The organism is Sphingomonas sp. R86520, assembly GCF_042466285.1.
Lineage (GTDB): Bacteria > Pseudomonadota > Alphaproteobacteria > Sphingomonadales > Sphingomonadaceae > Sphingomonas.
Map to the genome: position 1 here is coordinate 4,250,001 of NZ_JAXHBZ010000001.1, position 57,671 is coordinate 4,307,671.

The following is a 57,671-nucleotide window of genomic DNA, read 5'->3' on the forward strand; positions in this document are numbered from 1 at the left end:
GGTATTGGGTTAGTTAGGTTAGGTATCACTTAGCTGAATACATAGGCTTCGTGAAGCGAACCCGGCGAACTGAAACATCTCAGTAGCTGGAGGAAAAGACATCAACCGAGATTCCGTTAGTAGTGGCGAGCGAACGCGGACCAGGCCAGTGCCTGATGGTGAATTAGCAGAAGCTTCTGGAAAGTAGCGCCATAGCGGGTGACAGCCCCGTATGCGAAAATGAAACATCAGGACTCGAGTAGGGCGGAACACGTGAAATTCTGTCTGAACATGGGGGGACCACCCTCCAAGCCTAAATACTCGTATGTGACCGATAGCGAACTAGTACCGTGAGGGAAAGGTGAAAAGCACCCCGATGAGGGGAGTGAAACAGTACCTGAAACGGATTGCCTACAAGCAGTTGGAGGGCTTTTATGGCCTGACAGCGTACCTCTTGCATAATGGGTCTGTGACTTAATGTATCAAGCAAGCTTAAGCCGATAGGTGTAGGCGCAGCGAAAGCGAGTCTGAATAGGGCGCCAGAGTTTGATGTATTAGACCCGAAACCCGGCGATCTAGGCATGACCAGGATGAAGGTGCAGTAACATGCACTGGAGGTCCGAACCGATTAACGTTGAAAAGTTACCGGATGAGTTGTGTTTAGGGGTGAAAGGCCAATCAAGCCGGGAAATAGCTGGTTCTCCGCGAAAACTATTGAGGTAGTGCCTCGCACGAACACCTTAGGGGGTAGAGCACTGGATGGGCTAGGGGGTCGCGAGATCTACCAAACCTAACCAAACTCCGAATACCTAAGAGTGATATGCGGGAGACAGACGGCGGGTGCTAAGGTCCGTCGTCAAAAGGGAAACAGCCCTGACCTACAGCTAAGGCCCCCAAATCGTATCTAAGTGGGAAAGCATGTGGGACTTCCAAAACAACCAGGAGGTTGGCTTAGAAGCAGCCATCCTTTAAAGAAAGCGTAACAGCTCACTGGTCTAAACAAGAGGTCCTGCGGCGAAGATGTAACGGGGCTCAAGATACGTGCCGAAGCTTAGGGTGTGCCACTTATGTGGTACGCGGTAGCGGAGCGTTCCGTAAGCCTGTGAAGCGATCTGGTAATGGGTCGTGGAGGTATCGGAAGTGCGAATGCAGACATGAGTAGCGATAAAGAGGGTGAGATGCCCTCTCGCCGAAAGACCAAGGGTTCCTGCGCAAGGCTAATCCGCGCAGGGTGAGCCGGCCCCTAAGACGAGCCCGAAGGGGGTAGTCGATGGGAACCACGTTAATATTCGTGGGCCTGGTGGTGTGTGACGGATCATGTGTGTTGTCATCCCTTATCGGATTGGGATGGCTTCGAAATGGTTCCAGGAAATAGCCCCACCGTATAGACCGTACCCGAAACCGACACAGGTGGTCAGGTAGAGTATACCAAGGCGCTTGAGAGAAGTGTCCTGAAGGAACTCGGCAAATTGCCTCCGTACCTTCGGAAGAAGGAGGCCCTCACTATGCGCAAGCACTTTGAGGGGGCACAGGCCAGGGGGTAGCGACTGTTTAGCAAAAACACAGGGCTCTGCTAAGTCGGCTTCAAGACGACGTATAGGGCCTGACGCCTGCCCGGTGCCTGAAGGTTAAGTGGAGGGGTGCAAGCTCTGAAATGAAGCCCAGGTAAACGGCGGCCGTAACTATAACGGTCCTAAGGTAGCGAAATTCCTTGTCGGGTAAGTTCCGACCTGCACGAATGGCGTAACGACTTCCCCACTGTCTCCAGGACATGCTCAGCGAAATTGAATTCTCCGTGAAGATGCGGAGTACCCGCGGTTAGACGGAAAGACCCCGTGCACCTTTACTGCAGCTTCAGAGTGGCATTAGGAAGAAACTGTGTAGCATAGGTGGGAGGCTTTGAAGCATCGGCGCCAGCTGATGTGGAGCCATAGGTGAAATACCACCCTGTTTGTTTCTGATGTCTAACCTCGTTCCGTAAGCCGGAACAGGGACCCTCTGTGGCGGGTAGTTTGACTGGGGCGGTCGCCTCCTAAAGAGTAACGGAGGCGCGCAATGGTGGGCTCAGGACGGTCGGAAACCGTCTGTTAGAGTGCAATGGCATAAGCCCGCCTGACTGCGAGACTGACAAGTCGAGCAGAGACGAAAGTCGGTCATAGTGATCCGGTGGTCCCTCGTGGAAGGGCCATCGCTCAACGGATAAAAGGTACGCCGGGGATAACAGGCTGATAACCCCCAAGAGCTCATATCGACGGGGTTGTTTGGCACCTCGATGTCGGCTCATCACATCCTGGGGCTGGAGCAGGTCCCAAGGGTTTGGCTGTTCGCCAATTAAAGTGGTACGTGAGCTGGGTTCAGAACGTCGCGAGACAGTTTGGTCCCTATCTGCCGTGGGCGTCGAAATTTGAGAGGAGTTGACCCTAGTACGAGAGGACCGGGTTGAACATACCTCTGGTGTACCTGTCGTTCCGCCAGGAGCGCAGCAGGGTAGCTATGTATGGACGGGATAACCGCTGAAAGCATCTAAGCGGGAAGCCTCCCTCGAGATAAGATTTCATAGAGCCGTCGGAGACCACGACGTTGATAGATCGGATGTAGAAGTGCGGTAACGCATGGAGCTAACCGATACTAATTGCTCTATTCGCGCTTGAGAGTCTCACACCATCAATGACAACACTGGGTTCGCCCAGTTAGCCAACGATGCGTGCGGATGATTAAGACGACGCCAGATTGCCAATCCCCTCGCCGTCGAGGGATTGGTCGAATACCACTACACCAGCACTCGGTGTTCCGAGACGCTGGCTACGAACCATGCACGGTATCGATTTTAAAACCCTCAGGCTTCGCCGAAACGCGAACCCCGAGGGGCCCAGATATGAACGCAAACGCATGTCGCACCGGCTCCATTGCCTGGTGGCTATAGCGTCGGTGTCCCACCCGATCCCATTCCGAACTCGGCCGTGAAACCCGACTGCGCCAATGGTACTATCGCTCAAGCGATGGAAGAGTAGGTCGTCGCCAGGCATTGAAGCCCGTGCGACATGCAAAACGCAACATATCCAAAACCCATCACAATGTCTCATACACCCTTTCCCAAACGGGAACTCAAGGGCCATCACCCCAGATGGTGCCCTGTCGCGGGGTGGAGCAGCCCGGTAGCTCGTCAGGCTCATAACCTGAAGGTCACAGGTTCAAATCCTGTCCCCGCAACCAACTCACGAAAGCCCCGGACCCAACGGTCCGGGGCTTTCGTGCGTTCATGCGTGGGCGGTGCAAAGGCGAGCATGCAGCGTGTCGGATGGTGATCGGGCCGACTATCGTCGTTCCCGGGTCCTGGCGTTCACCGAGCTAGCTAACCTACTTCGACGTAGTTCGGCACAACCCGCTCTACCGTCCCGCCGGACATCGATAAACGCGCGCGGTCGCTTTCCTTCAGCGCCTGGCGGCGGCAACGCCTTCGGGGCGCGGGCCGGTTGCTCAACCGAGCTACCAACCGCCTCTCTTGACGACTTGCTTGTCGGCTGCGGTGACCGCGTCTCCGATGCCATCCCTGCCACCTTGAACGAACGGCAAGTACGCTAAGAGGATCGTAGGTCCGCCTTCCGGAATAACCAGATCATCTCACCTCGGCAGACGTACTCCGCGCTTGTGTCGTATGCTGCAAGGGCGCACGTCGCCGACGAGGAATGAAGTAGCGGAGAATCCGAATGACCGAGACCGCCGATTACACACCGCCAAAGATCTGGACCTGGAACAAGGAGAGCGGGGGCCGGTTCGCCAGCATCAATCGCCCTATCGCCGGCGCCACGCACGATAAGGAATTGCCGGTCGGCAAGCACCCGCTCCAGCTCTATTCGCTGGCAACGCCCAACGGGGTGAAGGTGACGGTGATGCTCGAGGAACTGCTCGCCGCCGGGCACACGGGTGCTGAATACGACGCCTGGCTCATCAAGATCATGGACGGCGACCAGTTCGGCAGCGGCTTCGTCGAGGCCAATCCTAACTCGAAAATTCCGGCACTGGTCGATCGCAGCGGCGCAAGTCCGGTACGGGTCTTCGAGTCCGGCTCGATCCTGGTTTACCTCGCCGAGAAATTCGGCGCGTTCCTGCCGACCGATGCCGCCAAGCGCGCGGAGGTGTTGTCGTGGCTATTCTGGCAAATGGGGGCTGGGCCAATGCTGGGCGGCGGGTTCGGGCATTTCTACGCCTATGCGCCGGTTAAGATCGAATATGCGATCGACCGCTTCGCGATGGAGGTGAAGCGCCAGCTCGACGTTCTCGACCGGCGTCTAGGTGAAAGCGCATATCTGGGCGGCGACGAGTATTCGATCGCCGACATGGCGGTGTGGCCCTGGTACGGCGCTCTGGTGAAGGGGCTCGTCTACGATGCTGCCGAGTTCCTTCAGGTAAACGACTACAAGAACGTCGTGCGCTGGACCGACGTGATCGCCGCGCGGCCCGCGGTGGCGCGTGGACGGATGGTCAATCGCATCATGGGCGAGCCGTCCAGCCAGCTCCCCGAACGTCACGATGCCGGTGATTTCGACACGCGGACGCAGGACAAGCTCGATGCTGCGGCGACCGACGGCGCGAAGGACTGACGTTTGCCAATGAGGCTTAGCGTTGGTTTTGCAGTCTGGCGATCTCGCGATGCCGGCCCCGTTCGACAGGGATCGTGCCTGCTCAGGCATCGATCCCAGTCGGGCGTTGCCTAGCCATCTCCCATGGCCTGGATGATGCGACGTGCGGCGCCGACGTCGCGCTCGACGACGGCAGCAGTGAAGCGTTCGATGATGGTGCGCAGGCGACCGGTCGGTGCTGTTGCAGCCGTCAGGAGCGGGCCATCGATCAATCGGCTTCCCCACTCCACGCCCAGGCGCTGCGCTTCGTCATTCGCGCCGACGACGATCGACGGGAAGGGCAAAACCATCCTGGGGGACGCGAAACCCCGGTGATGGAGGCCCGACTCCTCGGGCGCCACGAGCAGGGCGCCAGAGACGTTTGCCGTGTATGATTTCGGCGACAATCTTGCCCACCACGCGGCCGCCGCGCAGGCGCTGCCCTGGGCCAGGAGCATTACTGCCCGATTGGAAACGCAAACCGCGTCGTCGATGCGCGCTGCCAGCGCGGTTCGCTCCGCAACGGTGCGTCCTCTAACCGCGATGTGCTCTATATCGCCAAGTCGCGGAAACTCCGCGAGCCGGCTGAGCATGGATATCGCATGTTCGGGAACGAGCGCGATGAGCTTTAGCTGAGGGCTATCCAGGACAGAAACAGACACGATCCGGTCTCCCTTTCTATGGGCGCGCAGCCCCCATGTATGCTGCCCGTTTCATAGCTGAGACGCAACGCCGTCGGCCGGCTACGCGCCAGAATGGTGTATCCTGGCGCTCGGCGCATCGAAGCATGACGCGCTTCTGGCTTCCGGTCAGGTCAACCGCTGCCCCGACCACTATTGCGACAGGCTACCGACGGTACCAAAGTCGACGTTCTTGATATCGCGCCGCTAAGCCATGCCCCGGGAGAGCGAGACGTTTCAGTCGACGCAAACGTGCAGTTGAGGATCGCCGCTAGGCGCGGAGCCGGGGGGCAGCGTTTGGGTCGACGTATCTGATTGCAGAAATGCTTTTCAGAACATTCCCAAATCCCACGTCGAACGATCGAAATTTCCGATGTTGGGAAGGATCGTCGGCATGTCGCCTGCTGAAACACCGAACCAACCTGCCAGAGTCGAGGCATATTGATCGACCGATATCGTTGGCAGTAGCCGGCCTTGTCCGACGTCGTCAGACGTGTTGTTTCCTATCGCTGGTGCAACGCCGTAAAATTTCTGTCCCTTTACCGCGCCGCCCATCACGAAATGATGGCTGCCCCAGCCATGGTCGGATCCATCGTCGTTGGACTGCAACGTTCGACCAAAATCCGATGCGGTGAAGCTCGTGACCTTGTCCGCGACGCCCAGCGTCTCGGTCGTATCGTAGAATGCCTTCATCGCGTCGGCGACCTTGTTCATCAATGGCCCGTGCTGCGCGACAAGGTTATCGTGCATGTCGAATCCGCCCACCGAGACGAAGAAGACCTGGCGCTTGGCCCCGAGATCGGACGCCACCGAAATCATGCGTGCGACCATCTTCAATTGATCGGCCAAGGTGTTCCCGGTTGGGAACAGGGGAAAATTGGCGTCGGGCGCGCCGGCCAGTGCACCAGACACCTGGGCATAGGTATCCAGCGCGCGCTTGCCGATCCGCGCGTGTTCGCTGGCGATCACATTGGCGTTGCTGCCCGTCATCAACGCGCGCAACGTGCTCGCCGCGGGTGCCGAGGTATATAGCGAGGTAGCGTTGTTCATCAGCGCGACGGGGCCGCCGGTGCCGATCGCGTATTGTACTGCCGATCGTCCGGTCAGGTAGACCGCGTTGCCGCTGGCGTTGATGCAGGTCAGCGTTGCGCTGCCGTTACCGCTCTGGAACAGGTCGCCGATCCGTCCGCCCCACCCCGATGTCGCCCCTTCCGGATTGGACGCCTGGAAATAGCTTTGCTGGTCATTATGGCTGAACAGCTTGGGTGGCAGTTTAACCGTCTTGCTCGTGTATTGTGCTTTGGTCGTCGCTTGGACAAGCGTGCCGACGTTCAACGCGATGGCGACCTTGCCGCGATCAAACAGCTCTTTCAGCCCTCCCATCGTCGGCGCCATCGCGTATTGACGCCCACCTAAAGCATTGATGGGCGTCAGAGCCGTGGCGGCCAAGCTGTCGCGAGCATGCGCGATATTCGACCGCGCCGCGAGATACTGCGCGTAGCTGGCGCTGTCGTACGGCGGCAGCGTATTGGCATAGTCGTTACCGCCGTAGAGGAAGATACATACCAACGCCTTGTATTCGGTCGCGGTGGCGGCGGCAGCTTCGCCGATGGCCGCGAGGCTTGAAACGAATGGCGCGGCGACACCGGCCATACCCAGCGCGGTCGATCGCTTCAGAAACGCGCGGCGCGACTGATCTTGCATGAAATCCATGATGCTTACCTCAGTGTCAGATAGTCGGGCGATGCCAGCGTGAGCAGGACCGCGATGCGGACGCGATTGACGGGTCCATTGGCGCTTGTGGTCGATACGCTGTCGACCGCGCTCCTGATCGAGGCGACGGTCATGGCCGACAATTGCCCGGCGGCGAGCACGATATTGATCTCGTCGACCAGCGATGCGCTATCGGCCGCCTTCGTCAGGATCTCGGTGTAATCCGGTTTTACGTCGACCGTGCCGTTGGCGACCAACCCCTGCATATAGTTGACGTAGCCCACGACGCTTTGCTCGTTCGTGATCTGGAACTCCGGGGCGACGAGGCCGGCATCCGCGATCGCGGTCGACGGCGGCGTATAGCCGGGACGGAAAAAATTGAAGACGCTCGGGCTGCGGCCTACCGACTGGCCCAACTGGGTGGACGGGTTCGATGTATCGCCGATGGTCCATGCATTCGACGCCGAACTGGCGTTGAACATGCGCGCCCAACCGGTCAGGCGCATGACTGGCTCGCGCAGTTTTCCCGCAGTGCTGCTGGCCAACGCCTCATCGCTACGCGCTTCGGAATCCAGTAGAATGGCTTTCAGCACGGCTTTCATGTCGCCGCGCGTGCCGCTCCCGTTGTTGGCGAATACGGTTGCGACGCGGCTGACATAGGCCGGCGATGGATTACTGGTGACGAGCCGCTGAATCAGCTGCTTCGACAGGAAAGGCGGCATGTTCGGATGCGCGAATATCGCGTCGAGCGCGGTCTTGATCGCAACCATCCCGCCGCCGCTGGTCGACGTTCCGAGAAATGTCGCGACGCCGGGCTCGTTCTGCGCCGCGGTCATGACGAGCGGCAGGCGATAGCGGTCGGGCGTCGTGCTGACCGCATTGGCGAGGTTGAGGCCCGTGAAGACGCGTGCCAGTCCCGAGACATCGGCCAGCGTGAAGGTCTCCAACGGCACGCCGTCGACGGTCTTGACGCTACCATCCATGTTCAGCTGATACGGCCCCAACGAGAATAGCTGCATCAATTCGCGCGCATAGTTCTCGTCAGGCTGTGCGCCCGTTACCGGGTTGGCCTTGCGATTGGCGAGGAAGGTCAGGAACGACGCCATGGCGGCGTTTGTCGTAATCGCGTCGAGCAGCGTGCGATAATTGCCGAAAGCATTGTCCAGCAGGACATCGATATAGCCAGCCGTCGCGAACTGCTTCCAGTTCAGGTTAACACCCGAGATGCCCACGACGAGGATATCGAGCAGAGCCATTCCGACCCGTTGCCGTAATTGATCCGGCTCGACGATCATCTGTCGCCACAACGTCGAGTCAAATCCCCTCTCGGTGGTGATATAGGTGGAGGCAGCGAACCCGTTCGCGACCAGCCAATCCCAGTGCGTCGTCGCGCGTGGCATCGCGAACTGGTCGTCGAGCCAGCCGGCGAGCGTACGGGCAACCACGGTGTCGATCAGTCCCCGGGTTGCGCCCATTGTGGACTGGGCGAGAAATCGGCTCGCCTGAGCCGCCGTGATCCCTACCGGCGCAACAACGACAGGCGCGGTCACTGTCGGGGACAGCGCCTCTGCTCCTCCACACGCTGCCAATGCCAGCACAGGCGTCAGTGCCGCGAGTTTGAGCGGCACCGGGCAATCACCGACGACGTTGTCCGCTGGCGCGTCCACCGCGCAGCCCAGACAGGCATTTCCTTGCACCAAGATTTCCCCGCTATGTTTGATCTCCCGTGCAGTGCATCGGGAGGGCGTTGTTCGCCGATATCGGGGAAGATTCTGGCAAGACCTATTCTAGGTTACGGAGTCCGCGGCTTTTTTCTCGAGACGTACTGATCGTTGCATAAATGTCATATAAATCGAAACAGAAATGGCGGTTAAGCACCTAGATAAACAACGATAAATATTTTAGTGAGGTTCGTTAATTCTATACGGAAAATACACGAATTGGTTCGAATCGTAGCGCAATACGTCGGCTTCAATCCGAGCATCGCAGTCGAACAGGGTGCTTCGTATAATTGGTGCTGGCTTTCGAGCATGACCCGGCATCTTCGTCGCGGGTCGAAACGCATCCTGCCAGTACGTTGTTTTGGAGGATTTCCCGATCGAACGGGCGGCGTCTTCAATTCCTGCGAGGATGCGCCGAGACATCGCCATCCGTACGCCGTGTCATCAACAGACCAACGAACATGCCCAGCGTTGCCGACAGGGCAAAGGTCCGCAGCGGATAGTCGACGAGCGAATGAAGCAGTAGCAGCACGATCCCGATAATGGCGAACCGCCTGATACGGTCTCCCTGCCGATACGTGCGGACTTCAGCCAGTGCCAACAACAGAACCGCACCGCAGATGGCGAGGACAGCGACCAATCCTGCCTCGACCAGAAATTCGAGATAGTCATTGTGCGCGCGGTTCGCATAATGACTACTGACGTGATCGAGTTGCTCGACCGCATGGTGGGCGAGCACGAAATTGCCCATGCCCGATCCTGTGGGGAAGTGGGCCAGTATTGCGGCCCAGGCCCCCTGCCAGATCTCGATCCGAGACCGATCGTCGATCGTCGTAAGACGATGCACCAGATGCTCGACCGCGCCGGTCTGTGCGACCAGCGCCAGAACGGCCGACAGCGTGACGATGCCGATCGTGAACGCCGCCAGCGTATGCGGGACGTTCCTCCTCCATTTCGTTGCGAGGGCGATCTCGCTCAGGATCGATGCCAGGCATCCGATGACCAGCATTGCCGATGCCGCGCGCGATCCTGTAGCGACGACACCGGCACCAAACGCCGCCGCCAGCGCGCCGCCCCATATCCTGGCTGGTGCCAACCGGCCTCCGCCGGCCGTTTCGCACAGGGATAACGCCGCTACGGCGGCCAGCGCCAGGAACGTTCCTTGATGGTTCCGGTTCGCGAAAAAGCCGAGCGGCAACCCAAAGCTGTTGTTCAGGAAAATATAGGCGTGGCTGTCGCGCCCGATCATCTGCACCATGCCAAGCACAAGCCCGACCGCGGCGAGGGTGACGAAGCCCCATAGCAGTATCCGACGGTCCCGGTCGACGAGCGACGCCGTGATCAAGATCATCGTGATAAACGGCAGAGTCGAGACCGCGCTGCGCAGCGTGGCATCGGGATTGATGCTCAATGGTCGCCAGGGATCGATCCCGACTGCCGCGTCGATCGCCACGACGGCGTCCGTGCCAGGAAGGCGCGTCCAAATACTCGGTGGAAGCGGTACCAACTGCATAAGCGGAATCGCCACTACGCTGAGGATCAGCAAAGCGGCCCCGAATGTCGGGCGAAAGCGGCCGATCCACATCCATAGGATGAGCACCGCGATCGCGGTCCATTCGACGAGCATTTCGAGCAGCGGAACGTAGGATGCCGAACCGCCCAGCACGATGCTGGAGATCAGCAAGACAAGTGCCGAACCGAGCAGGATGCGGTTTCGGCGTCGATCATCCGAGCGCATCTCAAGGTGCATTCAGAACGCATTCCGTTGGACGCAGACGCCCACAGTACGGCCGATGATCCAGAGATCGCGCCAGATCGACCAGCCCGACAGATATTCGAGGTCGGCGTTCAGACGGTGAGACAGGTCTTCGCGCCGCGCGGTCGCACCGCGAAAGCCGCGTACCTGAGCGAGTCCCGTCATGCCCGGCTTGACGGCGTGCCGCTCGAAATACCGGGGTTCGATCTGCCAGAACAGCAGATCCTCGGCCGTCGAACCCATCGCGTGGGGGCGGGGCCCGGCTATGCTCATATGCCCGAGTATGACATTGAAAAGCTGTGGAATCTCGTCGATGCTGGTCTTGCGCAGGATCGAGCCGACCGCGGTGATCCGATCGTCGTTACGACGGGTGGAGAGCGTTCCGTCGGAATCGGCCTCTGCGGCGCGCATGGTACGAAATTTGAGGATCGAGAAGATCCGGTTGCCGCGACCGACACGTTGCTGACGGAAAATGATCGGCCCGGGAGAGTCGAGCCGGATGGCAAGCGCCACAACGACGAAAAGGGGAAGCAGCGGCAGCATCAGCGATACGGCGATCGCAAGGTCGAGCGCACGCTTGAGGATGCGATGTCGCAAACTCAGTGGTTTGCACCCGACACCGAGCGCTGCGTGAGGGCCGTGATGCCGCAGCCGAAGAGGTCCGAACACGTCGATTTCCGGCACCAGCAGATCGACATCGACGTCGAGACCCCGCAGCAATTCGATCCATCGCGCACGCCGCTCCGGATGACAGGCGAGTATGACGCGGTCGCACCGGCGTAGGAGATGGCCGATACGATCGAGCAATAACGGATCGACGTCGCCGGCCGCGATATGACTGCAATCGGCGTTCAGGACGAAGGCGTTGCGGGCCAGTTCGAAGTCGCGCGTGTCGACGCCGTCGACCAACACGACCTCGGTGGTGAAACGATCGTTCGCCAGTTGCTTAGCGATTATCCCGAACCCGATGCGGGCGGCGAACAGGAACAACACCGCAAGGGCGACCCCGATACCGAATGCTGCGCGCGACACGCTGTCGCTGATCCGGAAGAAGAACAATAGCGCAAGCGCGGCGGCGGACGCTGCCAGCACGCTCCCCAGGGCGATGAGCACGCCCTTGCGATAATTGATGAGGACCGCGGTCGAATAACCGCCCTTTCCAATCGACAACAACAGGAACAGCGGCAGTATGATAAGGATGTTTCGCGCCACCTCATGGTCGACCAGCGTGTCGAACCGGAAAAGGCTGCCAAGTGCGAGTGCCGCCAGCACAGCGGTGACATCGCTGACCACGAGTGCGAGTTTCAATCGAAGCCGAAGCATTTCCCGGGCTTCATAGATATTGGCGCCAATGCCATTGGGCAGGTCGAAGCCGGTGCTTCGCCGCGTGGCCGAACGGTCTTCCGGACTTCGGTCCCGAGCGGACGATGGGAAGCCATCGAACAACGATGGATGCATACGGGTTGAGGAGATCTGCGTCATGGTGGAATGCTCATCCCTTCTGTGCGCACGATCAAACCGAGTAGGCTTCCTGCTATGCGAGAGCCGTACAGTTCGCATCTGCAACCTTTGAGAGGATTCGGGTTTTCGGCCGCAGGCAAAGTCTAATGGGAGTCCAAGAATACCTACACAATATTGGCGATGCCGCGTCATTAGCTTTTAGGCATTTTTGCGTTGCAGCAAGGCCAGTCCAATCGCTTTGAATAAAGCGGGCTTCTGCGCCGGATGATGTTTAAATTGCGATGCGTTCAGCATGGCCAGCGTACGGGGGTAGGCGAATGAAGCATGATGCATTCGTACTGCAGCATACGCGAGGATTCGGCGATATTGATCGCGAAAAAAATATTGACGGTCAAAGCTCTCTGGAAGCGCGGAATCCTGCGTCAGGTATTGAAAAGATCCCCGTGAATTTCGAATCAGGCGATGCCGGCATGAAATTGTATGGCAATAATGGCTACGTCGATTGCTGTACTACCTGGTTTGAACTGGCAGCGCCCGGTCAACTGGTAGTCATCGATGACACGGAGTTTTCCGTAGGCGATGTTGCATCACTCGGCGAGCTGCTTTGGCGTGCCGATGCCAAGCTCGATACCGGCTCGCGCGACAGCCTAATCAAACCCGCAGGACATGGTCCCGCGATCCGGCGCCAAGAAGTTCGCGTCGCCCCTCTGAATGAGCAGTTGTGTCGGTCGAACCCGAATACGCCGCCGCGGCCATACGTCGCGGGAGATCTGTTGCGACCGTTACCTGGTCGATTTGGCCGAAGAACGCGTACCGGCATCGATGCGGTTTCGCCTCGACGGCATGGCGAACGTCACCACCAGGGGCAGGTGATCTGCGCCAGCGCTGGACGTGCCGAGGCGGGACTCGATCGGGATCAGGTCGCGCGATGCAAAGACATGGTCGATGCGGATGTACGGGAAAAGGCTGCCGGCGCGACGTGCCCCGGTCGGAAAGGTGAAGCCCGGCCCGCGCCCGGCCGCCAGCCATGTATCACGGTAGACGTCCGCTATAATCCGATACCCGTCGTTCCAGGGCGTGGCATTGAAATCTCCGGCGAGGATACCGGGCCGATGGGCGTCGATGTCGGCCGCCAGCGCGTTGAAGAAAACTCGCTGCGCCACAGTCCGGCCATAGGATTTCGGAGCGTGCAGGCTCCAGACCGTAACGGGGCCGGACGGCAACGCCGCGCGCGCACGCAGGACGTGGCCTGGCCCTTCGACACCGCTGATCGGGCAACGGCATGCAACAAGTTCGTTGCCGCGCCGGACGATCGACCAGCCGCGGCTACGGCGGCCAAGAGCGCGAGTGAAGGCCGGGACATCGACTTCCTGCGCGACGATCAGGTCCGGTGTCTCGGCGAGTATCATCGCGGCGGCGGCTTCCATATCGTGGTTCGAGGTTCTGAGCGACGCGGTCACGAGCCTGATTGTAGGCGCATCGTTCGTGACCGCGGGTCGACGACCGATCGCGACGCCGCCGTGCGTCAGAATTACGATGCCCAGGACGATGCCAACGGCCGACCTGAGCCAGGCGCGGTCGGTCGCGAGCCAACCCGCTGCGACCATCGCAACGATCGCCCACCAGAAACCGAACGCATTGACGTAGCCGATCAGGCGTCCGCCATCGCCGAGCGCGAGAAACAGCAGATACCAGAGCAGGGTCGCGCCGATAACGCTGGTGGCGGTCCAGCGCGCAGAGCCACGCCACGCAGGTCTGGCAACCGAATGTTCCCGCTTCAGTGCTCGACGCTGGACCATCCGGACGCTCCCAACCAGCTCTCGAGAGGGGGCGTGGCAGCGACATCCGCCCCGCGCAAGTGCCCCGCCGGACGTCTCTCTACCAAGTTGAATAGACCATTCCCGCCCGGTCACGCCTGTCGCGACACGAGCATCAGACCATTTCGTTGGAGGACCTTATGAAGATCGCGATTTTCGGCGTCGGTTACGTCGGGCTGACCTCCGCCGCATGTCTGCTGAACGACGGCCACGTCGTGATCGGCATCGACCTCAACGAACGCAAGGTCGACATGATGAACATGGGGGAGAGCCCGATCTTCGAGCCAGGGCTTGATGAACTGCTCAAGGCGGGCGTTGACGACGGTCGGTTCAGCGCGCGATCCGCAATCGGCGAGGAGATGGCCGATGTCGATGTCGCCATCGTCTGCGTCGGTACGCCCAGCGGGGCCGACGGTGCGCACGACATGCGCTACATCGCCGAGGTATCGCATCAGGTTGCGACGGCCGCCAGCGATCGCGCTGCGGATCGTAACCCGCTGACCGTCGTCTATCGCTCGACGATGCGTCCTGGGTCGATGGAGAAGCTGATCGCGCCCATCTTCCAGCGCTATCATGGAGACGCGCTCGAACGGATCGAACTGGTCTACAACCCCGAGTTCCTGCGAGAATCGACTGCCATCGCAGACTATTATGCTCCGCCGAAGATCGTCATCGGCACGCGCAACGGCAAGCCATCGCTGATGATGGAGGAGCTTTACGCGAAGATCGAGGCACCACGCTTCACCGTCGGCTACCGCGAGGCCGAGATCACGAAGTTCGTCGACAACAGCTTCCATGCGCTGAAGGTCGCATTCGCCAACGAGATCGGGCGCATTTGCATACGCGAGGGCGTCTCTGCGAGAACCGTCCATCAGATCTTCGTCGCTGATACCAAACTGAACATCTCGCCCTATTATCTCCGGCCGGGCGGCGCTTTCGGCGGCTCGTGCCTACCCAAGGACGTCCGTGCGCTGACATTTCTGTCGAACGAGACCGGCGCCGAGACCTTCGTCATCGACTCCATCCTGCGCTCGAACGAGGCCCATAAGCGCTTTATCTACGAAATGGCGATCAAGGACGTCAAACCGGGGGCACGCGTGCTGCTGAACGGGCTGGCGTTTAAATCGAACAGCGACGACCTGCGCGAAAGCCCGTTCGTCGATCTCGCTCGGCGGCTGCTGAGTGGTGGCTACGACCTGCGGATCTGGGATCCCCAAGTCGAACCGGCATCGCTGCTAGGGCATAACCTCGGCTATTCCTTCTCTCATCTGCCCGAACTTAAAGCATTGCTGCTGCGTGACATCGAGGACCTGGAGGACGAGGAACCGAGCGTCGTGATCGACGCACGCGGCGACGCTCACCTCCTGCCGTTTGCCTCATTGACGATCGTGCCGATCAACGTGCTGGCATGACGTCCGTGCCCGTTCCCGCGACGATGGTCGCGCCCGATGGTCGTCCCCGGCGGGTGCTGATGATCGTGGAAAACCTGCCGGTCCCGTTCGATCGGCGCGTCTGGATGGAAGCGACGACGCTGCGCGATGCCGGCTATAGCGTCAGTATCATATGCCCCGAAGGCAAGGGCTATCCGCGCGGCCATGAGGTGCTGGACGATATCCACATCCATCGCCATCCCTTGCCGACCGAGGGTAACGGTCTGTTCGGCTACCTGCTGGAATATGGCACTGCGCTTTCGTGGGAACTCGCGCTGGCGCTGAAGATACAGTTCACGCGTGGCTTCGACGTGATTCACGCGTGCAATCCGCCCGACCTGATCTTCCTGGTTGCGATGCTTTTCCGGCCCTTCGGCAAGAAATTCGTGTTCGACCATCACGACCTGTGCCCCGAACTGCTCGAGACGAAGTTCGGCAAGCGCGGCCTTCAGCACCGAGCGATGGTGATCGCCGAGCGACTGACCTTCGCGCTGGCAACATTGTCGATCGCCACCAATGAAAGCTATCGACGGATTGCGATCGAACGCGGACGTATGCGCCCGGAGCGCGTGTTCGTCGTGCGATCGGGTCCTGATCTGCGCAAGATCAAGCCGGTTCCACCCCAGCTGGATCTGAAGAAAGGACGACGCTTCCTGGTCGGCTATGTCGGGGTCATCGGCAAGCAGGAGGGGCTCGACCTGCTGGTGGAATCGGCGGCGTGGCTGAAAGGGCAGGGGCGTGACGATATCCATTTCGGTATCGTCGGTGGCGGCCCGGAACTGCCCATGATCGAGGCCTATGCCGCGCAACTGGGCGTGGCGGATGCCTTCACCTTCACCGGCCGAGCGTCGGATGACGTGCTGATGGCAATGCTCAGTACCGCAGATGTGTGCGTCAATCCCGACCGCGTCGACACGATGAACACCCTCAGCACCATGAACAAGATCATGGAATATATGGCGCTCGGCAAACCGATCGTTCAGTTCGACGTGATCGAAGGCCGATTCTCCGCGCTGGAAGCCTCGGCGTACGCGAAGCCGAACGACCCGGTCGATTTCGCCCAGAAGATCGTCGAGTTGCTCGAAGATCCGGATCGGCGTGCGGCGATGGGCGCATTCGGACTGCAAAGGATGCGCGATTCGCTATCCTGGGAGCATGAACGGCCAAAGCTGTTGGCCGCCTATGATATGGTCTTTGCGGGAACCGCGGCGACGGAACCGAGTATCGCCTGACGTTACATCTCAAGCCTGGCGCGAACTTTCGTCGCGGTGCCACACGCGGTTGCGTCCAGTTCGCGCGTTCCAGCGATGACGCAACCGCCCGATGCTCTTTATCGCAAGGTAGATGGTGATGTCGACGACAGTCGTTCCATTACCGATCGTCCGCCGCAGCGTGCCCGACGAGGTCGACCGCGCAACCTGCGGAGTCGGAAAGGCGTCTGCCAATTCCGCATCCCCCGCACGCCGTCGCCCTTCGATTCGCAGCAGGTCGCCAAGCGTGCGCGGCGGAAAGATCGTAAAGTATATCGGAACGCCCTGGTGGTCCGCGCTGACCCGGCGGCGAGCTGCCGGTGCGAACCGCGTACGAACATAGCCGTCATCGGCGATGATCGACGGGAAGACACCGACCGTTGCGAGCCCTTCCGCTGACAAGCCGTAGACCCCTGAGCCGACCATGCCGTCGCTGACATAGGGTTGGCCCAGCCAGACTTTGTAATAGGCACGCACTGCGGCGTCGGTGTCGTGCATGTCGACGGCGATCGCAGGGGCCGCGACCATCACACCGCATTCGCGCAAGGCGGCGGCGGTGGCGAGAAGCGCATGGTAAGATACGACGACGTCGGCGTCGACGAAAAAGCGCGGCATGGTCGAGGCCGCGGCGTTGCCCATGTTGAGCGCCAGCGGCTTAGACCCTTGTGCGATCTCGATCACCGTAGCGTTTGGCGCGGCCTGTCGTGCACGCGCGGCGGTCGCATCGCTACAGCCGTTGCATGCGACGATAATCTCCGGCTCTCGACCGGCGGGTGCATCCGCCAGCAACGCCGCGAGACACCGGCCGATCACCGCCTCTTCGTTGTAAGCGGGAATGACGACGGAGAACGGTGGATCGTTCGATCGCGACATCAATGCATGCCCTCATTGAGGCCGCGTGGGTCGCTGCCGGGGGAGTCGTAGCCCAGCCACCACCGCGACGGGCGCAGCGCGATCGGTTCGTACGCGCGTCGCATCGCCGCCGCACGCGGTTTGCGCCAGCCGAGTGCGAGACCATAGGCGAAGCGCTGCGCCGCGGCCGTCCATATCAGCGCGGCCGCGACCGTTGCGCTCGATCCGCGCCAGTGCTTTCGCGCGAACTGCATCTGTCCCACGGTGCGGTAGAACGTGCGGGTCGGCGACAAGGCTTCGCCACTGCCGACATCGTGGACAATGGCGCTATCCGGGGTCGCCAGCACGACATGTCCTGCCGCCTTGAGGCGGACGAACAGATCGACCTCTTCCGAATACAGGAAAAAAGTCTCGTCGAACCCGCCGAACGCGCGCCACACATCCGTGCGGATCATCATGAATCCGCCGCACAGCACGTCGACGGGTGCCGGCTCCCGGGCGTCGTCTGCCAGTCCGCCGGCGCGCATCCCCGATCGGTCCCCGAGGACCAGCCGCGCCAGTGCACCAAGCGTAGGGATGACGATGTGATTGCCGGAATCGGGATGACCCGCCGGCGAGACCGTTCGTCCCCCCCAGGCGACCGCGTCGGGACGGCTGCCGGCAAAAGCAAGAAGGCGATCGATGGCATCGTCTTCGACGCGCGTATCGGGGTTGAGCAGCAACAGATACGGCGCACGCGCTGCTGCCGCGAGCCGGTTGTTGCCCGCCCCGAAACCGATATTGCCTTCGCTCGCAATCGCCCGCACTTCGGCAAAACGTTGCGTAACTGCGGCCCCCCCGCCGTCCGTGCCGTTGTCGATGACAAGAATTTCGATCGGCGCGCTGGTATGCGCGATAACCGACCCGATGCATGTCTCCAGGAAGGCGCGCGACTGATAGGCAACTACGAGAACGCTGAGCCGCGGCGCCTCGGGCACAAGATTGTCGCGCATCATAGGCTTTCCGCTACCAATCGAGACGAGGGGGTATCTTTCCGGCGCATCAGTATTCGCCAGTCGATCCCCGCACGTGCCAGGGCAAAATAGACGCCAGCGAGGCACAGGCTCGATGCGCCGACAAACATCGATATCCTCGCCGACCAGCTGCCGGACGTCGTAGCCAGTACTGCACCCGTTCCGGCGATTGCGACCAGGGGAACGAGCAATGCGGTCCAGACGTCCGTCGCGGTGAAGCCAAACCGCCGCATGCAGCGCCAGCCGATCCAGACGAGGCCGACAAATTCGCCGACACACATCGCCGCGACGAAGGGATCCAGCGATGGGTTCAGCCACGCCGAGATCATTCCCAGCACGGGACTACCGAGCGCCGCTGCGGTTCCGAACAGGATGAAGCCGGTATCGCCGACCGCCAACGCCGGCGGTACCGGCAGGCCATAGAGGATCTTGATCGCCACGAGGATCGCCGCAAGCGCGAAGAAAGATTGGTCGATCGCGAAATCGCTGCCGAAGACGAGGCTGGTCACGGGCTGGCCAAAACATAGGACGCCGAGCCCGTAGATCGCCGCGATTGCCGCCAACGCGATCGCCCATCCCCGGTAGAGATTGGCGACCGGTCGCCGCCCGCTCTCGTGATTGGCGAATACGGGGAGCGTCACGCTCGTCACAAAACTCTGGATCATGCTGCGCGGCATGAGCGCGACCATCATGTTCACGTTATAAACTGCGGCGACGCCGAGGCTCATGAAGGCGCCGACGATCAGCCGGTCCGCCATGTGACGGCAGGCGAGCGAGATTCCATTGGGTACGAGCGGCAGGCTGAATTGCAGGATCGTCCTGGCTTCGTCGGGCGACCATGCCAGTCGCCACCGCGTCCGCACGGTCGTGTGCGAGACCAGCACGAACGCGACCTGCGCACCGAGCAAACCCGCGATCATGCACCGGTAATCGTGCCACGCGAACGCCAGTCCGACCGAGACGATGGTCCAGACGATCTGGCTGGTGGCGACCGTGACACCCTCCGGCCAAAAGCGATAGTCGCGCATCGCTTCCTTGATACCGAGGTTCATGAATCCGCGGATGAAGCTGGCAAGACCGAGCAAGGAGAAGGCCCACCACTGACCGGGTGAATCGAAGGCGCGGGCGACGAGCGGCCCGATCGCGCAAAGAAACAGGCCGATGATCGCCCCGCGCAACACACTCAGCGCATGCATCGTCCCGCGACCAAGTTCGGAATCCGGTATCTTGCGCACGATGGCGTAGCGATCGAGACCGATGTCGGTCGAGAGTTCGACCAGCGCTGCCATCACCGACAAGGTGATCGCCAAGCCGAACTGGTCCTTGGGCAAAAGCCGGGTCAACAGGATCGCGCGCAGCAATGGAAACGCGACTTCGCTGGCACGGCCGATTGCGAGGACGCCGGCCGATCGCGCCTTACGACCGATCAACCCACGGTTTCCCGCAGCCGACGATCACCATTCCGATTGGGGGCCCACATGCGGCTACCCTATGGCGGGGTTGCGGCCTGCACACCTTCAATATGACTGACGCGGAGCCGAACGCCGCGCGATAGCATCGCGGCCAATGGCGGTCGCTCGATTGCGACATGGTACGCTAAAAGGGGAATGCTATGAAGTTCAGCGAACCCCTGCACGGGTTGCGCGGCGTGGCGTCCATCATGGTCCTGCTGGCGCATGTCAGCTTTGGATATTACGACCATTTCTATCGCAGTTCGGCCGGCCTCGGCGCGGTCGTACCCTATGTCGCCAATTTCGGCACGTTCGGCGTCGAACTGTTCTTCGTGATCAGCGGCTACGTCATCAGCGCCAGCTGCTTGAAATATGATCCGCTGGCGTTCGCGGGGCGTCGCCTGATGCGGATCTACCCGGTGTTCGCGGCATTCACGCTGCTGTATTTTGTGCTGAACAGCTTTGCCCATTACGAGCCGGCGAGGATGGGCATCGGGCCATTGTTGGCCAATCTCACCATTCTCGACCTGTTTTTCGGCACCGCGACGATGATGACTCGACTGATCGGAGCGATCCTGTTCTTCGTACAGGCAGTAATCGCAGGGCCGGGCTTCTTCGCAAGTGCGCTCACCTGCGCACCGGCGCGGTTCGTCGGGACCATCAGCTACAGCCTGTATCTGACGCATCCGTATACCTATCTGATCATGCGAGAGACCTGCAAACGCCTCCACGTGAGCAGCTATCCGTGGCAGGTGACGCTTGTGCCGTACCTTGCTGGGAATCTCATCCTTGCACTGGGTGTCTCATGGTGCGTCCATCGCTTTATCGAAATCGCGCCGTACAAGCTGATTTACGGCCAGCGTATCTACCGCGACCCGCTCGAGACAGTGGCCGGCACGGCCGCGCCGGATGCAACGCCGGTTGACGCCGCCCGCATCGCGAACGGATTGCGGCCATAATCCACCGCGATATCATCGAACAGCAAGGTGCGCTCGGCAATCGCCGGCTCGGTGTGGCGATACCCCCAACCAGGAACGTAGACGCCGAGCTTGAGGTAGGGGCCGATCAAGTCCCGGTGCGCGTTCGGTCCGCGATCGCTGACGATATGATGACCGTCCAGCCAGGCGTCGACGCTGCCTGCGCCGGTCGTCGACCAGTGCACGCGTAACACCCAGTCAAGCCAGCGTCCTCTGCGTAGCGGTGCGCTGCCGATCATGCGGATACCCTCGACGTTGCCGACAGCCGTCTTCGTGGTGCGCAGCCGGCGGTCCCAGCTCTTCGTCACCTCCCAGCGATTACCGACGATGGCGAGGTCGAGCGGAGGATATTTTCCGGGCTCGAGCAGGAACCAGTCCTTCGACCCGTGCCATTGGACCGCGATCACGCGGGTCGGGCTCGCCTGCCAAGTGTTCGGTACGAAAATATGTACCCGGTACCAAACCGTTCCCCCTAGCGGGTTGGGCAGCAGGCGCAGTTCGCTACGGAAGTTGCCCTTGATTCGTGTATCGCCTGGCCGAACCGTGAAGCGGCGTGCCCACCCATTCCGGCCCGGAACGAGCGCGGTGGAAGTGGTGCAGCAATATTGCAGCGCATAGTCGCTTTTCCGCAAAACAAGTGCCGCCTCGTTCTGCGATGTCGGTTCGCCGGGCTCGAAGCCGATGGTTACCGGATGACTATTGCTGAGGCTGACGAGGTCAAAAACGACCAGATACACTGCAAGTACCAGTGCCCCGATCAGCAACGCCGCCCAGCTCAGCACCGTCCGCGACCGCTTTGCGATAAGTATCATCTGCACCTCATTAACGTCACGCTGCGTATCCGGCGCTCCGCCTTCGCGAAATCGCCCGATATGACAGGCGTATCGCACTTCGATGCGGCTTCTCTCTTCAATCCTAGGGTGCGTAGCGTGGTCGAAAGCCCGCTAGGCTCTCATCGCGCGCGTGCCGTCATCTGGCAGGCATGATACCGGGGCAGGGCGATAGCGATGCGGCACGATAACAAGTGGCTGGTCTTGCGGATTCACTCTACCGCCTCACGGCTCAGTCGATGGGCTGCGCTGGGGTGGCAAGATCTTCGCGGTAAACGGCTATCTTATCGCAGGCTTTCTCGATCGGTCGCGCGATCTAAAGCCGTATGCGAGGCGCGCGTTGCACTGCGTTCTGGAGCCGATTGTCCGCATTCTCGCGACGATCCTGGAACTGAGTCTTTCGTGTCGATCCTGCCGACCGATGAATATTCCCATGACCCGCGGACGATCGGTTACCTGCTGGGCAACGCGACATTGCTATCGATCCGGTTCTGGTTTCCTGCGTTAGATTAGGCGTCGTCTCGTGTCTAAAAAAGGTTAGATCGTTCGGGGGCGGCAACTGTCAAACCGGTTCTCGGTATCCGTCGAAGGGGAAGCTTCGGGCCAGCCGTTCGATTGTTGGATGGTCGATCAACGACCGATCCTCCCGTAAAAGTTTACCAATATCCGAGGGCGTCAAGTGCCACCAGCCGCTGTCATCCAGCGCTGCACACAGGTCGTCAGGAAACCGCATCCGCAGTAATTTCGCCGGGTTGCCGACGACGATTGCGTAGCGAGGTACGTCGCGCGTTACGATGGCGCCTGCGCCGATTACCGCGCCGCGTCCGACGAAGCTGCAGCCCGGCAGCAGCAGCGCGTTGTGGCCGATCCAGACGTCGTCCTCTACTACCAGCGTGCGCGGGACGATGCGGTCGCAGTCGACGAGGCCGAACGCGCGCTCGTACAGCATCGGATGCGTGGTGATCGCTTCCAGCGGGTGGTTCGCGTTGACCGCACGTGCCGTCTTGGCGAACGAGCAATACCGTCCGATCGTGGCCGGTCCTTGGACTCGCCATGGATCAAAACAGCCATAGGAATACAGGCCGACGTCGATGGCGTGGGTGTCGCGGAAATAGGCCCGGAGCCATCCATTGTCATATTGGCGATTGCGGACACTGAATAAGCGCGCGCGCTGCGCCATGCGCCGAAGGCGCCCGATCGCGGCTAAGCGGCGAAGACGGCCGATCATGAGTGGCGTAACCGGCGCAGCGTCCCCAGGAAACTTCGTATGTTTTCTGAAAAGCCGAGCCGGATCGTGTTGCGGACAAGCGCCAGCCGGCGGAATCGGGGACGTATCCGTCCGATGCTCGCCATCGCCGCTAGCCGCGAGAGTACCAGTCCCTTGCGCTTGGCCTGGAACGGCTGGATGAAGCGGATGACGTCAACGACGATCGGCTCGCTTGCCGCGTGCCCCGCAGCTTGTGCTCGTGTGAACAATGCTTCCCCGCGCTGTGTGCGGGTCAGGATCAGGCTGCGGCCCTTGGTCTCTTGGAACGAGGGATAGCCGCGTTCGTCGCAATGCCAGCCATCGGCAAACGTGATATCGGCGAACTCGCCTGTACCGTCGGGACAGATCTTGCAGCGGAACTGGAGGTGACGATTGAGGATCGTCCCCCAACTGGTGTTATAGTCCATGGCGAAACGGCGACCGTCGGTCAGGACGGCTGTCGCGTTGCCCGGCCAGCCGTCGCCGCGAAAGCGGAAGCTTTCAATCTCGGCGCCGTCTTCGACTCCCATCGCCGACAGGACCGCGTCGGTGCCGTGATGGCTCGGCACGCCGGCGCACATGAAGGCGAACAGGAACCGGACCTTCTCGTCCACGCGCGGATCGTGTCGTGACAGCATTCTGAGTCCGGCAACGTCGCACGGCTTGCCAACGAAGGCGAAGCGGGCAGGGCGATCGAGCAATTGGTCGATATTGGCAAGCGGCGATGACGGGGCGTAGCGCGATCCGGCGCTGGCGAAGACGTCGTCGCGTCCTGTGCTGATGCGGATCGCGTTGCGGATCGGCGAATGCTCCGAGACCGATGTCTGGAGGACATAGTCGATCTCTCCGATTTCCAACAGATATATGAGCATTGCGGAGAGGCCGCCGCCCGAAGATGCATTTCGCCGCAGGGCGGGATCGGTCGACCAGCCGAGCCGGGACGCGATGATCGGCCCCCATACGGGGTGATAGTTTGCATCGATCTCGTCGGGCGTGTGGACGATGTTGAGCCCGGGACATACCGCGTCGATGAGCGTGGCCTCGCGTTGGGGCAAAGGTCGCACGAGACGTGGGCGCCGGTAGCCGTCGATGCTGTCGTGCATCTCGATCGTACCCGCTGGCGCAAGCGCAGCACACAGCCCGCACCCTGCGCACAGCCCGGCGGCAGCGATCGCCTCGATGTCATGCGTCACGACAATGGCCATGTTGCAAACAGGTCCACAAGATAGGCGCGGTACCGGTCGAGCCGTGCCTGGGCTTCGATATTGGCGGTACGCGCGGCTTTCGTCAGTGCTGGAACATCGCCAAGCGCAACGTCCAGGAGCGCGATCAGTTCGTCCTGAGACTGGCTGGTGAGATCTCCGACCAAGGGATAGCCCAAGGAGCCGAACAGGCCCGAAAATTTGCGGCTATAGCCTAGTGGCAGGACGGCCGTATCGGACCCCAGCGCGGCTATGGTCGCGTGCATCCGGCTCCCGATCAACAGGTCTAGATTGGCAACGTAACTCTTGGCCGCGGAGGGACCGGCGAACCGAGGCGGCAAAACGACGTCCGGGTGCCGCGCCTTTAGTCCCTCGGCGACCGCGTAATCATCTTCATAGGTTTCGTCGCTCGCCAGGACATGTGGGACGAGATGTAGGGTCACGCGCGGATCGCGCGCGAGCCGTGCAAGGATCGCTTCGATCAGAGCCGGATAATCGACCGTCATCTTGATCCGATCGCCTTCGGAGATATCGCGCCGGAACAGGAGTGCCGATACGTTCACGCCGACGCGTATCGGCCCCTTTGCAAGGTCCCGCGCGGCCTTGTCGCTTGCCGGGACATAGGGCAACGCGAACGCGACGTCGGTGGTCAGCCGGCTGCGATCCGAGACGCCCATCTCCTTCAGTACTGCAAAGGATTTCCCGTCACGCGCGAATATCGTTTTTGCCTGCCGCATGACATGCCGCGCGCCGATCCGGCTCCGCATGGTCGCGAAGGGTCCGATCGTCTGCGGGCTCATTATCAGCGGACCGTGACGGGCGGCCGCGCGCTTCGAAGCCAGGATCAGCCCGTAGCGTTTCCAACCATAGATGTCCGAGAAACTGTCGCCCGCGCCGATGTCGAAGAACAGGTCGCACCGCGCCAGCGTCCGGTGCAGCGTCGAACCGGGCGTCGCCAGCGCCTTGTACCCGATATTGACGAAGTCGTTCTCGAAAGGAGTCTCGAACCGATAATCCATCCGTCCACGGGCGCCGATGATGTGGAATACCGGTCGGCGGCCCGTGCCGACGAGCGCATCCGCGATCAACCGGCAATTACCTACCGTGAGCGCGCCGACTCCCAGATTTTCGGACTCGAAACTATGCCAGAGCATACCGATGTGAAGCGGCGTTTCAGATTGCGGAGGAGTTGTCATGTAGAGCGCCCTTCAGGTGCTGGAACGAGATAGGCCGATCCGTCGTCAGGGCATCCGATCGCGTCGATCGAGGCACGTCGGCGCTGTTGTGCGTCGGCGGCATAAATTCGTGTCGCTGCCGCACCCAGTCCGAGCAGGAAGTAGAACCAGGGCTGCAACTTGCCGAAGAACATCACGCTGAAACCGGTAAGCACGAAGGCGACTATCATCATAGACCAGCCACGTCTAAATCGGATGTGTCGTCGACTAAGATCGCGTAGCGAGATTCGGTTGAACTGCCAAACGATTATAACAACCGCGAACGTTAGTAGCCCCCAGCCAACGAAGCCACTTAGCAACCCGGTATAAATCCAGAAATTGTCAATTGACACCTTCATCCAAGGCGCCCGTTCCCATAATTCTGGGATTAGCCCAAAAATGGGATGCGTACGAATATTTACCAACCCGAATTGCCAGATCAGCACTCGGTTGTAACTAGAGTTCTGGTTAAATGTCAGATAGTTTATTATCAGCCCAAAGGGGCCGCTTTTAGTAAACGTGTCGAGGGCAACGAAGGCGGTACTGGCGAGCAGGATTAGTACAGGGATCCGGTGCCGTATGCCGCGCGTCAGCATCTCGATTGTGATCATTAGGAATTGGGCAGTCATCGCAAGCAACGGAGCCGAGGACATCGTGATGAAAGTCCCGATTGCCGCCATCCCTAGTTTAAGCATTCTCGGCCATAACCGGGGCTCGGTGTAGTAGAACAGCCCGATGCCACTTGCGCAGAACAGACCGAACAGTATCGGGTTCTCGAAGAATGCTTGTGCGCGCCTGAACCCCATTCGGACGTCCGTGCCAGGCGCGTAGAAACCTGGCGAAATGCCGGTTAGTTGACTGGTATACTGAAGGATCGGCTTCTGGTGGGAGATCGCCTCGGGTATGCCTAGTATTACCGCGACTGTGATAATCAAAAATATGGGCCGCATTAGCGCATAGAGTTGATCGAGCGAGCGGATATACATGCGTGCGAGGAAATAGGCGCTCGTCGCTTCGAGCAGGAATTGCCCGGCCCGCTCCACCGCCTGACTGCCCGGAAAGTTGACGGTGATACACAGTATTGACCAGAGGCTGAAAGCCGCCATTACTATATCCGGCAGCGTCATTTGTCGGCGCTGGCGCAGGATCTGCCGTACGATCAATGGCGTCAGCGCTATCATCAGCGCGCGATAGGTCGTGATGAGTACGGGTCCGGCGAAAATCGCCAAAGTCTGCGGCAGCAGCATGACGAGAAGGAACGCCACAATCGGCTTCGGCAGACGCGCGGACCGGCGCTTCGCCTTAATTAGTAATGATCTGGTAAGCACCGTCATCGTGACCGCCTGCACGTGTCGAGCGCATGCGTTCCCTCGATCCGTTCAACCGTTGCTTCGGCCAGCAGCTTTGCGCCCAGTGGTGTCAGATGCCGGGCACCATGGCGATAGAAGAGCATGTTGGCAGGATCGCGTGCAGCCTTGCGGAAACGGTCGACGACCTGGACGACCGACACGGTGCGCTCGATGTCCGGCGGCATCAGCGAGAACGAGGATCCGAAAATCCTGTCGGGCGTACGATTGGGAATGTCGACGATCATCATCCGTGCGCCATCCGCCCGGACCTCCGCGTCGGCACGGCGCAGGATCGCGGCGGCCAGCGCGACCTGCCGGTTGCCGATGACGTACGTGTTCTGCTCGACTTCGCGATCGTCCGAGCCATCCGCACGCTTGCGCACGAACGCGAGCAGTTGCTTGGCCTTCCAGCCAATCTCCTCGCGAGCAAAATTGTAGAGGTGGCTGCGATCAGCGAGCAACCGATACGCGGCGTATCGCATCAGTCGGTCCTGGGTTGCGATGCCTGGCAGGAAAGTCGTCGTGTTTCCAACCAGCCGGCCGTCCCGAAGCTTGTAAAGCCCCGACCGGATATTGTCGTCATAATCGGTGACTTGCCACTGCATCAGCACGAGATCGGGCGCAAAAGGCCGTGCCGCGGCCTCATAGGTCCGCAGGTTTTCCGCAGTTCCGAGGCCCGATACCGCAAAGTTCAGGACCTCGACCGGGAAACCGCGTGCGCGGAGCCGGCGCTCGATTTGACGCGCGAACGTCAGGGGAAGGGGCAATTCATATCCGACGAAATAGGAATCGCCGAGCATCGCGATGCGGCACGTGCCAGCGGGCTTGGCGACGGCAAATTCCCGATCATCGCGCATGCCCTGACGGTTGATCCGTAGATCGATCTCAACGTCGGGCGTGGAATGATGATAGACTGCGCCCGGAATGTTGCCGCGCACACCGTAAGGCGTTCCGGTGACATAGCGTGGCATCAGCGACTGCGGCGCTGCAAGACGGAGGAATATCTCACCGAATACCAGCGTCCAGAGCAGTAACAGGATCGCCAGCGTCAGCCGTCGGATCGAACGGTCGAGGGACATTGCCGGCACTCTTTCAAAAATCAAAATAGATGAAGTCCTGACTGGCCGAAGCGGTCAGGGCGAGGACTGCGTAGAAGACGGCCAATATGGCGGTGTAGCGCAGCAGGAACGGTGCATGAGCCCAGGCGGCGCGGGTACGCGCCAGGCGCATCACTCCCTCGGCGAAGAAAAGGGGCAGGGCATAGAATGCCAGGCTGCGCCATGCCGCGCCCGCGCCGCCGTCGAAACGCAGGATGCCGAACACGACAGCATTGCCCTGGGCCATCGTTGCCGCGCGGAAATAGGCCCAACCGAGACAGATCAGCGGCATCAACACGAGCCAGCCCGCGATATTGGTGATCAACGCTCGGGCGCCGCCTCGGGCGTTCGCCGCCGCTAGGAGATCGTCGATATGCAGGATGCGATAGACGACCTGCATCGCACCATGCAGCGCACCCCAGAGGACGAATGTCCACGCTGCACCATGCCAGAGCCCGCCGAGTAGCATCGTCAGCATCAGGTTGCGGTACGTCATCAGCGTGCCCCGACGGTTGCCGCCCAGGCCGATGTAGAGATAATCGCGCAACCAACTCGACAGGCTGATGTGCCAGCGTCGCCAGAATTCGGAGGGCGTACGCGAGAAATAGGGAAGGTTGAAGTTGAGGAGCAACTCGAACCCCATGATCCGCGCAATCCCGCGGGCCATGTCGGTATAGCCGGAGAAGTCGCCGTAAATCTGGATTGTGAACGCGAGCAGCGCGACGGCGAGTTCGCCCGAGCTGTGTCGTGAAGGATCGGCAAATACTGGATTGGCCAGCAGTGCCAGATTGTCCGCCACCACGGTCTTTTTATAGAGTCCCCATAGAAACAAGGCCGCTCCCGACCGAAGCATGTCGGGGCGGATCGGCAAAACCGACCGGAACTGCGGCATCATATGGTGCGCACGCTCGATCGGGCCGGCGAGGATCTGTGGAAAGAACGACAGAAATGCCGCAAATTCCAGCAGGTCCGTCGAAGGCGTGATCTTGTCTCTATAGATGTCGATCGTCCGCCCGATCGACTGAAAGGTGTGGAACGAGATCCCCAATGGCAGGATGATGGCTAGTGTTACGAAGCCGAGGTCGACTCCGAACGGTGCCAGCGCGGATGACAGACTTTCGCCAAAGAAATTATAGTATTTGAAAAAACCGAGCACGCTGAGGTTGATGACGATCGACAGGATCGTCCAGCCTTTGCGGCGGCGATGCGCGTCTTGCATACGGTTGAACGTCCAGGTCGCCACAAGGAATATGAGCACCGCCGCGCCCGCTGGAGCCAGCAACAGGAATGGATCGCGCAAACCATGGACGGCAAAGGCCGTCAGCGCGATCGATGCTAGGAATCCGCTGGCCTGAACCACCTGAGAGCGTCGGACGTGCACGCCGCTCGCACCGAGCGCACTGACGTAATCCAGTGCGGTCGTGAATGCGAGCAAGGACAGGAAGCGGACGTCCCACCAGCCATAAAAGACATAGGCCGCGACGACGAGTAGTGCGTTCCGGATCCTTATATGGCGTCGTACGGCGAGGAACGCCGGGTAGAACACCATTATGAAGGCCGCGAAGGTCCAGGTGAAGAACAGCACCGCGCTAGGCGTCCTGTAGTCCGCACACATCCAACGCTGCGGCACCCAGGGGCGCGCATTCCAGCGTCGTCGTCGGCATACCCGCTGCACGTAACCGCATAGCCAGGACACGCAGCCCGTTTTGCTCCGCCGGCGTACTGTTGATCAGCTCGCGAAAGAACATGGTTCGCCACGGCGGGTGGCCTGCGAGTTGCTGCGTCAAGGCATCGATGCCGCCAGGCTGGGCCAGCATCTGCCGGAACTGCACCATGACCGTGGACAGACCACGTTTGCGTCGCGCGAGAGCATTGCCTTCGCGGGCAGCCATCGCGGTATCGCCATGCGACAACGCATGCCGGAACAGCCAAGTCGTGGTGCCGGTGTCCCGCCATCCAAGACCCGCGCTGAGTGTATAGAGTTGCTCGGCGACCTCCGGCTGGACGTCGATTTGCGCAACCGAACCCAGGACGCGCAGTGCAGCTTGGTTATAGGCCGAGCGAGTCAGCGCCATACGCGCATAGAATACTGCATCGTCAATTTTGCGGTTCGAGAGCGCCTGTTCGGCGGCGCGCCCTGCTGCACGGCCCGTCGAATACAGCATCAAGGCATCGACCGGCCGGCCGGCGCCTTCGAAGCTGCCCCCCCCGCCCATGCAGAGCGTGACATACGCCACGTAGAGCGCAGCAACGGTGCCTCCAACGCGAAACCCTGTAGTGATCATCACGCAGCGCCGACACTGGTTTCGGCGTTTGGCGCATTGTCACGATAGGCATAATATTCATCATAGCCGTAGCCGTAACCGGCGGTACGAATATCGAATTTGGTCAATAGCACGCCGGTCAGCGGCGCTCCGACGGCGGCAAGACGCCGCAATGCGCCCTTGACCTGCGCAGTACGCGTCTGGCCGGATTCGATCACGAACACGACGCCGTCCGCCGCATGGGCATAGAGCATGGCGTCGGCCAGGCCCATGACCGGCGGCGAGTCCAACACGATCACATCGTACACGGACAGAGCCGCGATCGCTCGAGCCAGTGCCTCGCCCGATAACAGTTCGACCGGGTTGGGTGGTATCGGCCCGGCGGTGATCAGGTCGAGGTTCGGCATGCCGTCGGCCTGAACGACCTGATCGACGTGCGCCTGTCCCGTAAGGAGATTGGAGAAGCCGACTTCGTTCGCCAGACCGAGCGACCGGTGAAGTGAGGGACGTCGCTGATCGCCGTCGATCAGTACGACGCTTCGCCCGGTCGAGGCGATACTGCGCGCCACGGCGATCGCACTCGTCGTCTTTCCCTCGCCTGGCTTGGTGCTCGTGAACAGCAGCACCTTGGGTATGCCGGCGGCGGTGGCGAACTCCAGTCCGGTACGCGCCGAGTGATACGCTTCCGCCAAAGAAGACTTGGCGTCGTTAAGCGCTGCGCTCACCGTCTCCCCCTTATCGACCAACGGAATGGTTCCGAGCAGCGGCAGGCCTAGCTTGTCGCTCATGTCGTGCGGTGCATGGATGACATCCCGGAACGCTTCTTTCAGCAACACCAGGATGATTGCGGCGGCGATGCTCAGAAAAAGCGCGATGGCGATCGTGCGGATCGGTCGCGGATAGACCGGTGTACGGGGCTCCTGCGCCTCATCGACGATGGAAATGTTGTTCAAGGTCATGCCGGCCGCAGCGCCGATTTCCCGCGAACGCTGCAACAGCGTATTGTGGAAGGTCCGGTTCGTCTCGACCTCGTTTTTCAGCACATTGTAACGGATGCGCTTGGCCTGATCAGTCAACGCCGTCCGCTGGGCATCTGCGACGTTGGTGATCAACGAGGCTTCCTGGCTGAGTGCAAGTTGATAGCTCTGTCGAATGGCCTCGCGGATGACCGAGACTTGTGCATCGATCGCGCGAGTCAGCCCTGCGACATTGGCCGCTGCCTGGCCGATCTGCGGATAGTCCGCGACGTATCTTTCGCGAAGCTGATCCAGCGAGGCGCGTTTCTCGGCACGCGTTCGGACCAAGCCTTGGACGGTCTCGTCCGCGAGCACTTCGGGCAGCGCCATGGGCGACGTCTGCTGTGCACGCCGCCATTTCTCTTCGGCCTGAATGCGCAAGCTGCGTGCCTGGGCATAGGCGCCGTTGAACGCGACGAGATTGGCAGCCGACAAGGACGGCGCGGAGGGAGCGCCATCGCCGCCACTCTGCGCTGTATCGATCACACCCGACTGGTTGGCGTAGGCGATCAGGTCCTGCTCCGACCGCTCGAGGCGCAGTCGCGATTCCGCGATCTGCTGCTTCAGGAATTCCCGTGCATAGTGCGAGGCGCCCATTCGCCCGTCGAGCGTCTCCTGGATGTAACTGTTTGCATACGTGTTCGCGACCCGGGCCGCGAGCTTGGCATCCGGACTCTGGAAACTGATATCCGCAACTCGCGAGCTGATCGGTAGCTCGATCGTCAAGTTCTGGAGAAGCAGGGCGATGATCGTTTCGCGGCGTTGTGCGACCACCATTGTGGCATCGCCTTGCGCGGAGCTCGTCCGAGCGCCCATCGCTGCCAGGAAGCCGTTGTCGCCCGCCAGTTTCAGATTGTCGACCACCCGACTGGCGAGCGAGCGACTCTTCAACACGCGCGACTGCGTTTCGAGAAAGCGCGAGGTGTCGGAGATCGCGGTTATCGGCTGAACGTCCGCGCCTTGCAGGATGGTCGAACTCTGCTGGTTGATCTGAAGGCTGGCCGTCGCTCGGTAGATCGGGGTCGACAGCAACGTCAGCGCTATCGCGATGACGATACCGACAGCCACCACCGCTCCGACGATCCAACGGTTGCGATGGATCGCCGATAGCAGGATTGGAATGCTGATCGCGGGAACGTCGTCGCCGCCGTCCTCGGGGGTCACGCGAGCCGGCCTAATATATGCTGCCGTGACCGAGTCGTTACCAAGCCGAAACGATCTGGTTGCGGACTCGTCATGTGCGACGGGCATATTCATCTTTGAAGTCATGCAAATCCCCGGGATGCGGTCAAAGTCGCGTAAACAGCGCGAGGACCGGACTTGCTTGCAGCACGTCCCTCCACGCCGCGCGGGCATTCGAAAGGCCGACGACTACCGTGTCGTTGGGAAGTATCTGCGGATTGGCGGCTTCGCCGCGCCGGATCGCGGCGACATCGAACTTGGCGCCCATCGCTGCACCATCAACGGTACGGAATATGGCGACCTCATGCAGCTTGGCGACCCGGTCGGGGCCGCGCGCCATTGCCAGCGCCGCGAGAAGATCGATCGGCTCGGTGATCGGATAGACGCCCGGCTGGTTGACCGACCCTTCGATGGTGATCGTCCGGCTGGGGCTCGATGCCAGCGCTATGACGACTTCGGGATGCTTGACGACCCTGTGCGCCAAGGCCGCAGCGACATCGCCCCGCAGCTCCTCCACGGTTTTGCCGGCGGCTTGCGTGATACCGACGAACGGAAGGGTCAGTGTCCCGGAACTGCCGATCTCGACATCGTTGAAAGAGAGGTCAGGCTCGTCGAACACGGTAATATTGATGTGATCGTACGGCTTTAACCGATACGCTGCGAGCATCGGTCGCGGGCCCGCCGGTGGCACGAGAGCATATGCGTCATGCCCTGCTGGCAAAGCCAAGGGCGTCGTGCATCCCGCCAGCGCGACAACCGTCCATCCTGGAATCCACGATCTACGCAAGTTGCGCGCTCCCAAAGTAGAAAAAATCGGTCAAAACCAAAGGTTGTGGCCAATCAAGAGGCTCGCGTGCCCGCGCGTCGTAGCGGCGTAAGCAAGGCGATCGACATATCTAAACGCGCAATCCTGGCCGCCATTGGTACGAACGGTGAGGGATCGGATTGCTCCGCCGAGACAATAAGAGGCTGATTATGGCTACCAGCTTACATCATGCGCAATTAGCCTAAATTGGCTATGCGCGCTGACCACCATCATGTTAAATGCGGAATTCATCGAGATTTCCCCATTGTTTGTTTATCAGGCGTTCGACTGATGTCCTCTTCAACCCCATCTTTGCACCAAGGTCGTCTTCAACTTTGATGATATTACCTTGCGATGCAGCAATTTCTCGTGACCTGCTTGTGAGGCCGTTGATGTTTGGGGGTTTGGATACTGTTCCTTCTCCGCAACCCGTATCGTCCCAAAATAACACTCGCTTCGGTGCGAAATTGCAGGGAAGTATATCGACACTATAGGAATTTAGGACCAAACGGCGATCCCGCTTCCGGAGCAGTTCGCAATCGGGAATTAGATCGGAACACCACCGAGAGGAGTATGCGAGGCCGATGGGAAACGCTGATATCAACGACGCCAAGACTGACGGCGCGCAATGGAATCTCACTGATGAAATTCTGCCGGCGCAGGACGCGCTGGTTTGGGCCGGCGGCCGTTATATCGTTGCGAGCTTTGTCGACGGTATTCGCGACGGCAAGAAATGGCAGGTTTTCATGGATGCCCGCACGGACGACCTGTTGCCCTGGCCTACCCACTGGATGTCGCTGCCCAAGCCACCTGAGTGCAGAGCCGGTGGCTGACCGACGCGCGTCAGAGGGCTAAAATCCGGCTGCGGAACTTCACGTATGAGCGCTGCCAATAATCCATTTTTCCAGGTCTTGGATCATATGCGATACGGTGAGACGGCGGAAAAGAGGCCTTCTCGTGACGTTACGTGCATCTTTTCATAGATGTGCCGGATATGCGTTCTGACAGTACCTATCGACGTTCCCTCGGTCGACGAAATCTGATCGGCCATCCGGCCGTCGAGCATCTTGAGAAGCACCCAGTGCTCCATTTTCGTCAAGCCGAACGCGATACTGAGATCGGTATAATTTAATTTGAAATCGGCGGTACTTCTGATCTGGAGGCCAACGAAATGTCGACTTTCGTTCCGGCTCACCAATCGCCCTTGAACCACGAAATGCCCCGTTGCCCTATCCGACAAAAGCAATGTCGATGGATTTGTCCCGCATTCCTGGACAAAATTGATAAGTTTGACTTGGTTGTCAGCAGGATTGATGGCGATTGATCCATTCAACATCATTATATCGCGATGAGCGTGTACAAGTGATATCATCGATCTGTTCGCCCATAGCAGGACCAGCGATCCGTCTACGATAGCGGAAGCGGTGGAGTCTCGCTCGAGCCATGCAAAGGACAGTTCCTCTATGCTTAGTTTGTTCTTCTCGTCCCTCGAAGGCATATGATGATGTCCAAATACCGTATTGGGCATGATAAATAACTGCCATTATACCAACGACCGTCTCTAGTTCTTGATCATGAACTGGGAAAATGCGTCCGATTAATCCACAGGTTATTGCTTACGAGCAATCAATACTAACTCGACGTTAATCATGTGACGCAAGGCAGAGCGAATGCTTCTGATTTGCGCGAAGGAGTATTCGTCAAATTAAATTCATTTATGTCGAATTATCTTCAAAATAGTCAACATAAATATTCGATTTCTTACATTTTTTGCTGATGTGCCCAGTAGAAAATAGTACTGCGACAAGCTCTAATTATAGAAATTGTGATCCAAGCCAATTTGAAGCGACTGCAATGGCTTACGTGTTTCGAAAGTATCGCACGAGGCGGTCATTCCTATGTTTTCATTGTATAATGTTCGGAATTCCAAACTTAGGTTACAAAATATAGTAGGGGTATGGAATCTGGTCGCAGAGTTATGCCAATAAGTAATTCGATGTTGTAAATCAGTACTTTGCAAAAAATCTTATATGCTGGTGAGATGCGAACTCGTATCGCAAGGGCCGTAATCAAAGACCTGATGGGCTCGCTTGCTACATCATAGCGAGAAGCGGGGTAGCTGATGGGCGCCTCGCCAACCTCAACCGTTGATCCGCGATTGTCGAGGAAACGCCTGAAGCAATTGGACTTCGGTGGTCACGCCCCGAGGCTAAATTGATCGGCAGGGTTGACCAAAAACCCGCTAATCTCAGCGCCGATGATCCTTCACGCGCCTCGAAGCGCGGTCGGCCGGATCGCTCGACAATCGTTCTTGAGGCAAGCGACTCGCCGTATTCAGCCACAAGGTTTGGGAAGTATCTCCTCTACACCCTGGCTTCGTTCACGGCATTGAGGATTGCGCGACCATAAGCGGTCTTCTTGAACCGCTCGCCGGCGGCGCGCGCGACGTCGGCGGTGATGAAGCCCATCTCGAACGCGATCTCCTCAAGGCAGGCGACCTGCACGCCCTGGCGATGCTGGATGGTGCGGACGAACTCGCTGGCCTCGAGCAAGGAGTCGTGCGTGCCGGTATCTAGCCAGGCATAGCCGCGACCCATTTGTTCGACGAACAAATCGCCGGCGTCCATGTAGAGCCGGTTAAGATCGGTGATCTCGAGTTCGCCGCGGGCGGACGGCTTCAGGTCGCGAGCATATTGGACGACGCGGTTGTCGTAGAAATACAGACCGGTGACCGCATGGTTCGACTTGGGGGTCTCGGGCTTTTCCTCAAGGCTGATCGCCTTGCCGCCTTCGCCGAACTCGACCACGCCGTAGCGCTCGGGATCCTCGACGCGGTAGGAGAATACCGTCGCTCCATCCGGCCGCGCGACGGCGCTGGCCAGCAGGTCGGTCAGATGCGCGCCGAAGAAGATGTTGTCGCCCAGCACCAGCGCGACATTGTCGTCGCCAATGAAGTCCGCCCCGATCGTGAACGCCTGCGCCAGACCCTCGGGCCTGGGCTGTTCGGCATAGGCGATCGTCAAGCCGAGCGCCGAACCGTCACCGAACAGGTTCTGGTAGTTGCCGATATATTCGGAGCTCGAGATGATCAGGATGTCGCGAATGCCGGCGAGCATCAGCACCGACAGTGGGTAGTAGATCATCGGCTTGTCGTAGACCGGCAGCAGCTGCTTGTTGACCGCCAGCGTTGCCGGATGGAGGCGCGTGCCCGAACCGCCTGCGAGAATGATGCCCTTCATGCGTGCTGTTCCTTGCTGGCCATCGGGCCGATCAGTTCGTCGAGAATGTCGCTCAGGGCCGCCTGCCACGGGCGCGGGGCGATGCCGTACGCAGTTTCGATCGCGGCGTGGCTGAGCAGCGAATTGGCGGGCCGGGCCGCGGGTGTCGGATAGTCGCTGCTCGGGATCGGCACGATGGCAGCCGAGGGGCCGCCCCGCGCGGCCGACTGGCGAAAGATCTCCGTCGCGAAGTCGGCCCAACTGATGTCGCCGGCGTTGGAGAAGTGGAAAATACCGGTGGGCGCGGCCTCGTCCTCGACCAGTCGCACCGTCATCGTCATCAACGCATTGGCTAGGTCCGCCGCACTCGTGGGGCTGCCACGCTGGTCGGCGACGACGGTCAGGCTGTCACGCGTCTCGCCGACGCGCAGCATCGTCTTGATGAAGTTGGCGCCGTGCGCGCTGACCACCCAGGCGGTGCGGACGATCGCGTGACGCGCGCCGCTGGTACGGACCGCCAGCTCGCCACCCAGCTTCGACGCGCCGTAGACGCCGAGCGGCGCGACCGGGTCGTCGATTCCCCAGGCGCCGGTCTTGTCGCCGGCAAAGACATAATCGGTCGACACCTGGACGAGCGGGATGCCGGCCTTCGCACAGGCCTCGCCGAAGGCGGCGGGGGCCATCGCGTTGACCGCCCACGCGGTGACGATGTCGGTTTCCGCCTTGTCGACCGCGGTATAGGCCGCGCCGTTGATGACGGCGGCCCAGCGATGTCCGTCGACATCGGCCGCAACTTTCGCCGCGATCGCCGCGGTATCGCGCAGGTCGAGCGTGTCCTGGTCGACCGCGACGATCGTCCAGCCCTCGGGCCAGGCGCAACGCTGCAGCTCGGTGCCGAGCTGGCCGTTGGCGCCGGTGACGAGGATCGTTCGAACGGATGCGGTCATCGCCGGTTCCTCGCGTGGACACTCATGTCAGACGGCCACGCCGCGGCGTTCCGACGCCTTGGCGGCCACCAGCGGACGCCACCAGGATTCGTTGGCGAGATACCAGACGATCGTCTTCTCGATGCCGGTCTCGAACGTCTCGGCGGGCTCCCAGCCGAGCTCGTTCTTGATCCGGCTCGCGTCGATCGCATAGCGCTTGTCGTGACCGGGACGGTCGGCGACGTAGGTGATCTGCGTCGCGTAGGACTGGCCATCGGCGCGCGGACGCAGCCGGTCGAGGATCGTGCACAGCGTCTTCACGACCTCGAGGTTCTGCTTCTCGTTGTTCCCGCCGACATTGTAGGTCCGGCCGGGCTCGCCCTTTTCGAACACCGCGTGCAGCGCGCGGACATGGTCCTCGACGAACAGCCAGTCGCGGACCTGGTCGCCCTTGCCGTAGACCGGCAGGTCGCCGCCATCGAGCGCCTTGGCGATCATCAGCGGGATCAGCTTTTCGGGGAAGTGATACGGCCCGTAATTGTTCGAGCAGTTGGTGATCAGCACCGGCAGGCCGAAGGTGTGGCCCCAGGCGCTGACGAGATGGTCCGACCCCGCCTTCGACGCCGAGTAGGGCGAACGTGGATCATAGGGCGTCTCTTCGGTAAACAGCCCAGTATCGCCGAGCGATCCGTAGACCTCGTCGGTCGAGATGTGGTGGAAGCGGAACGCCGCCTTTGCCGCGTCGTCGAGCCCGAGCCAATAGGCGCGCGCTTCGGCGAGCATCGTGTAGGTGCCGACCATGTTGGTCTGCACGAACGCGCCAGGGCCGTCGATCGAGCGGTCGACATGGCTTTCGGCGGCGAGATGCGTGACGATCTCGGGCTTGAACTCGGCAATCGCGGCCTTGACGGCGTCTGCGTCGCAGATGTCGCCCTGGACAAAGCGATAACGGCTGCTGTCGGCGACGCGCTCGACCGTGGTGAGCGTGCCGGCATAGGTCAGCTTGTCGAAATTGAGCACTTCATGCTCGGTGGTCTCGATGAGGTGACGGACCAGAGCCGAGCCGATGAAGCCGGCCCCGCCGGTGACGAAGATGCGCATGGGTTCAGTCCTTCAGGCGAGCGGCGCCAGCGGGCGGCCGTCATAGGGAAAGGGGCTGTCGAAGTCGGCAAGCAGCGGCTGGACCGCATCCTTGGCCGAAAGCTCGGGAATGGTGCCGGCAGGCAGGGGCCAGTCGATGCCGCCCGAGCCGATCGCGGGGTCGTCCCAGCGGATACCGCCATCGCTATCGGGGGCGTAACTGTCCGAGCATTTGTAGCTGACTTCGCAATTGTCCTCGAGCGTGACGAAGCCGTGCGCAAAACCGACGGGCACGAACAGCTGGTGGCCGTTGTCCGCCGACAGCTCGGCGCCGACCCATTGCCCATAGGTCGGCGAGCCCTTGCGGATATCGACCGCGACATCGAAGATCCGACCGCGGATGCAGCGCACCAGCTTGTCCTGACCGCGTGGCGGCGTCTGGAAATGCAAGCCCCGGAGCGTGTACGCCGGCACGGACAGCGAGTGGTTGTCCTGCACGAAGGTGCAGCTGATGCCGAGCTTTTCGAAGGCCGGCACCGAATAGACCTCGGTGAACCAACCACGGGCATCGCCGAAGCGGCGTGAAGCTATCAGCTGAACAGTAGGTCGCGAAAGGCTCATTAGCCGACAGGTAACGTGCCACGCGTGTGGCTACAATATCATAAACTTGGGTTAGATCGGCTAATACCCAATTGTATATACGTCGTTCATAATTCGCTGGTGAACTGGCAACATTACAAGGTTCAAACTGAAAACCTGGTATCTTGACTGTTGATACTCAGTCTCCTGCGCTTAAAATGCGCGGGGCTACGCTGTATACCGGCGGCGGCATCGCTCGCCGATGGGACTGGAGCGGGATCGTCGGAACAGGCTGGAGCCGCATTTTCGTTCACAAGCCGACGGCGCTGCCAGAGATCCGTACTCAGTCATAAGGTCGAGGGCATATGTTGCGTAAGCGCCGGATCGAAGGTCGTTCAACCCATAGCGGGCAAGGTGGGTAGGGCTCAGGGCTCGCTACCGGGTGCCATGCCACTCATGTTGCCCACGCCGTTGCCGGGCATCGGCATCATGTTCGCGTTCAGATGATACATGACCCAGATCGAGCCGCCGATCGTCAGGAATACGATCACCGTGGTGAAGAGGAAGGCCAGCAACGTCCAGCCGCCTTCCGAGCGCGTGTCGAGATGCAGGAAGAACACGACGTGCACGACGATCTGCACCAGCGCGAACCCGAATATCAGGAACGCGACGGTCTGGACGTCGTGCACCGCGCCCGACGTCACCAGCCAGAACGGGATGACGGTGAGCACTACGGACAGGATCGAGCCGGTGAGGTATCCCTTCCGGCCGTCATGTCCTCCGGTTTCGTCATGACCGTTCGAGGCGGCGTCCGCCTGCTCTGGGGATAGGCTCACCGGATTACTCCAAACAGATAGACGAAGGTGAAGACACCGATCCAGATGATGTCGAGGAAATGCCAGAACATCGACAGGCACAGCAGGCGTCGTTTCATTGCCGGGGACAGGCCGTGCTTGCCCAGTTGCATCAGCACCGTGCCCATCCAGATCAGCCCGACGGTGACGTGCGCGCCATGCGTGCCAACGAGAGTAAAGAAGGCGGACAGGAAAGCGCTGCGTTGCGGCGTCGCGCCCTCGTCGATCAGATGCGAGAACTCGTAGAATTCGACTCCTACGAACGCTGCGCCGAGCACGCCGGTGACCGTCAGCCAGAAGCGCGTCCGGCCGACCCGGCCCGCCGCGATGTGCGGCATGGCGGCACCGAAGGTGATCGAGGAGGCGAGCAGGAACGCGGTGTTGAGCGCGACCAGCGGCAGGTCGAATATGTCGCGGGGCGTCGGCCCGCCCGCATAGTTCGCGCCCACCACGCCGAACATCGCGAACAACGATGCGAAGAGCAGCGCGTCGCTCATCAGATATATCCAGAACCCCAGGATGGTGGCGCCGCCGCCACCGTGATCATGGTCCTCTTCGGCGAGGTGCCAGGTCGGACCCGCCACGGCGTTGTCGAAAGCGTGCTCGGTCATGTCAGGCTCCGGTCGCAAGCTGCTGGGCGCGCAGCCGCTCCGTGCGGGCGACCTCGTCGGCTGGGATGAAATAGTCGCGCGTGAAGTTGAACGTATGGCGGATGGCCACCACGAGGAGACCTGCAAAGCTCAGCGCGGCGAGCCACCACATGTACCAGATCATCGCGAAGCCGAGGACGAGGGCGAGCCCCGCGAGGATCACGCCGGCGCCGGTGTTGCGCGGCATGTGGATCGCACGGAAGCCTTCGGTCGGCGGTTCGTAGCCGCGCTCCTTCATGTCGTACCAGGCGTCGAGATCATGGATGACCGGCGTCAGGGCGAAGTTATACGCCGGCGGTGGCGACGAGGTCGACCATTCCAGTGTGCGTCCGCCCCACGGATCGCCGGTGACGTCGCGCAGCTTGTCGCGGTTCACCCAGCCCATGACGATGCTCATCACGAAGCCGAGAATGCCGACCAGGATGATCACCGCACCGATCGCGGCGATGATGAAATAGGGCTGGAGCGAGGGATCGTCGAAGTGGTTCACGCGCCGGGTCGTACCCATCAGGCCGACGACGTAGATCGGCGTCCACGCAATCCAGTAGCCGACCACCCAGCCCCAGAAAGCGACCTTGCCCCAGAAATCGTCGAGCTTGAAGCCGAACGCCTTGGGGAACCAGTAGACCATGCCCGCGAACAGGCCGAACACCACGCCGCCGATGATCACGTTGTGGAAATGCGCCACGAGGAACAGCGAATTGTGAAGCACGAAGTCGGCCGGCGGAATGGCGAGCAGCACGCCCGTCATGCCGCCGACGGTGAAGGTGAGCATGAACGCCAGCACCCACATCATCGGCAGTTCCCAGCGGATGTTGCCGCGGTACATCGTGAACAGCCAGTTGAAGATCTTGGCACCCGTGGGGATCGCGATCACCATCGTGGCGATGCCGAAGAACGAGTTGACGCCGGGCCCTGCACCCATCGTGAAGAAATGGTGCAGCCAGACGAGGTATGACAGGATGGTGATGACCACCGTGGCGTAGACCATCGACGTGTAACCGAAGAGCCGCTTGCCGGTGAAGGTGGAGGTGATTTCCGAATAGATGCCGAACGCCGGCAGGACCAGGACGTAGACCTCCGGGTGACCCCAGATCCACACCATGTTCCAGTACATCATCGGCGCGCCGCCGAGTTCGTTGGTGAAGAAGTTGGTGCCGATATAGCGATCGAGCATCAGCAGGAAGAAGGCGGCGGTGAGGGCGGGGAAGATCGCGATCGCGAGGATGTTGCTGCACAGCGCTGTCCAGCAGAACACCGGCATCTTCATCATCGTCATGCCGGGCGCACGCATCTTGATGATGGTCGCCACCATGTTGATTGCGGACAGCGTGGTTCCGACGCCGGCGATCTGGAGCGACCAGAGGTAATAATCGACTCCGGTGTCCGGACTATAGGCCAGTTCCGACAGCGGGGCGTAGCCGAGCCAGCCGGTGCGGGCGAACTCGCCGACGAACAGCGAGACCATGGTCAGCACGGCCCCCGCCGCGGTCAGCCAGAAGCTGAAATTGTTGAGGAACGGGAAGGCGACGTCGCGCGCGCCGATCTGCAGCGGCATGACGAAGTTTACGATGCCCACGATCAGCGGGATCGCGACGAAGAAGATCATGATCGTGCCGTGCGCAGTGAAGATCTGATCGTAATGATGGGGCGGCAGGAAGCCGGGATTGTCACCGAACGCGAGCGCCTGTTGCGCGCGCATCATCAGCGCGTCGGAGAATCCGCGCAGCAACATGATGATCGCCAGGATGATATACATGACGCCGATCTTCTTGTGATCGACGCTGGTGAACCATTCGGTCCAGAGATAGCCCCATAGCCGGTAGCGGGTGACCGCACCGACGATACCCAGCCCGAGCAGCATCACGACGACGAAGGTGCCGAACAGGATGGGCTCGTGGAAGGGGAAGGATTCCCAGGTCAGGCGGCCGAACACCGTCTTGAGGAGGCTCTGGTCTGTCATGGTTCGCCTGCAAACAAGGGATTAGGCGTGCGCGGCGCGGGGGGCGCCAGGCTGCGAAAAGGGAAAGGCGCGCGACAGGTCGCGGTTGCGCTGGTCGCCGGGCTTGAGCTGTCCGGGCGCGCCGGGTTGGGCGGGCTTGGTGACGTTGGGGCCGGACCCCTTGTCCTCGGGCGCCTTCTGCAGGGCCGGTACGGGCTTGCCACCGGCCAGTGGTGCTGCGTCGATCCCGGGACCACGCGGCCCGATCGCCGGACGACCGTTCGTCTGATCGTGGCGCATCACGTCGACCATGCAGGGCTTGCCGGGCTCGACGCAGCGATTGAGCACCCGGTCGAAGAGCTGCGGCGCGACCGAGCCGAAGTGGAGGACCGGTACCTTCATGCTCGGCTGCGCGAGCCGGATGTAATCCACCGCGGACAGCGCGGGCCCGCTGTTCCGCACCTGTGCGACCCAGCGATCGAACTCGCCGGGTTCCACCGCGTGCAGGCGGAACCGCATGTCGGTATGCCCGGCGCCGGTGTAGTTGCCCGAATAGCCCCAGCTGTCGCCGGTCTTGTTGATGACCGCGTTGAGCGCCGATTGCATGCCCGGCATCGCATAGATCATGCCCGCGAGGGTCGGCGCGTAGAAGGTGCTGAACTGGTCGGTGGACGTGATCGAGAAGTGGACCGGTACGTCCTTCGGAAGCGCCAGTTCGTTGACCGACGCGATGTTCTGCTCAGGGTAGATGAACAGCCATTTCCAATCCAGCGCGACCACCTGGATCTCCAGCGGCCTGGTGTCCGGGGCGATCGGTCGGCCCGGTGCGATCCGTTCGAGCGGCTGGAACGGATCGAGCCGGTGGGTGCTCGTCCAGGTGACCGCGCCCAGGCAGATGATGATCAGCAGCGGGCAGCACCAGATGACGAGTTCCAGCGTCGTCGAATGATCGAAATGCGGATCGTACACCTTGTTTGGATTGCTGCTCCGATAGCGCCAGGCGAACAGCACCGTCAGGACCATCACGGGGACGATGACCAGCAACATGAGCCCCGTCGCGGTGAGAATGAGGTTGCGTTGCTGCAGGGCGATGTCTCCGGTCGGGCTCATCACGACCATGTCGCATCCTCCGAGCAGCAAAGGTGCGCTGGCGAGAGCGAGGCGGAATGCCTGTGAGGCAGGAAGGAGCCGTTTTGTGCGCATGCCCGCACACTAGCGTCACAGCCGACGGCGACTTTGACGGCGGTCAAAGTCGGCGTTGTTTTTCCCGCTATGGTGAGCGGCGATGGGGAAGCGTCGACTTGGCGCGACTGGTGATTTCCGAGGAGCCTGAGTGTGAGCATTGTGGCGCATGGAGCGAACTCGGCGGCGCTGGAGCGCGACGCGCGACTGGTGAATGCGCGCGAGCACAGGATCGCACCCGGCGAGATCGTGATCGGCGTCATCCTGGGGCGGACGTCCGAGTTCTTCGACTTCTTCGTCTATGCCATCGCTTCGGTGCTGGTCTTCCCGTCGCTGATATTCCCGTATGTCGACGCACTTACGGGCACGCTCTATTCGTTCGGGCTGTTCGCGCTCGCGTTCATCGCGCGGCCGTTCGGGTCGATGCTGTTCTTCTGGGTCGATCGTCGTCATGGGCGCGGCCCCAAATTGACGATCGCGCTATTCCTTCTCGGCGGGTCGACCATGGCGATGGCGTTCCTGCCGGGCTACGCGACGATCGGCATTGCGGCCGCGGTCCTGCTGGCGGTGTTCCGCATCGGGCAGGGCGTCGCGCTTGGCGGCGTCTGGGACGGCCTGCCGTCGTTGCTGTCGCTCAACGCGCCACCCGGGCAGCGTGGCTGGTACGCCATGATCCCCCAACTGGGGGCGCCCGTAGGATTGCTGCTCGCCAGCGGGCTCTTCCTGTATCTTCAATCGACCCTGTCGCCGGCGGCGTTCCTCGAATGGGGTTGGCGCTATCCCTTCTTCGTTGCCTTCGCGATCAACGTGGTCGCCCTCTTCGCGCGTCTTCGACTTATCTCCACGCCCGCGTTCGAAGAACTCTTCGCGACCGGTGAACTGCGGCCCGCGCCGATACGGGAGACGATCGCAAGTGAAGGGCGGACGATCGTTCTGGGCACTTTCGCACCGCTCGCAAGCTTTGCGCTGTTCCACCTCGTGACCGTGTTTCCGCTGTCGTGGGTTCTCCTTACGCACCGCGAGACGGCAGGGCGGTTCCTTGCCATCGAAATGGCCGCGGCGGCGGTCGGGCTGGTCGCGATCCTGCTATCGGGCAAACTGGCCGACACGTTCGGCCGCCGCACCGTGCTGAGCGTTTCGGCGGTACTGATCGCCGTCTTCAGCCTCTTCGCGCCGCATCTCCTCGGGACGGGCGGAACGGGGGAGGCGATCTACATGGTGCTAGGCTTCATCCTGCTCGGCTTGTCGTTCGGTCAGTCCTCCGGATCGGTCAATTCCAGCTTCTCGCCGATGCGGCGCTATACGGGTGCGGCGATCGTCTCGGATCTGTCGTGGCTGGTAGGTGCAGGCTTCGCGCCGTTGGCAGCGCTGCTTCTCGCCAGCAATTTCGGGCTGGTCTCGGTCGGAGCCTATCTGTTTTCCGGCGCGGTCTGCACGCTGGCGGCACTGGGCATCAACCGGGAATGGGCGCGCAAGCACGCATAGCCGACCCGAAGCGGCGGACCACGGGCTTCATGGCGCGCGATCGGAAGCTCCCAGTACACTAGCGATTGCGTTTCGCGTTGCGCCCTTTTGCTGTCAGCCATCGTTGACCGGGCAGACAGTGGAGAATGTGGCGTGTCGAAAGTCGAAATGGCCAGAATGATGTCGGACGGGCGCGGGTTCATCGCCGCGCTGGACCAAAGTGGCGGATCAACGCCCGGCGCACTCAAAGCTTACGGACTAGCCGAGACCGAATATTCGGGCGATGCGGAGATGTTCGCGCTGATTCAGGCGTTCCGGGTGCGGATCATGACGGCCCCGTCGTTCACCGCGGACAAGGTGATCGCGGCGATCCTGTTCGAGGCGACGATGGACGGGCGCATAGGCGAGGTCCCGGTGCCGACCTTTCTCTGGGCCGAACGCGGGATCGTGCCATTCCTGAAGGTCGACAAGGGGCTTGAGGCGGAGGTCGACGGCGTCAGTCTGATGAAGCCGATGCCGACGCTCGACGCGGTGCTCGAGCGCGCGGTCGGTCTTGGTATATTCGGCACCAAGATGCGGTCGACCATCCGGCTCGCGTCGCAAAGCGGCATCGCGTCGATCGTCGCGCAGCAGTTCGAGATCGCGGCCCGGATCGCAGATTTCGGCCTGCTGCCGATCCTCGAGCCCGAAGTCCTCATCAAAAGTCCGGACAAAGCGGCCGCCGAGGCCATCCTGCTCGACGAACTGCTGCGCGGTCTCGACGCGCTATCGGCGGACCGCGACGTCATGGTCAAGCTGACGATCCCCGAGGTCCGCGATCATTATACGACCCTGATCGCGCATCCGAGGGTCACGCGCGTCGTAGCGCTGTCCGGCGGCTACACGCGTGACGAGGCGTGCCGCAAGCTGGCGACCGATCACGGCATGATCGCGAGCTTTTCCCGCGCGCTCATCGGCGACCTGCGCCACGATATGGACGACGCGACATTCGACGCGACGCTGAAGACCGCGATCGATCAGATATATCTGGCTTCCACGGTCAAGGACTGACGGCCTTCACGATCGTCCAGTTACCGGTAGGTTTGGTCGACACGATCATGCCGGGGCGCGGCGCATGATGATTGGGCGCACCCAGCGCTGCATAGGCCGCTACGGTCAAGCTCCCCGCAGCCAGGTCAGCAGGAACGGCTTGTGCGCGGCGGAAATGCTGTTCGGTGTCTCGACGTCGATCTTGCGCCGATGGAACTGCCAGTAGAGCATGACGCTCAGGATCGCGGCGTAGAAGCACCAGACCGACGCGAACGCATAGCCTTTGACCAGATGGACGATCGTCAGCCCGATGACGTTGACCACGCCGTAGGTCCTGACGACGTTGTGGCTCGATAGCAGCAGCGCGCCGCACGTCGCCAATATGTAGAAGATCGAGACGACCATGTTGCTCGTCATCGCGTTGCGATACGCGATCGAGAAATGGTCGACATAGGCATGGATCGGGAACAGGATCAGGCCTGCGATATCCCAGGCACACACGAGCGCGCCGGCCATGGTCAGTCCGACGATGGCGATGCGACGCCAGCCCGGCGGCTCCAACAGCGCCACCGCGGCCGGCATCAAGGTCGGGAGGATGCCGAGCGCGTACAGCATGAACAGCAGTACGGCATGATCGAGCGCAACCCGGCCGAGTTCGCCGTCGAATGCGAGCCACACCAACCCCTCGCAGAACTGATGCCCGGCGAACAGCAGCGGCACGGAGGCGAACAGGAGCGCCCGCGGCTCGCGAACATGACGCAGCGTCGCCACGCCGATCGTCGCCAGCACCCCTGAGGCGACGAAGCTTGCAGTAGCCGAAAAGCACATGAGCGGTCTTTCTAGCTATTGCCGATATGTCGGAGTGGCGTGTTTCGTGCCACATAGCCAGCAACGCTTGCCGCCGCCGCCACGAGCTTGTCGGGCGGCAACGGAGCCTCGGGTATTCTGCGTTGCTACGGCGCTTGATTGCCTGAACGCGGCGTCGAGCGAACTATGGATCAGTTGTCCTTGCGTGTTCGCTCCGCTTGCGCGTGCTTGGCCGAACGTCGCGCAGTTTGCTCCTACGACGTGCGCGGCAAAGCGAAAGCCAAGGTGTAATCGCCGTACCGCGTACCGAGCGCACCATGCCCACCGGCGGTGATGACGACGTACTGGCGACCATCCGCGCCGCGGTACGTCATCGGCGTTGCCTGGGCACCGGCCGGAAGCCGTGCCTTCCACACGACCTTGCCGGTTTTCAGGTCGAAGGCGCGCAGATACTGGTCGGTGGTCGCAGCGATGAACGCGAGGCCACCGGCGGTGACGATCGAGCCGCCGAGGTTCGGCACGCCCGTCTTGATCGGCACGCCGAGGCGCGATCCGAACAGCCCGGTATCACGTGCGGTACCGAGCACCTCGCGCCACAGGATCTTGTGCGTCTTCAGGTCGACCGCAGTCAGATGACCCCATGGCGGCGCATTGCAGGGCGCGCCGAAGATGCCGATCCAGGCTTGCACGACGGCCACGTACGGCGTGTTGTACTGCGTCTGCAGCTGGGCCTGTCGCGCGTTCTCGCCGCCCTTCTTCTGCGCCATCAACGGACCAACGCGCGGATCGTCGCGACGCATGAGCCAGAGCTTGAACGGCATTTCCATCGTGTTGACGGTCATGATGCCGCGAACGGGATCGACGGCCGCACCGCCCCAGTCGGTCACGCCGTCGAACGCAGGGTGGCCGATGATCGGCTTGAGGCCGATCGGCTGGTAGATCCCGGCACCCTGCGAGCGGCGGATGTCGATACGGCACATCAGCTGGTCGATCGGTGTTGCGCCCCATGTGGACACCTCGTTCGGCGCAGGCGGCGTGAACGAGGGCATGCCGACCGAATAGGGCTGGGTCGGCGACACCGTGACCCCGGGGGTCGCGCCGTCGGTACGAACCGGGCGTTCGGCGATCGGCGTGATCGGCGCGCCGGTCAGCCGGTTGAGGAAATACACCTGGCCCATCTTGGTGGTCTGGATCAGCGCGGGGATCGTCCGTCCGTCGGGCGCACGATAATCGAAGAGCGATGGCCCGATCGGCAGGTCCATGTCCCACATGTCGCGGTGGACCAGCTGGCGGCTCCAGCGCAACTTGCCGGTCGCGACGTCCAGTGCGACGATCGACGTCCCGAACCGGTCGTCGAAGGGACGACGATAGCCGATCCAGTAATCGGGCGAGGCGTTGCCGGTGCCGAGGTAGACGATGCCGTTCGCCGCATCGGCGGTGATCGCGCCCCACACGTTGGGCGTGCCACGCGTATAGACTTGCCCGGCGGGCAGCGGGGCGATCGCGTCGGCGGATCGACCGACATCCCAGGCCCATACCGGGCGGCCCGTCAGCGGATCATACGCCCGCACGACGCCGCTCGGAATGTTGCGGTTGACGTTGTCGGTGATCCGTTCGCCGATGATCAGGCGACCATTGACGACCACCGGCGGCGATGTCCCGATCTGGTCCGATGCGTTCGACAGGCCCATGTTCGCGCGAAGATCGATGCTGCCATTTTGTCCGAAGCTCGGGCACACCTTGCCGGTATCCGCGTCGAGCGCGACGATGCGAGCGTTGAACGTCGGTGCGAAGATCCGCCGGGCGCAGGGCGTGCCGGCGGGGGCCTCGAAGTACGCGACGCCGCGGCACACGAGGTAATTATTGCCTTCCACGTTGGCGGCCTCATGCCAACTCCAGCGCGTCTGGCCCGTGGTGGCATTGATCGCCTGCACGAACGAGTGCGGCGTACAGGTATATAGCGTGTCGCCGATATGGATCGGGGTCGCTTCGGAGTGATATTCGCGCTTGTGCTCGTCGGTCTCCGCCGCGACCGGCAAATCGCCGGTCCGCTGAGTCCAGGCGAGCGTCAGCCGACCGACATTGGCGGGTGTGATATCGGTGAGCGCGGAATAGCGACGCCCCGACGCGGTGCCGCCATAGTCCTTCCAGTCGTCATCGGCCTCGCCCGAAACCGGACCCGCCGGCGTCGCGACCGTTTGGATCGGGCTCTGGGCGTCGACGTTGCCGCCGCGCACCCCCAGAATGCCGACGCATACGAGTACGAAGCCGGCCGTGACGGCGGGCCCAGCGCTCGTGAAGCTGGAACGCCGACGCTGCGACGTGCCACGATGCCACCCGGTCAACAGGACCAAGACCAGCAGCACGGTCGGCGCGACGACGCGCGGGACGAGTTGCAGTCCGTCGAACCCGACTTCCCAGATCGCCCAGATCAGCGTCCCGACCCAGACCGAGACGAACAGCCAGCGGCCTCTTGGATCGTCTCTGCCGACCAACGCGCCGCTTGCGATCATCGCGATGCCGGCCAGCAGATAATAGGGTGAGCCACCAAGCGAGAACAGCACGGCGCCCGCGACGGCGAAGAATCCGCCGAGAATCGCGATCGCCCAACCGAGGACGGATGTCAGGATACGTGCCATAATCGATCGCTGCCCCAAGCCTGTTGAGTCACCTAACGCATGATAAGAATTACGGCTGCGTCCTGACAGTAATTTTATGCTCGCGGCGGCCTGCTGGACGGCACGTGATCACGAAGCGCCCTCCATCTCTGGTACGAGCGGGCCTTTCGAAGGATGGACCGTTCGAAGGATGGTTTGTGCCTCGGGGCGTGCTAGGTCGATCGACATGCTCAACATTCGCAGCGGTACCAGCATCGTCGACGTCGATGGATCGACATATGAGTGGCAACTCCAGCGGGAGCCGCAATGGACCGATGCGGAAGGCTGGAAGGGCATGATGGTGTCGTTGCAGCAAAAGGACATGCAGCGGGGCGCAATTCTGGAGTTCCCGCCGCCGAAGCGTCTGTTGAAGGGACTTCAACGGGGACGCCTCCAGATCAACGACGCGCTCGTGGCTCGTGGCGTTCGTGCCGCGTTGCAGGCCGGCTGGGAACCGGCGTCGCGGGGCAAGCCGATGGTGTTCATGGTGGACGCCGAGGGCAACTGATCCGCCGGACCCGAGGTCGCGATATTGCGAAACCTAGGGTCGACGATCTCCAGCAAGACACGTGACGCGCGGCGGTACTGGCTGCCAAGCGCCTGTGGCTCGCGCGCGGCTAATCCAGTGCTACGCTCAAGAAGCGTGAAGGGAACCGGCTCCACGTTCGAGACCGGCTTCCCGTTCCAACATAGAGCGTAGCCCTGCGCGCACGCACAGTTCCAGCCGTGCACTTCGTCGTCGATAAAGGCACGTTCACGGCCTCTGAACGGGGGCTGCGAACGTCGTTGCACGATTAAAACGCAAATTAGTTCCGATATCGGAATTGAAGCATCACTGAAGCCACCTGCTCCGTTCAGCCATCGAGGAAAACTGTCGCCGCCGATCGTCAATCGCGATCGAGCGGCGATCCGATGCAGCGACACCCAGGAGTAGATAGCGATGAACGTGGACGTGATCTCGAAGGCTACCGGCACCGTCAGCGAAGTTTCCGCGGCTACTGTCGATCTCACTGCGCCAAGCATCGTCCGGCTCGACGTGACACGCGCCGATGTCGTCGGTTTCGAGCGGCAAGGGCATGATCTCGTCATCAAGCTGGTCAGCGGCGAGCAGGTCCGGGTGGTCGGCTTCTATCCCGACAAGGCCACCGTGCCGAACGATGTGGTCCTGCGCGAACCCGATGGAACCCAGTGGCTTGCGCATACGGCAACCACGCCGGCACACTTCTCGCTGATCAAGGATCTCGACGATCTCACCGCTGTCGTTGCATCGGGCGGCGGGTCGTCGCTCGCGCTGCCAGCGATCCTGGCGGGCGTCGCAGGCGCGGCGGGCCTTGCCGCGGTCGCCGCCAGCGGCGGCGGCGGCGACGATAAGCCCAGCCAGCCGAATCCGGGAACCGGCACGGGCGTCGCGCCCGACACGACGCCACCGGCGGCACCGACCGCGACCGTTCGCGGCAATGGCACCGTGCTCAGCGGAACTGGCGAGGCGGGCGCGACGATCCAGGTTCGCGACGCCACCGGCGCGGTGATCGGCACCGGCGTCGTCGGCGCCGATGGGACATATTCGGTCACGCTGACCGCGCCACAGATCAAGGGCGATCCAATCGTCGTCACGCAGACCGATCCGGCGGGCAACGTGTCCGGTGGAACGACTGCGGCTACACCCGACCTGACCGCGCCGGCCGCTCCGAGCGCGGCCGTCAACGCCACCGGAACGACCATCACGGGCCGCGGCGAGCCCGGCGCGACCGTGACCGTGACCAATGCTGCCGGCGTGGTGATCGGCACCGCCGTCGTCGCCGCCGACGGAACCTACAGCGTGGCGCTGACCGTACCGAGTGTCGATGGCACGCCGCTGTCGATCGTCCAGACCGATGCTGCGGGCAACGTCTCCACGCGCGTCTCGGCCGCAACGCCCGACCTGACCGCGCCCTCTGCGCCGACGGCAACGATTGCTGGCGATGGATCGAAGGTGAGCGGTCGCGGCGAACCTGGCGCCACGGTCACCGTCAGGGATCCGGCCGGAACCGTCCTCGGCACCGCGGTCGTCGCAGCCGACGGAACCTATAGCGTCACGCTGGCAACGCCGCGCGTCGATGGCGCCGAACTTTCGATCGTCCAGGCCGACGCTGCCGGCAATGTCTCGGCGCCCGTGACGGCGGCAACGCCCGACCTGACCGCACCGACCGCACCGACGGCGACCATTGCGGGTGATGGAACGCAGGTCACCGGTCGCGGTGAACCCGGCGCCACGGTCACCGTGCGGGATGCGGCTGGAACCGTCCTCGGTACCGCGGTGGTCGCCGCGGATGGGACCTATAACGTGACGCTGGCGACTCCGCGCGTCGATGGCACGGAACTGTCGATCGTCCAGGCTGACGCTGCCGGCAATGTCTCGGCGCCCGTTATGGCGGCAACGCCCGACCTGACGGCACCGGCCACGCCGACGGCGACCGTTGCCGGCGACGGAACGCAAGTTACCGGTCACGGTGAGCCGGGTGCCACAGTATCCGTCACGGACTCGACCGGCGCGATCGTCGGTACGACCGTCGTCGCGGCCGACGGGACCTACACGTTGACGCTGCCGACCCCGCACGTCGACGGCACGAATCTCTCGATCGTGCAGACCGATGGTGCCGGCAATGTCTCGGCGCCTATCACGATTGCGACGCCCGATCTGACGGCGCCGGTCGCTCCGACGGCTGCGATCGCAGGAGACGGATCGCAGGTTACCGGACAGGGCGAGCCGGGTGCGACCGTGACGGTCCGCGATGCAGGCGGCGTCGTGATCGCCACCGCCGTGGTCGCCGCCGACGGCAGCTATGCCGCGACGCTGGCATCGCCGCAGGTCGACGGCACCACGCTGTCCGTCGTCCAGACCGATCCGGCCGGTAACGTCTCGCCGGTGGTCGACCTCGGCACGCCCGATCTCACCGCGCCCGCGCTGCCGACGATCACGATCGACGCCACGGGTACGCAGGTCAGCGGCACCGGTGAGCCCGGTGCGCAGGTCGTCATCACCGATCCGGCAGGCACGACGCTCGCGACGGTGACGGTTGCCGCGGATGGCAGCTATACCGCGATCCTCTCGGCACCCCAGGTCGACGGCGAGGTCATCGGCGCACGCCAGACCGACGCCGCCGGCAATGCGTCCGGCACCGCCAGCACCGTTGCGCCCGATTTCACCGCACCGGCCCAGCCGACCGCGACGATCAACGCCGACGGCACGTCCGTCGCCGGCACCGGCGAGCCGGGTGCGCACATCGTCGTCGCGGACACGAGCGGCACGGTGATCGCCACCGCGACGGTGGCGGCGGACGGCAGCTACAGCGCGGCGCTGACGCCGGCGCAGGCGAACGGCGAGCATCTGACCGCGACCCAGGTGGACGCGGCGGGCAATGCAGCAGCACCGTTGCCGCTGACGGCGCCTGATGTGACGGCGCCGCTTACGCCTGTCGCGACGCTCGATGCCAACGGCACGATCGTCACCGGTTCGGGTGAGGCCGGCGCCACCGTTACGGTGCGCGACGCTAACGGTCTTGTGCTCGGTACGGGGACGATCGGCGCGCAGGGCAATTATGCGGTCACGCTCGCCGCCGTGCAGGGTAACAGCGAAACGCTGTCGGTCACGCAGGCGGATGCCGCCGGGAACGTATCGCCCGCAACCACGCTGGTCGCACCCGACCTGACGGCACCACTCGCGCCGACCGGCACCGTCGGCGGTGACGGCACCAGCATCAGCGGTTCGGGTGAAGCCGGCGCGACCGTGACGATCCTCAGCCCGGTCGGCGCGGTCATCGCGACCGCCGTAGTCGGCGCGGACGGCACCTATACCGCGGCACTCACGCCGGCGCAGGTCGACGGCGAGGTGCTGACGGTGCGTCAGGCCGACGCCGCCGGCAACGTGTCGCCTACCGCGACCGCCACCGCGCCCGATCTGGTTTTCAACGACGCGCCCGACGCACCGACCGCCACGGTCGCTGCCAATGGCACGGCGGTGACCGGCGTCGCCGTCGCCGGTGCTGCGATCACGCTCTACAATGCGGACGGTACGATCATCGGTACCGGCGTCGCAGGGGCCGATGGCAGCTATTCGGTTGCATTGACGCCGGCGCGGATCGACGGTGAGACGATCAGCGTCACGCAGACCGACGCGGACGGCGTGTCGCCACCCGCCAGCGCCGTCGCGCCCGACCTGACCGCGCCCGAAGCCCCCGCAGCGACGCTCGATCCGACCGGGGCCGTCGTCACGGGCAGCGGCGAGGCTGGCGCAACGGTCACCGTGCGCGCCGCCGATGGGACCGTTCTCGGCACCGTCACCGCGAACGCGAACGGGGATTACGCCGTCACGCTGAGCACGGTGCAGGATGCCGGCGGCACGATTACGGTGACGCAGGCGGATGCGGCAGGCAACGTCTCGCCGCCGGCCAGCCTGGCAGCCCCCGACTTCACTGCGCCGGACGCGCCTGTCGCCACGGTCGCGCCCGACGGTAGTGCCGTCGCCGGGACCGGCGAGGCCGGCGCCACCGTCACGGTCCGCGACACTGCTGGCGTCGTGATCGGCAGCGCGATCGTTGCCGCCGACGGGACCTACGCAGTTCCGCTCGCCACCCCGCAAGCCAATGGCGAGACCGTGTCGGTCACGCTGACCGACACCGCCGGCAACGTATCGACGCCCGTCAACGCGATCGCGCCCGACATCACCGCACCCGCCACGCCCACCGCAACGGTGTCCGGCGACGGCGGGCTGGTCGCGGGCACCGGCGAGCCTGGTGCCATCGTCACCGTCACCGCACCGGGTGGCGCGGTCATCGGGACCGCCACGGTCGGTGCCGGCGGCAGCTATGTCGTGACGCTCGCCACGCCACAGGCCAATGGCGAGACGCTGTCGGTGACGCAGGCCGATGCCGCCGGCAACACCTCCGCACCCGTCAGCATCGTCGCGGCCGACGTGACAGCCCCTGCCGCTCCGACCGTCGTCGTCAACGGCGACGGCACGGCCGTGACCGGCACCGGCGAACCGGGCGCGACCGTCACCATCACCGACCCCGCCGGCGCCGCGATCGGCACCGCGCTGGTCGATGCCGGCGGCACCTATACCGCGCAGCTCGGTACGGCCCAGGTCAACGGCGAGACGTTGAGCGCCACGCAGGCGGACGCCGCCGGCAACGTGTCCGGCATCGCCACGACCATCGCGCCCGACTTCACCGCGCCCGCGCCAGTGGACGCCGCGATCAACGGCGACGGCACAATCGTATCGGGTACCGGCGAGGCCGGTGCGCGGGTCGATATCGTCGACGCCGCGGGTACGACGATCGGCACCGCGATCGTCGCGGCAAATGGCAGCTTCGACGTTACCCTCACGCCCGCACAGGCCAATGGCGAGGCGCTCAGAGTCGTGCAGACCGATGCGGCGGGTAACGTCTCGCCAGCGCTCCCGCTGACGGCGCCGGATATCACGGCACCGCCGGCGCCCGACGCCGCGCTCGATCCTTCGGGGACGATCGTGACCGGTACCGGCGAAGTCGGCGCGACCGTCTCGGTCCACGATGCAGGTGGGGCGGACCTCGGCACTGCGATCGTCAACGCGCAGGGAGCCTACACGGTCGTCCTCGCCACGCCGCAGATCGACAGCCAGTCGCTGTCCGTCGTGCAGTCCGATGCGGCCGGCAACACGTCCGTTGCCACGCCGCTCACCGCGTCCGACCTTACCGCGCCCAACGCGCCGGTCGCGACGGTCGGCGCGGATGGCCTCAGCGTCACCGGGACCGGTGAGGCCGGAGCGGCAGTGGTCGTCCGCGATCCGCTGGGGGCCGTGATCGGCAACGCCACGGTTGCGGCCGATGGCACCTACACGGCGACACTGTCGTCGGCGCAGGTCGATGGTGAGGTACTGACCGTCCGGCAGACCGATGGCGCGGGCAACGTCTCGCCACCAGCCACGACGACCGCACCCGATCTGGTTGCGGACACCGATCCCGCCGCACCAACCGCAGCGGTAGGCGCGGACGGCGCGACCGTGGTGGGCACCGCGATCGGCGGCGCAGCCATCACGGTCTACGACGCCAACGGCGCCGTGATCGCGACCGGCATCGCGAATGCCGATGGCAGCTACAGCGTGGCGCTCACGCCGGCACGGATCGACGGCGAGACCATCCGCGTCACGCAGACCGAAACCGATGGTGGCGTCTCGCCGCCGGCAACCGCGGTTGCACCCGACCTGACCGCACCGATCGCGCCGACGGCGGCGCTCGATGCGACCGGCCACGTGGTCACCGGAACAGGCGAGGCCGGCGCGACGATCACCGTGCGAGCGGCAGATGGCTCGCCGCTGGGCACGGCGATCGTCAACGCGGGCGGCTTCTACGCCGCCACGCTGAACGCAGCGCAGATCAACGGCGAGGTGCTCAGCGTCACGCAGGCCGACGGTGCGGGCAACGTCTCGCAGCCGATCGCGCTGACCGCATCGGATCTGGTCGCCCCCACCACACCGCTGGCAACCGTCACCGCGGATGGTACGGCAGTGACCGGCACCGGCGAGGCGGGAACCACCGCGATCGTGCGCGACGCGGCTGGCGTCGTGATCGGCAGCGCGCTCGTCGCCGCTGACGGCAGCTTCACGGTGCCGCTTGCCGATGCGCAGGACCATGGCGGTACCCTGACGGTCACGCTCACCGACGCGGCCGGCAACGTCTCTGCGCCCGCCAATCTGGCGGCGCCCGACATCACCGCTCCAGACGTGCCGACCGCGGTCGTCGCGGCCGACGGCAGCGCGGTGACCGGCGCAGGCGAAGCGGGCGCGACCGTCTCCGTCTCGAATGCGAACGGCACCGTGATCGGCACGGCAGTCGTTGCCGCCGACGGCCATTATTCCGTCGCACTGACCCCGGCCCAGGCCAATGGCGAAGCGCTGACCGTGACGCAGGCCGATGCGGCGGGCAATGCCTCCGGTCCGGTCGGCATCACGGCACCTGACATCACCGTACCGACGGCACCGCTGGTGAGCGTGGTGGCGGACGGCACGGCGGTGACCGGTACTGGCGAGGCGGGAACGACCGCAACCGTGCGCGACCCGGCGGGCTCGGTCATAGGCATTGCGATCGTCGCGCCCGATGGCAGCTTCACGGTGCCGCTTGCCGACGCGCAGGCCAATGGCGGGACGCTCACGGTCACCCTGACCGACGCGGCAGGCAACGTCTCGGCACCCGCGAACGCGCTGGCGCCGGACATCACGGCGCCGGACGTACCGACCGTGACGATCGCGGCCGATGGCAGCGTCGTGACCGGTGTCGGCGAAGCGGGCGCAACGGTGTCCGTGAGCGCAAACGGCGCCGTGATCGGTACGGCAGTCGTCGCCGTCGACGGCAGCTATTCGGTGGCGCTGACCCCGGCGCAGGCCAATGGCGAAGCCTTGAGCGTGTCGCAGGCCGATGCGGCCGGCAACGCCTCCGGCCCGGTCGCCATCACCGCACCTGACATCACCGCGCCTGCAGCGCCGGTGGTGGCGGTTTCAGGTGACGGCACGCAGGTGACCGGGACCGGCGAACCGGGGGCGACGATCTCGATCGTCGGTCCCACCGGGGCGACCATCGGCACCGCTATCGTCGCGGCCGATGGAACCTTCGCGACGGTGCTCGCGCAGCCCCAGGCCAATGGCGAACAGCTTCAGGCAACGCAGGTCGACGCAGCGGGCAACGCCTCGCTGCCGACGCTGGCGACCGCGCCGGACATCACCGCGCCGACCGCCCCGACGCTGGTCATCAGCCTCGATGGCACTGCCGCGAACGGCACCGGCGAGCCCGGCGACACCGTGACCGTGCGCAACCCGGATGGGAGCACGATCGGCACGGCCGTCGTCGCGGCCGATGGCAGTTACACGTTGGCCCTCGATCCGGCGCGGGTCGACGGCGAGGTGCTGAGTGCGATCCAGAACGATCCGACCGGGAACGTATCACCGCCCGTGACCGCCGCGGCACCCGATTTCGATGCGCCGGTCGGTCTCACGGCGGACGTGTCGGATAACGGAACGACCGTGACCGGGGCCGGCGAGGCCGGGGCAACGGTGACGATCCGCGATCCTGCCGGGCTTGCGATCGGCACTGCGGTGGTCGGCGCGGACGGCACGTACGTGGCTACGCTGACCACAGCTCAGGTCAATGGTGAGGTCCTGAGCGCGACCCAGGTCGATCCGGACGGCAATGCCGGCCTGCCCGTGGCGACCACGGCGCCTGATCTTACCGCGCCTGCCGCGCCGACCGCAGACGTCAACGACACCGGCACCGCGGTCACCGGCACCGGCGAAGCGGGGGCGACCGTGACGGTCACGGCGCCCGGCGGCGCGATCGTGGCGACGGCAATC

At 62.6% G+C, this 57,671-nt stretch carries 38 protein-coding genes, 1 tRNA gene, 2 rRNA genes and 1 pseudogene (2 of these 42 cut by a window edge); 12 read left to right on the forward strand and 30 right to left on the reverse strand.

Translation table 11 applies throughout. The features are described from left to right. The 4 genes from SJY41_RS19600 to yghU all read left to right on the forward strand — a co-directional run. Positions 1-2,631 (forward strand): 23S ribosomal RNA (locus SJY41_RS19600); it begins 166 nt to the left of the window's first position. A gap of 257 nt (positions 2,632-2,888) precedes the next feature. Next, positions 2,889-3,003, forward strand: a 5S ribosomal RNA gene (rrf, locus tag SJY41_RS19605). Between the two features lie 112 nt (positions 3,004-3,115). Further along, a tRNA-Met gene (locus tag SJY41_RS19610) sits at positions 3,116-3,192 on the forward strand. Between the two features lie 494 nt (positions 3,193-3,686). Next, positions 3,687-4,580, forward strand: a complete 894-nt coding sequence (gene yghU, locus SJY41_RS19615) for a glutathione-dependent disulfide-bond oxidoreductase (RefSeq protein ID WP_380783889.1) — start codon at positions 3,687-3,689, stop codon at positions 4,578-4,580. Positions 4,581-4,843: 263 nt separating this feature from the next. Here the strand turns inward: yghU and SJY41_RS19620 are convergent. The 6 genes and pseudogenes from SJY41_RS19620 to SJY41_RS19645 all read right to left on the reverse strand — a co-directional run. Next, positions 4,844-5,191 (reverse strand): annotated as a pseudogene (locus tag SJY41_RS19620) (alpha/beta hydrolase); the annotation flags it as partial. A gap of 417 nt (positions 5,192-5,608) precedes the next feature. Next, entirely contained in the window at positions 5,609-6,991 is a 1,383-nt protein-coding gene (locus SJY41_RS19625; protein WP_380783890.1) for a DUF1501 domain-containing protein, read from the reverse strand. Between the two features lie 5 nt (positions 6,992-6,996). After that, on the reverse strand, positions 6,997-8,658 hold the full coding sequence (locus SJY41_RS19630) for a DUF1800 family protein (protein WP_380783892.1): 1,662 nt from the start codon (positions 8,656-8,658) through the stop codon (positions 6,997-6,999). A gap of 448 nt (positions 8,659-9,106) precedes the next feature. Next, positions 9,107-10,462, reverse strand: a complete 1,356-nt coding sequence (locus SJY41_RS19635) for an O-antigen ligase family protein (RefSeq protein ID WP_380783893.1) — start codon at positions 10,460-10,462, stop codon at positions 9,107-9,109. Then, a complete protein-coding gene (locus tag SJY41_RS19640; RefSeq protein WP_380783894.1) occupies positions 10,463-11,776 on the reverse strand; it encodes an exopolysaccharide biosynthesis polyprenyl glycosylphosphotransferase in 1,314 nt (437 codons plus the stop codon). A gap of 935 nt (positions 11,777-12,711) precedes the next feature. Continuing rightward, entirely contained in the window at positions 12,712-13,728 is a 1,017-nt protein-coding gene (locus SJY41_RS19645) for an endonuclease/exonuclease/phosphatase family protein (protein ID WP_380783895.1), read from the reverse strand. A gap of 158 nt (positions 13,729-13,886) precedes the next feature. Here SJY41_RS19645 and SJY41_RS19650 point away from each other — a divergent pair, with 158 nt between their 5' ends. Together SJY41_RS19650 and SJY41_RS19655 are read left to right on the forward strand one after the other, a co-directional pair. Next, on the forward strand, positions 13,887-15,158 hold the full coding sequence (locus SJY41_RS19650) for a nucleotide sugar dehydrogenase (RefSeq protein ID WP_380783897.1): 1,272 nt from the start codon (positions 13,887-13,889) through the stop codon (positions 15,156-15,158). Beyond that, complete coding sequence (locus SJY41_RS19655; RefSeq protein ID WP_380783898.1) at positions 15,155-16,408, forward strand: glycosyltransferase family 4 protein; 1,254 nt, start codon at positions 15,155-15,157, stop codon at positions 16,406-16,408. Before SJY41_RS19650 ends, SJY41_RS19655 begins: the two co-directional genes overlap by 4 nt. A gap of 9 nt (positions 16,409-16,417) precedes the next feature. Here the strand turns inward: SJY41_RS19655 and SJY41_RS19660 are convergent, their stop codons facing one another. Genes SJY41_RS19660 through SJY41_RS19670 form a run of 3 tightly spaced genes read right to left on the reverse strand, consistent with a single transcriptional unit; the run spans position 16,418 to position 19,721 of the window. Beyond that, positions 16,418-17,299, reverse strand: coding sequence for a glycosyltransferase (locus tag SJY41_RS19660; protein WP_380783899.1), 882 nt, complete (start codon positions 17,297-17,299; stop codon positions 16,418-16,420). Beyond that, positions 17,299-18,270 (reverse strand): glycosyltransferase family 2 protein, encoded by a 972-nt coding sequence (locus SJY41_RS19665; protein WP_380783900.1) that lies wholly within the window; start codon positions 18,268-18,270, stop codon positions 17,299-17,301. The genes SJY41_RS19660 and SJY41_RS19665 overlap by 1 nt, the downstream gene beginning before the upstream one ends. Beyond that, entirely contained in the window at positions 18,270-19,721 is a 1,452-nt protein-coding gene (locus SJY41_RS19670; protein ID WP_380783902.1) for an oligosaccharide flippase family protein, read from the reverse strand. Before SJY41_RS19670 ends, SJY41_RS19665 begins: the two co-directional genes overlap by 1 nt. Positions 19,722-19,903: 182 nt before the next feature. Between SJY41_RS19670 and SJY41_RS19675 the strand changes: the two genes are divergently transcribed. After that, positions 19,904-20,701, forward strand: a complete 798-nt coding sequence (locus SJY41_RS19675; protein WP_380783903.1) for an acyltransferase family protein — start codon at positions 19,904-19,906, stop codon at positions 20,699-20,701. Here the strand turns inward: SJY41_RS19675 and SJY41_RS19680 are convergent. From SJY41_RS19680 to SJY41_RS19725, 10 genes are all read right to left on the reverse strand, one after another. Then, positions 20,608-21,531 carry a polysaccharide lyase gene (locus SJY41_RS19680; protein ID WP_380783905.1) on the reverse strand — a complete coding sequence of 308 codons (924 nt, stop codon included), beginning with the start codon at positions 21,529-21,531 and terminating at the stop codon, positions 20,608-20,610. The genes SJY41_RS19675 and SJY41_RS19680 overlap by 94 nt on opposite strands. Positions 21,532-22,111: 580 nt before the next feature. After that, the gene (locus SJY41_RS19685; protein WP_380783906.1) at positions 22,112-22,729 is read right to left on the reverse strand and encodes a CatB-related O-acetyltransferase; all 618 of its coding nucleotides are present in this window, start codon (positions 22,727-22,729) and stop codon (positions 22,112-22,114) included. A gap of 44 nt (positions 22,730-22,773) precedes the next feature. After that, positions 22,774-23,988, reverse strand: a complete 1,215-nt coding sequence (locus tag SJY41_RS19690) for a Coenzyme F420 hydrogenase/dehydrogenase, beta subunit C-terminal domain (protein WP_380783907.1) — start codon at positions 23,986-23,988, stop codon at positions 22,774-22,776. Then, complete coding sequence (locus tag SJY41_RS19695) at positions 23,985-25,193, reverse strand: polysaccharide pyruvyl transferase family protein (RefSeq protein WP_380783908.1); 1,209 nt, start codon at positions 25,191-25,193, stop codon at positions 23,985-23,987. The genes SJY41_RS19690 and SJY41_RS19695 overlap by 4 nt, the downstream gene beginning before the upstream one ends. Then, positions 25,190-26,545 (reverse strand): O-antigen ligase family protein, encoded by a 1,356-nt coding sequence (locus tag SJY41_RS19700; protein ID WP_380783909.1) that lies wholly within the window; start codon positions 26,543-26,545, stop codon positions 25,190-25,192. The genes SJY41_RS19695 and SJY41_RS19700 overlap by 4 nt, the downstream gene beginning before the upstream one ends. Beyond that, positions 26,542-27,639: an SGNH/GDSL hydrolase family protein gene (locus tag SJY41_RS19705; protein ID WP_380783910.1), complete on the reverse strand. Its 1,098-nt coding sequence runs from the start codon at positions 27,637-27,639 to the stop codon at positions 26,542-26,544. Before SJY41_RS19705 ends, SJY41_RS19700 begins: the two co-directional genes overlap by 4 nt. Before the next feature lie 13 nt (positions 27,640-27,652). Further along, positions 27,653-29,242, reverse strand: a complete 1,590-nt coding sequence (locus tag SJY41_RS19710; protein WP_380783911.1) for an MBOAT family O-acyltransferase — start codon at positions 29,240-29,242, stop codon at positions 27,653-27,655. Positions 29,243-29,246: 4 nt separating this feature from the next. Further along, entirely contained in the window at positions 29,247-29,942 is a 696-nt protein-coding gene (locus tag SJY41_RS19715) for a hypothetical protein (protein WP_380783912.1), read from the reverse strand. Next, on the reverse strand, positions 29,942-32,101 hold the full coding sequence (locus SJY41_RS19720) for a GumC family protein (RefSeq protein ID WP_380783913.1): 2,160 nt from the start codon (positions 32,099-32,101) through the stop codon (positions 29,942-29,944). Before SJY41_RS19720 ends, SJY41_RS19715 begins: the two co-directional genes overlap by 1 nt. A gap of 124 nt (positions 32,102-32,225) precedes the next feature. Then, positions 32,226-32,786 carry a polysaccharide biosynthesis/export family protein gene (locus SJY41_RS19725; protein WP_380783915.1) on the reverse strand — a complete coding sequence of 187 codons (561 nt, stop codon included), beginning with the start codon at positions 32,784-32,786 and terminating at the stop codon, positions 32,226-32,228. Between the two features lie 722 nt (positions 32,787-33,508). Between SJY41_RS19725 and SJY41_RS19730 the strand changes: the two genes are divergently transcribed. Beyond that, on the forward strand, positions 33,509-33,757 hold the full coding sequence (locus SJY41_RS19730) for a DUF551 domain-containing protein (protein ID WP_380783917.1): 249 nt from the start codon (positions 33,509-33,511) through the stop codon (positions 33,755-33,757). A gap of 83 nt (positions 33,758-33,840) precedes the next feature. On the opposite strand, the gene SJY41_RS19735 is transcribed toward SJY41_RS19730, so the two are convergent. The 9 genes from SJY41_RS19735 to cyoA form a co-directional block, all read right to left on the reverse strand. After that, positions 33,841-34,452 carry a helix-turn-helix transcriptional regulator gene (locus SJY41_RS19735; protein ID WP_380783918.1) on the reverse strand — a complete coding sequence of 204 codons (612 nt, stop codon included), beginning with the start codon at positions 34,450-34,452 and terminating at the stop codon, positions 33,841-33,843. Positions 34,453-35,287: 835 nt separating this feature from the next. Next, positions 35,288-36,163, reverse strand: coding sequence for a glucose-1-phosphate thymidylyltransferase RfbA (gene rfbA, locus SJY41_RS19740; RefSeq protein WP_380783919.1), 876 nt, complete (start codon positions 36,161-36,163; stop codon positions 35,288-35,290). Beyond that, on the reverse strand, positions 36,160-37,089 hold the full coding sequence (gene rfbD, locus SJY41_RS19745; RefSeq protein ID WP_380783920.1) for a dTDP-4-dehydrorhamnose reductase: 930 nt from the start codon (positions 37,087-37,089) through the stop codon (positions 36,160-36,162). The genes rfbA and rfbD overlap by 4 nt, the downstream gene beginning before the upstream one ends. A gap of 27 nt (positions 37,090-37,116) precedes the next feature. Further along, positions 37,117-38,169: a dTDP-glucose 4,6-dehydratase gene (rfbB, locus tag SJY41_RS19750; RefSeq protein ID WP_380783921.1), complete on the reverse strand. Its 1,053-nt coding sequence runs from the start codon at positions 38,167-38,169 to the stop codon at positions 37,117-37,119. A 12-nt stretch (positions 38,170-38,181) separates the two neighbouring features. Continuing rightward, the gene (gene rfbC, locus SJY41_RS19755; protein ID WP_380783922.1) at positions 38,182-38,769 is read right to left on the reverse strand and encodes a dTDP-4-dehydrorhamnose 3,5-epimerase; all 588 of its coding nucleotides are present in this window, start codon (positions 38,767-38,769) and stop codon (positions 38,182-38,184) included. Positions 38,770-39,152: 383 nt separating this feature from the next. Then, positions 39,153-39,563, reverse strand: coding sequence for a cytochrome o ubiquinol oxidase subunit IV (gene cyoD / locus SJY41_RS19760; protein WP_380783923.1), 411 nt, complete (start codon positions 39,561-39,563; stop codon positions 39,153-39,155). After that, the gene (gene cyoC, locus SJY41_RS19765) at positions 39,560-40,192 is read right to left on the reverse strand and encodes a cytochrome o ubiquinol oxidase subunit III (protein WP_380783924.1); all 633 of its coding nucleotides are present in this window, start codon (positions 40,190-40,192) and stop codon (positions 39,560-39,562) included. Before cyoC ends, cyoD begins: the two co-directional genes overlap by 4 nt. 1 nt (position 40,193) lies before the next feature. Next, positions 40,194-42,194: a cytochrome o ubiquinol oxidase subunit I gene (cyoB, locus tag SJY41_RS19770; RefSeq protein ID WP_380783926.1), complete on the reverse strand. Its 2,001-nt coding sequence runs from the start codon at positions 42,192-42,194 to the stop codon at positions 40,194-40,196. 21 nt (positions 42,195-42,215) lie between these two features. Then, positions 42,216-43,292 carry a ubiquinol oxidase subunit II gene (gene cyoA, locus SJY41_RS19775; protein ID WP_380783927.1) on the reverse strand — a complete coding sequence of 359 codons (1,077 nt, stop codon included), beginning with the start codon at positions 43,290-43,292 and terminating at the stop codon, positions 42,216-42,218. Positions 43,293-43,514: 222 nt separating this feature from the next. On the opposite strand from cyoA, the gene SJY41_RS19780 reads away from it, so the two are divergent. Both SJY41_RS19780 and SJY41_RS19785 read left to right on the forward strand, forming a co-directional pair. Beyond that, positions 43,515-44,840 (forward strand): MFS transporter, encoded by a 1,326-nt coding sequence (locus SJY41_RS19780; protein ID WP_380784200.1) that lies wholly within the window; start codon positions 43,515-43,517, stop codon positions 44,838-44,840. A 147-nt stretch (positions 44,841-44,987) separates the two neighbouring features. Beyond that, positions 44,988-45,869 (forward strand): fructose bisphosphate aldolase, encoded by an 882-nt coding sequence (locus SJY41_RS19785; RefSeq protein ID WP_380784201.1) that lies wholly within the window; start codon positions 44,988-44,990, stop codon positions 45,867-45,869. A 105-nt stretch (positions 45,870-45,974) separates the two neighbouring features. On the opposite strand, the gene SJY41_RS19790 is transcribed toward SJY41_RS19785, so the two are convergent. Next, positions 45,975-46,676 carry a DUF6629 family protein gene (locus SJY41_RS19790; protein ID WP_380783929.1) on the reverse strand — a complete coding sequence of 234 codons (702 nt, stop codon included), beginning with the start codon at positions 46,674-46,676 and terminating at the stop codon, positions 45,975-45,977. A gap of 233 nt (positions 46,677-46,909) precedes the next feature. After that, positions 46,910-49,294 carry a membrane-bound PQQ-dependent dehydrogenase, glucose/quinate/shikimate family gene (locus SJY41_RS19795; RefSeq protein ID WP_380783930.1) on the reverse strand — a complete coding sequence of 795 codons (2,385 nt, stop codon included), beginning with the start codon at positions 49,292-49,294 and terminating at the stop codon, positions 46,910-46,912. A gap of 205 nt (positions 49,295-49,499) precedes the next feature. On the opposite strand from SJY41_RS19795, the gene SJY41_RS19800 reads away from it, so the two are divergent. Together SJY41_RS19800 and SJY41_RS19805 are read left to right on the forward strand one after the other, a co-directional pair. Beyond that, on the forward strand, positions 49,500-49,820 hold the full coding sequence (locus SJY41_RS19800) for a hypothetical protein (protein ID WP_380783932.1): 321 nt from the start codon (positions 49,500-49,502) through the stop codon (positions 49,818-49,820). A 432-nt stretch (positions 49,821-50,252) separates the two neighbouring features. Continuing rightward, positions 50,253-57,671, forward strand: partial view of a BapA/Bap/LapF family large adhesin gene (locus SJY41_RS19805; RefSeq protein ID WP_380783933.1) — the 5' portion only. The gene runs 4,293 nt beyond the window's last position; 7,419 of the gene's 11,712 nt are visible here — the first part of the coding sequence; its start codon is at positions 50,253-50,255; the stop codon falls past the right edge of the window.

Excerpts from the sequence above, each read along its gene's own strand:
- yghU (WP_380783889.1), top strand. The coding sequence starts at position 3,687 with ATGACCGAGACCGCCGATTACACACCGCCAAAGATCTGGACCTGGAAC.
- SJY41_RS19625 (WP_380783890.1), bottom strand. The coding sequence starts at position 6,991 with ATGGATTTCATGCAAGATCAGTCGCGCCGCGCGTTTCTGAAGCGATCG.
- SJY41_RS19635 (WP_380783893.1), bottom strand. The coding sequence starts at position 10,462 with ATGCACCTTGAGATGCGCTCGGATGATCGACGCCGAAACCGCATCCTG.
- SJY41_RS19645 (WP_380783895.1), bottom strand. The coding sequence starts at position 13,728 with ATGGTCCAGCGTCGAGCACTGAAGCGGGAACATTCGGTTGCCAGACCT.
- SJY41_RS19650 (WP_380783897.1), top strand. The coding sequence starts at position 13,887 with ATGAAGATCGCGATTTTCGGCGTCGGTTACGTCGGGCTGACCTCCGCC.
- SJY41_RS19655 (WP_380783898.1), top strand. The coding sequence starts at position 15,155 with ATGACGTCCGTGCCCGTTCCCGCGACGATGGTCGCGCCCGATGGTCGT.
- SJY41_RS19660 (WP_380783899.1), bottom strand. The coding sequence starts at position 17,299 with ATGTCGCGATCGAACGATCCACCGTTCTCCGTCGTCATTCCCGCTTAC.
- SJY41_RS19665 (WP_380783900.1), bottom strand. The coding sequence starts at position 18,270 with ATGCGCGACAATCTTGTGCCCGAGGCGCCGCGGCTCAGCGTTCTCGTA.
- SJY41_RS19675 (WP_380783903.1), top strand. The coding sequence starts at position 19,904 with ATGAAGTTCAGCGAACCCCTGCACGGGTTGCGCGGCGTGGCGTCCATC.
- SJY41_RS19680 (WP_380783905.1), bottom strand. The coding sequence starts at position 21,531 with ATGATACTTATCGCAAAGCGGTCGCGGACGGTGCTGAGCTGGGCGGCG.
- SJY41_RS19685 (WP_380783906.1), bottom strand. The coding sequence starts at position 22,729 with ATGGCGCAGCGCGCGCGCTTATTCAGTGTCCGCAATCGCCAATATGAC.
- SJY41_RS19695 (WP_380783908.1), bottom strand. The coding sequence starts at position 25,193 with ATGACAACTCCTCCGCAATCTGAAACGCCGCTTCACATCGGTATGCTC.
- SJY41_RS19700 (WP_380783909.1), bottom strand. The coding sequence starts at position 26,545 with ATGACGGTGCTTACCAGATCATTACTAATTAAGGCGAAGCGCCGGTCC.
- SJY41_RS19705 (WP_380783910.1), bottom strand. The coding sequence starts at position 27,639 with ATGTCCCTCGACCGTTCGATCCGACGGCTGACGCTGGCGATCCTGTTA.
- SJY41_RS19715 (WP_380783912.1), bottom strand. The coding sequence starts at position 29,942 with ATGATCACTACAGGGTTTCGCGTTGGAGGCACCGTTGCTGCGCTCTAC.
- SJY41_RS19725 (WP_380783915.1), bottom strand. The coding sequence starts at position 32,786 with ATGCTCGCAGCGTATCGGTTAAAGCCGTACGATCACATCAATATTACC.
- SJY41_RS19730 (WP_380783917.1), top strand. The coding sequence starts at position 33,509 with ATGGGAAACGCTGATATCAACGACGCCAAGACTGACGGCGCGCAATGG.
- SJY41_RS19735 (WP_380783918.1), bottom strand. The coding sequence starts at position 34,452 with ATGCCCAATACGGTATTTGGACATCATCATATGCCTTCGAGGGACGAG.
- rfbA (WP_380783919.1), bottom strand. The coding sequence starts at position 36,163 with ATGAAGGGCATCATTCTCGCAGGCGGTTCGGGCACGCGCCTCCATCCG.
- rfbD (WP_380783920.1), bottom strand. The coding sequence starts at position 37,089 with ATGACCGCATCCGTTCGAACGATCCTCGTCACCGGCGCCAACGGCCAG.
- rfbB (WP_380783921.1), bottom strand. The coding sequence starts at position 38,169 with ATGCGCATCTTCGTCACCGGCGGGGCCGGCTTCATCGGCTCGGCTCTG.
- rfbC (WP_380783922.1), bottom strand. The coding sequence starts at position 38,769 with ATGAGCCTTTCGCGACCTACTGTTCAGCTGATAGCTTCACGCCGCTTC.
- cyoC (WP_380783924.1), bottom strand. The coding sequence starts at position 40,192 with ATGACCGAGCACGCTTTCGACAACGCCGTGGCGGGTCCGACCTGGCAC.
- cyoB (WP_380783926.1), bottom strand. The coding sequence starts at position 42,194 with ATGACAGACCAGAGCCTCCTCAAGACGGTGTTCGGCCGCCTGACCTGG.
- cyoA (WP_380783927.1), bottom strand. The coding sequence starts at position 43,292 with ATGGTCGTGATGAGCCCGACCGGAGACATCGCCCTGCAGCAACGCAAC.
- SJY41_RS19785 (WP_380784201.1), top strand. The coding sequence starts at position 44,988 with ATGGCCAGAATGATGTCGGACGGGCGCGGGTTCATCGCCGCGCTGGAC.
- SJY41_RS19790 (WP_380783929.1), bottom strand. The coding sequence starts at position 46,676 with ATGTGCTTTTCGGCTACTGCAAGCTTCGTCGCCTCAGGGGTGCTGGCG.
- SJY41_RS19795 (WP_380783930.1), bottom strand. The coding sequence starts at position 49,294 with ATGGCACGTATCCTGACATCCGTCCTCGGTTGGGCGATCGCGATTCTC.
- SJY41_RS19800 (WP_380783932.1), top strand. The coding sequence starts at position 49,500 with ATGCTCAACATTCGCAGCGGTACCAGCATCGTCGACGTCGATGGATCG.